Source organism: Chitinophaga cymbidii (genome assembly GCF_007992715.1).
In the GTDB taxonomy this organism is placed as follows: domain Bacteria; phylum Bacteroidota; class Bacteroidia; order Chitinophagales; family Chitinophagaceae; genus Chitinophaga; species Chitinophaga cymbidii.
This window is the reverse complement of record NZ_BKAU01000007.1, coordinates 1-57671: the sequence shown is the minus strand read 5'-3', so window position 1 is coordinate 57671 and position 57671 is coordinate 1. Positions and strand designations below refer to the sequence as shown.

The following is a 57671-nucleotide window of genomic DNA, read 5'->3' as shown; positions in this document are numbered from 1 at the left end:
CTCCTTGCTATCTGCTTCCAGGATGCGCGCGATCAGCACGTTTTGTGCATTGCATATATAGCTGATACAGGCCAGCAAGCCCGTAAATACGATTCTTTTCATAATGGTTTATAGTATGATAAAACAGTTCAATTCGCCTCTTTCGGAGGCGATGCCAATGGTTGATATGGGGAATCAGGCCTTGGGTGGGTGCCAGACGGCAGGCTGGTAGATGGAAAGAACGGAACTATCCGGTGTACTGAAAATATGCGTCGTGGGGATAGTCCAGGCGGTCAGGATTACCTTATTCGCAGTAACGACCACGCCGTGGCAAGTATTACAGGAAAAGAAGGGGGAACACGGGAGCTCGGGTTTTTCGTGCTTTTCGTGATCGTTATGGTCTGTGCATGCCTGGCCAGTAGCCAGCTCCATCTCGTTCTCACAGCATGCGTCATCGCCGCAGCAGGGCACTGCGGATAAGGTGAGGACGTATGCGGCGAAAAGGAGCCAGAACCATTTCATCGGGTAAAATTACGAAAATAACTAATAACGTAGCCGCGATGCAGTTTCTGGTCAGCCATTTTGAATGTAAAGTTTTACAATGTTTGTAGGAATAATTGAGCCCACTACGCCATTAACGACCGTAATACCTTCCGCGCTTGAGCCGGAACCAGTTGGCGACAGGTAAACATGTTCAGCGAAAACCCCGCGATCCTCACCCACTCCCGGAACATCGTGTTTGCGGAAGCACTTCGGCTGGAAGAAGCCATGAAACGGGGCGTCAGCCAAACCTGGCGCTTTAAGGTTGGTGTATCTGCCGGCTCCCTGAGCGCGGATTTCTATCAGACGCGGTTCCAGAATCACTTTTTCCCCGACTATGATATCAATCCCTTAAAAATCGTCATCCGAAATTTCGACGGCACTACCTACTCGATGGAGTGTAGGTAGATGTGGTACTGAAGTTTTTTCAGCAACTCGAAGTGAGGGCTGCAAAGAATTATCTCGATGTTTACCGGGAAGAATGCAGTTCCAAAGTGGTGCTCCCGATCAATCCGCTCAAAAGGCTGATGTTCAGCGTTTCATTCCGCACGCGGGGCAACAAATGGCAAACCGATGTAAATGCGCATGGGTTTGACAAGATGCAGCTGCCGGATACGCAGGGAAATCCTGAGCAATACCGGCGCCCGTCTAGCTCCACTCCATACAGGAAGTTGAGCATGCAGGGAACGTACCGGCTGAAAATGCTGGAGTTTTACGCAGGTTGCGAAAATAGCGGCAACTATCGCCAGCCGAATCCCATTGGTTGGAACCTTGTTAAAAAGTGTCCCCTGAAGATCTTTTCCATGGGCGCATATGAATTTACCCCCTGGAATCAAAGATGTCATTTTACAGCAACGCTGTCAATCCATTTAATTAGTGTGCTCTTTTGATGTTCGCTCAATTTTGCATCAGCATGCATTAGCGTATATGATTTTAGCGGCATTTTGTCTTCCTCCACCTGCTCTTTCATTCTTTTCAGCTTATTGCGCCGCCTTTTAGCTGAGTATGCGCCAAACTCGTTGAAATTCAATTCTTCTTTTCCATGTTTGATATGTCCGGCCATGAACCACCCAACTGGCTGAATTTTAACATACCAGGGATAACGGGTGGTATTGCTATGGCAATCGTAGCAGGAGTTTTTCAGAATAGTACGGACCTCGTTTGGCATGGAGTATAACATCGTTACATCTTCCGGAGAGATTACGTCACCTGATTGATTCCGCACAGGCTGGAAAAACTGGATTACGATAAACCCAAACAAAAGGATCAGCAGTAAGTATCGCAAATATTTCATGTGTACTCCGGTTGCGAAGCCAAATCTCCCACGAACATGCATTTTACCGATTCGTGGGAGATTGAGAATCGTATCGTGATGAACTGAATTACTTTATTACTTCCTTGATTGTACCGCAGGTAAGCATCTTGTCTCCGAAGTACGGGTTTTTAATCTCTTTTGATTCGCTGAGCCACATCGCGCCCTTGTTGTTATCGTACATGGGGCAGAAGTCATGGTAAAGTGCCTGTCCGCCGCCGAAGCCCTTGGCCAGCGCGTAAACGTCTTCGCTCATTTGCACGAAATGTTCGCGCTGGTGCTCGATATTACCACCGTTCTTGCTAATGTGATCGGCGTGCTCTTTCAAATCATCTTCATTTTCTGTGTAAAGCTTCTGCTGATCAGGCGTCATAGCCGATTTGTCGACTTGGGCAAGCGCCTCATCCATGGCTTTTGCGCCAGCAGCTGCTTCTGACGCATTGTCCGCAGCAAGCCCGTTTTTAACATGAATGTAATGGTCAAAAATTGGTTTCAGCGAAGCGGCCACTTTTCCGTCTACATCGGCGAACTGGGGCTTAATTTCTACAACGCTTTCATCTGACGGCGCTTCATGTTTCATAGCCTCACCTGCAGTAGCTGCGGAGTCGTGGTTGTGCCCATCGTCTGACTTTGTGCCGCTGTTGTTGCAGGCCGCGAAGATGACCGTTGATAACGCCAGGGCGGCAATGATGTTTTTTTTCATTTTCGTTGATTTTGTAGTTTAAGGAAACAGTATAAATGGTTGGTTTAAGTTATTTTACCTTTAATAATTTTGCATTGATTGCCACGATGATCGTGCTTAGGCTCATTAGCACGGCGCCCATGGCCGGGCTCAGCATAAAATTGGGATAGAGGACGCCCGCGGCAAGTGGAATGGCAATGACGTTGTACCCGACTGCCCAGGCGAGGTTTTGAATCATCTTCCGGTAGGTTGCCTTACCGAACGAAATCATTTGAACTACGTCTTTAGGGTCGCTGTTCACCAGGATAATGTCTGCGGTTTCCGCCGCAACATCCGTTCCAGATCCCACTGCAATGCCGACATCGGCCATCGCCAGAGCCGGGGCATCGTTCACCCCGTCGCCCGTCATCGCTACAACTTCACCTTTATCCTGAAATTCTTTGACCTTCTGCTGTTTCTCATGCGGCAACACGTTTGCCAGATATCCATCCATATTGAGCTTCCGGGCAACAGCAGCGGCCACTTTCTCATTATCTCCCGTCAGCAAAAAGGATTTTATTCCCATTGCTCGCAGGTCGGCAATGGCTTCCGCGGCAGTCTCGCGGATTGCATCGGCAAAGGTGATAATTCCGGCGGGCGCATCGCCGATAAGGACGAAATTCACCGTATCAGTGGATTGATCCACATCTTCGGGAATTGCGGGCAAGACTATATTTTGCTGTTTGAAGTAATTGGGACCTGCCGCTACGACGGATTTGCCATTGACGTTACCGGTTACCCCGATTCCCTGCATATACCGGAAGTCGGTGGAGTTCCAAAGCGCGAGGTTCTTCTCCTTCAGCTTCTTCATTACGCCGTGGGCGATGTGGTGTTCGGAATTCTGCTGGATCGCGGCGGCGTACTGCAATATCTCGTCTTCCGAGTATTGCGGGCTCAATGGGATAATCTGCTGTACTTCATGGGAACCTTTTGTAAGAGTACCCGTTTTGTCGAAAATAATAGTGGTCAGCTTTCGGGCGTTTTCAAAAGCGGTGCGGTTGCGGATGAGCAGCCCGTGTACGGCAGATAGCGTCGTAGATATTGCTACGACAAGTGGTATTGCCACCCCCAGCGCGTGCGGGCAGGATGTCACCATTACCGTTACCATTCTTTCGAGGGCGAAGGAAAGCTCATGGCCTGCCGTCAGCCAGACGATGAAGGTTAACACCCCGACGCTGATGGAAATGATCGTCAACCACTTGGCCACCTTGTTGGCGAGGTTTTGGGTATTGGATTTGGCGCCTTGGGCGGACTGCACCATGTTTATCACCTTGTTGAGGTAACTATCCTTTCCCGCGCCGGTGACCTGAACCTTCAGGGCGCCGTCTCCATTTACCGCGCCCCCGATTACTTTAGCGTCTTTCCCTTTCTTGACGGGAACGCTTTCGCCGGTCAGCATGCTTTCGTTGACGTCGGAGCTTCCTTCCAGGATAATACCGTCTGCCGGGACCTTCTCGCCCGGTTTAATGAGTATAACGTCCTTGTTTTGGAGATCCTGAAGCGAGATGTCGGTAACCTGGCCGTTCCGTTCTACGTGCACCACGGCCGGAAGCAACGCAACCAAAGATTCCAGCGCGCGGGAAGCTGCCATTTGGGATTTCATTTCCAGCCAATGCCCTAACAGCATGATATCGATCAGGGTGGCCAGTTCCCAGAAGAAATCCATCCCCTGAAGGCCGAACACTACCGCCACGCTATATAGGTACGCTGTAGTTATGGCAACTGCCACCAGCGTCATCATGCCAGGATTCTTCCACTTCAATTCCCTTATCATTCCGACTAGGAAGGGCCATCCGCCGTAGAAGAAGATAAAGCTGCTCAGTGCCAGCAGCACATACTTGTCACCGGCGAAAGTAAAGGTAAAGCCAAGCCATTCCTGGATCATATGCGACAGCAGCAGTACCGGTACCGTGACCACGAGGCAAACCCAGAACCGTTGGAGGAAGCCCTCCGTGTGGTGCCCGGCATGCTCGTCGTGCCCGGAAGTACTGTCGTGCTGTTTATGATGGGCGGTCTTATCAGCGGTCATCCCTGCGTGGTCGTGCCCTGCTTGACCGTGCCCTGCATGCGCGGAACTTTTGCCGTTCGGCGCTGGATCCGGGCGGTGGCTGCTATGCTGGTGGTCATGGTGCTCATGATGCCCGTGGTGGCTGTGCTCGTCTTGCATGCTCTATTTTTTGAAGGTTACGGGGAATTCGATACGGATTTTTTCCCAGGCTATGGCGATTTTACCGGAATTTCCGGCGCCAGGCTCGATATAATACTGAAGCCTTTCCGTTAAGTTATGGCGCTTCGGTTTCACGGCAATCCTCACGATATCTTCCTGTTCATCATATTCCGATGCCAGGTGCTGTTGCCAGCGGGAATTTATGATAACCGTCCATTCAACTTTTCCGGGGATGGTGAAAAGCGCGTATTTCCCTGCCGGAACGAGTTTTTTATCGATAATCAACGCTTTTTTGAACTCGATGGTGGTCGCATCGTGCGCACCGGTAACCCAAACCTCGCCGAACGGCACGAGCCCGCCCCAGATGATCCGTCCGCGCACACCGGGGGAATGGTATGTGATATGAATGGAATCGGAACCGATCAGCCCTGCGGCCGCCGATTTGATACTCCGCTTGCTGGTGTCTTTCACCAGGTTTGGATTATAACATACTTCTCCGGATTGGGCTTTCAGGTTTGAACCGGCGCAAAGCAGCAAAGCCATCAGGCAAATGCTGAAAAATGAATTGATCTTGGACATGCGAAAATTTTATAGACTATTTGAATGCTCCGGTTTTATTGAATTGTTTCTTTCACCTCGCCGCACGTCATCATTTTATCACCAAAATAAGGGTTCTGTATGGCCTTATTGTTGCTGATCCAGTATCCTCCCTTATCATTCAGCGCCATCGGGCAAAAGTCTACATATAGCTCACCATTATTTACCCCGGCTTTTTTCACGAGGGAAATGAATTCGTTGCTGAGTGTTGAATAGGCCGCCCTTTGTTCCTCGATATCTGAAGTCGCGGTAATTTTCGCGGCGGAAGCCTTGATAGCTTCTCCTCCGGCAACAGCCGCAGCGCCGGTTTCGATAGCATTGCCGGCAAGACGGGCTTCTTTTGCGTCACCTTTGATCAATGCCTGTGTCAGATGAACATAATGCTGATAGACAGCGTTCAGTTTGTCGTCTTTCAGTTGTACGCTTGCGGCGGCAGTTTCGCTTTGCATCGCCGCATGATCGTGTGTTGCGGCTGAAGCGGTGGAGTCTGCGGCAGTTTGCGCTTTCTTCTCTTCAGCATTTCCGCATGCGGCCAGTAAAACGATGGCCAACACGGGAGCGGCGGCGGTTTTCAAAAAGTGTTTCATGTGATTTTCAGTTTATTTTTTAGATTGTTTGCTTACATTCCAGCCATGCCGGCCATAGGATCGGCTCCTTTTTTCAGGATATATTCCGAGTAGAGCAGGTACGCGCCGGTTATCACCACAACATCGCCCGCTTTCAGGCCTTCGGAAATTTCCACCAGGTTGAAATCCTCCATACCGGTTTTTACCATCCGCGGGACGAATTTTCCCTTCTCTTTTTCGATCCAGACGTGCGCACCTTTGCCGTCGCGGATCACCGCATCAATCGGGAGGCTGAGCACATCTCCCTTGCTTTTAAGCGGTAACTGAATGTTCGCCTGCATGCCGGGCTGCCACCTGTTCCCGGGATTGGGAATGCTTCCGCGCACCTGTAGCAACTGGCTGCCGCTTTGCAGGGAGGGGTTGATGAACTGGATCGTCATATTTTGCGGTTCGTTCTCCCAACCGGCAACAACAACCTTGACGGATTGCCCTACGCGGACAAAGGATGCTTCCTCAGGATAGACGTCGGCTTCGACCCAAAGCTGATCGAACGCCTCCAGTCGCATTACCGATCCTCCTTCCGACACATATTGCCCTTCCGTTGCGGTCAGCTCCGTTACGATACCGCCGTAAGGCGCTGGATATGTCACGAACGCACTGACTTTCTCTGATTGTACCAGTTGGTTGATCTGTGCGTTGCTTTGATCGTACAGGGCCAGCTTCTGGCGGGCTGCCTTTTCGATTTGCTGAAATTGGGCGTCTTCCGGGAATTGCTTCGCCTGCGCCACGGCCAAAAGGTACTCCTGCTGGAGCGTGGCGAGTTGTTCCGAGTATATTTTATAAAGCGGTTGTCCTTTATTTACTCTTACGCCCGTTTCTTTTATATACAATACTTCAATCCGGCCTGGAACCCTACTGGAGATAATAGTGGTCTTTTCGGGATCGGTTGCGAGCCTGCCGTTTAGCTGCCGGAAATTCGCCAATGCGCCCGTTCCTACTGCCATCGTGGTAATATTCGCCAGTTTTATCTGGCTTTCACCCAGCGTAAGCGAGGCGTCCTTATTGGATTTGTCGAACGGAACGAGATCCATCCCGCAGATGGGGCATGTACCGGGTTTGTCCTGCACGATTTGCGGGTGCATCGGGCAGGTATATGTTTGTTTGTTTTCCCCGGAAGCCTCTTTTTTCCCGGCACCTGAACACGCTGCCAGAAACACTGCCGGCGCAATTGAAGCTAACGCAACTGCTTTTAAAAAACTTTTCCTTTCCATATCTTCAATTGTTGCAATTAGTTATTTGTTTTGATAAAACTTTCGCTATCAATTAAATAGTAGGCATTTGACGCTACTTTCCATGTGCTGATATCTGTGTCTATCTGTATCATGTCGTTCGTTTCAATCCCTGTCGTCACAGTCATTGGAAGGTAGGAATCCTTCTCCTTTTTGAACACCACGGACTTGTTGCCCAGCTTCAGTACCGCGCGCTTGGGAAGCCACCAGCCACCGGAGTATATAACCGGTACGTTCGCGCTGAGAAGCTGGCCTACATGGAACTGCCGATCGTTCAGGTAAACCCTGGCAATGGTAAAGTTCATCCCATTCCGGAAAACCGGTTCGATAAGGCCGACGCTACCGGATAGCATATGATTTTCATCGCTCGTGGGATAGAAAAGCAACTTTTGCCCTTGGCGGATGCGTGCCGCCAGTTGCGGAGGGAATGCAAATTCCGCTACCAGTGCCCTGTTCTGATAAATAGTGAAAAGAGACTGGCCGGCGCTCACATATTGACCTTCGCGGAGCATAACGGGCGTGGCGGTCGGTGCTGCTGGCGCTGGAGCTGCCGCAGCCGGCGCTGCACCGCTCATCCCGCTCATCCCGTCGCCGGAAGCCCCCCCGGAAGGCGCCGGCATTGCCGCTGCCGCCGATGGCGCGGTTGCCGTAGCCGATTTCTCCAGAATGTATCCATCGCTGTTGCTATATACAGGCACCCGGTAAAGTATATTACTGGTTTTCAGCACTTGTTCGATCTGAGCGCTCTGCATACCCAGCAATTGCAGCCGCTGCTTGGCTGCAGATAGCATTTCCCCGCCGTTTCTGGCTACGAGCAGCAGCTCACGCTGGGCGGCCGCGAGGTCTGGAGAGTAAACTTCCATAATCAATTGCCCTTTACGGATAGGCTGGAAGTTATACCTGATATAAAGGCGTTCGATACGACCGCCGACCCGGCTGGAAATGCTCGTTTGGTTACGGGTATCGTAGGTGATGATACCGTACACGTCCGATGCATAAATTCGTCTCCCGGATTCCGCGCTTATCGCCGGAATGGTGGCAACGACCTGGGCGTTTACCGGTTTGGTCAACGCGTTGATACTGCTGTCCAGGGCCGGTTCGCTGTGGGCGTCTTTCGGTACGAGATCCATACCGCATATAGGGCATTTACCCGGTTTATCCTGAACGATCTGCGGATGCATTGGGCAGGTGTAAGTTTGACCCGCTTTATGCTCGGCATGATCGGTTTTCACACCTTTGCTCTTGCAAGCAGCCAATCCCAATATGGCGAAGGACAAGCCTACTAATATTTTAACGATATAATTGTTTCTCATAATCCACGATCATTTCATAAAGTTTTAACTTTTCGTCGAGCACGTTGGCCTGCATCATAGTGAGCGCCTCCCAGGAGTCGATCACGTTGGATAGCGCCAGTTTGTTCTCCTGGTAATTCAGGAAGTTGGCTTCCAGGGTTTGGCGGAGCGCGGGAACGATCTTGTCTTCCATTGCTTCGATCCGCTTTTGCATGGAAAGTATCTCATAGTGCATACCGTACAGCATGCCCTGTGTTTCCTGCAGCATGGCGGCTCTTTCTTTTTCCATCGCCTGAACTTCATATTTCATTCCCTTGACCCCGGATTTATACATTTTCGAAGACCATGGAGCGATCGGGATGCTTGCCATTACCATAGCACTGTAAGCATTCGGCATCATTCCGTCCAGCGGGTACATGTGGTCGAAGCGCACCCTGAAATCCGGTTTCTTTTCCTTCTTCATGCTTTCGATGTTCAGTTGCATTGTCCGGATACTTTCATCCATTTTCAGGATGTCTTTCCTCGCGCTTGCCAGGGACGCGGTATCGTAGGAAGGTGCGATCTCGAAACGGGGGGTATAAGCGGTGTCGATCTCGAACTGCTCATTACCGGGGGAATTCATCAGGCTGTTCAGCCAGGAGCGCGCCTTAGCGATGTTTCCCTCCTGCATTCTTATCATATTGACATTTTCCTCAATTTTCGCGTTTGCTTTGTACACGCCGCTGAGCTGGGACTGGTTGTAGGGATATCTGACCTGTTCGATTTTTTTCATCGTTTCCATGATCTTCCCGTTTTCTTGCAGGATATGGATGCGCTGTTTCGCAACGATCCAGCTGAAGTAAAGGCGCTTGGCCTGCGATTTCAGCTCATTAAGGGTAACGCCCCGGGTCGCATTCTCAACGTTTGCCTGAGAAGCGATGTATTTCTTCTTCGCGTTGAGCTTCGCCGGGTTAGGGATATCCTGCTCCAGCTGCAGCATAAGGCTTCCCTTATCCCTGTCGTCCATAATCATTTGGCCTGGATACGGGGTCATGAATGTGCCCACGCCGACCATAGGGGCCATCCAGGCAGTTGCCGCTTCGGCGCTGTATTTGTAGCTTTCCGCCTTCAGCCCGTAAGACTGAAGCAGAACGTTATTCCTGTCTACGCGGAGCAAAACGCTATCCAGGGGCAAAACCGGTACTTGTTGCGCGGCGAGCCCCATTGGCGCGAAAAGCCCAACCAGGAAGATATATTTAATGATGTACTTCATGAATCTCCAATTTTCCGTACTTACGTAATTCGTATTCTTTCGTTAACAAGAAGATCAGCGGCGTTACCAGCAGGATATGCGTGGAAGAGGTCAGCACCCCGCCAATCATCGGCAGCACAATAGGTTTCATCACATCTGTTCCCACCCCGGATGCCCAAAGAACAGGCACGAGGCCGAACAGGGATACGCAGACCGTCATCAACTTCGGACGGAGGCGTTTTGCAGCACCATGGATCACGGCCAGGCGCAGGTCTTCCCGGGTAATTGTCGCGGAAGAATTACCTTTTTCCTTGACGAGCTGCTGCATCGCATCGTTGAGGTAGATCACCATCACGATCCCGGTTTCCACGGCGATACCGAACAGCGCGATAAAACCCACCGCTACGGCAACCGAAAGGTTCACACCCCAGAAATAGATCATGTACGCGCCACCGATCAAGGCGAAGGGTACGGTGATAAGGCTCAGGAACGCCTCGCGGATGGAGTGGAAGGCAAAATACAGGGAGAAAAATATGATGATCAGTACCACCGGAGCGATCCACAGCAGTGTTTGTTGCCCGCGGATCAGGTTTTCGTACTGTCCGCTCCATTCCAGGTAGTAGCCTTGCGGCAGGATGCCGCCCGTGCTGTTGATCTTTTTGATGGCTTCGTTCACTGTGCTGCCTAAATCCCTGTCGCGCACGTTAAACATAACGGCTCCGCGCAACATGGCATTTTCCGAAGTAATCATCGGCGGACCGTCGGTGAATTTCACGTCGGCCACGGATGACAGGGGTACTTCGCCGAAAGAAGAAGACATAATCGGGATGCGCTTGATATGCTCAACGCTATTCCGGTATTCCTGTGCCAGGCGGACGCTGATCGAGAAGCGCTGGCGGCCCTCGATGGTATTACCGATAGGCGCGCCGCCGAGTGCGGATTCTACCGTTTGGTTCACATCGTCAACCGTCAGGCCATAGCGGGAAAGATCCCCGCGGCGAACGTCGATATCGAGGTACTTTCCGCCGGTTACGGGCTCAACGTACAGGTCGGCAATGCCGGATGTGCCTTCGAGGGCTTTTCTTACCCGTTCAGATACGGATGCGATGGTATCCAGGTTTTGGCCGTAAACTTTTACGCCCACGTCCGTTCTGATACCGGTGGCCAGCATATTGATGCGGTTGATGATAGGCTGCGTCCAGCCGTTTACCACACCGGGAATCTGGAGTTTCGCGTCCAGCTCGTTGATAATATCCTTCTTGGTAATGCCTTCCCTCCATTCTGTCTTAGGTTTCAGCATAATAATCGTTTCGATCATGCTGATCGGCGAGTTGTCGGTGGCCGTGCTCGCACGGCCGGCTTTCCCGAGGACTTTATCTACTTCCGGAACGGATTTGATGATCTTATCCTGCACCTGTAAAATCCGTTTTGCCTCGTTGTTAGATACATCCGGCAGCGTAACCGGCATAAACAGGATGCTTTGCTCGTCCAGCGGCGGCATGAACTCGCTGCCGAGGCTTTTCAGCAAGGGAATGGTGATGACGAGCGCCACTACGTTGATGGCGATAGTGGTTTTACGCCACTTCAATACGCCGCGGATGATGGGCTCATAAATCTTCTCTAGTACCCGGTTTACAGGATTTGCATTGTCCGGGCGGAACTTGCCCTTCATGAAAAAGGAAATCAGGACGGGGGCCAGCGTGATTACTAGCAGGGCGTCCATGATCATGATGAAAGTTTTGGTGTATGCCAACGGATGGAACAGCTTACCTTCCTGGCCGGTCAGCATGAAAACCGGGAGGAACGAGGTAATGATGATGATCGTGGCAAAAAATACCCCGCGGGATACTTGTTTGCTGGACTGCTCAATAATCTTCAATCGTTCTTCTTCCGATATCCAATCCGGGGATTTTTTAAATAATTTCTTCAACCAGTTCATTGTAATTAGCTTTTTTGCTGTTTTTGCCAGAGGGCATATCTTTCAGCAAGATGTTTGTATGCGTTTTCACTCATGATGATCCCATTATCAACAATAACCCCGATGGCCAGGGCGATACCTGTGAGGGACATGATGTTCGACGAGATGTCAAAGGTGTCGAGCAGAATGAAGCTTGCGGCCAGGGTAATCGGGATTTGGATGATAATGCTGAGCGCGCTGCGCCAGTGGAAAAGGAAAATGATCACCACAATGGAAACGACGATCATTTCTTCAATGAGCGTATTTTTGATGGAATCCACGGATTCTTTTATCAATTCGCCCCTGTCGTAAATGATGTCAAACTTTACGCCCTTGGGTAGCCCTTTGGCTACTTCTTCCATTTTCGCTTTTACCTTATCAATTACTGCATCCGCATTTTCTCCGTATCTCATTACAACGATCCCGCCAACGCGTTCACCTTCGCCATCCTGATCGAAAATCCCCAAGCGGGTTTCGCCGGTCATTTGCACGGCAGCGACGTCGGCGACACGGATGGGAATGCTGTTTTGGTTCTTGACGGGAATATTTTCGATCTCCTCGACGGATTTTAGGTAGCCGGAGGTTTTTATGATATAGCCGATGTCGCTAAGCTCGAATTTCCTGCCACCGGATTCGTTGTTGTTCGTCCGGATGGCGTTGATGACTTCCGGAACGGTAAGCCTGTAGTAAAGGAGCTTGTTGGGATCCAGCGTAATTTGATATTGCTTCTGGAAACCGCCGAAGGAAGCGATTTCGCTGACGCCCTCCACGTTTTGTAAGGCAAATTTCACATACCAATCCTGTACTGCGCGTTGTTCGCCCAAGTCCATATTGGGGGCGTCCAGGGTATACCAAAGTATGTGCCCTACACCGGTGCCGTCGGGGCCGAGTTGCGGCGTAACGCCGGTAGGCAGCGTCCGGGAAACCGTACTGAGCCGTTCCAGTACGCGTTCGCGCGCCCAGTATATGTCAACATCGTCGTTAAAAATGACGTAAATGAAGCTCATGCCGAACATGGAGGAACCACGTACATATTTGATCTTGGGGAGCCCCTGCAGATTCGTTACCAGCGGGTAAGTGATCTGATCCTCGATCAGTTGGGGGCCGCGGCCCATCCATTCGGTGAATACGATCACCTGGTTCTCTGATAGGTCAGGGATGGCGTCGATGGGGTTCTTCTTCACAGCAAAGATGCCCCAGGCGAACAAGGCAGTTGCCATCACCAGTACAATAAACCGATTTTTTAATGACCATTCAATAATACTATGTACCATATCTCTTTTTCTTTTGAAGGACGCAGCAGATTGCCTGCCGCGTCCCATCTGTTTGATCTTGTTGCCTATGATTATTTATGGTGCTGATGGCCCTGGGCGGACTTGGCGGCACCTTTACGATCATACTGGCAGCATCCCGGGAGTTTGGCATACACGGAGTCCGCCGCCTGTGCTTTTTCCGTATCATGGCCAGCGGCAGCGATCTTCTGCTGCACCGCGTCGCCGCTGGTTTTTGCGGGATCCAGCGATACGGTCATCATTTTGGTTTCTACATTCCATTCAGCTTTCGAAACGCCGTCAACGGTGGCTGCTTTTTCGATTCTTTTTTTACACATATTGCAGTTGCCATAGACCTTGAACGTTTCTTTCTTGGCGGATTGGGCAAATGCGCTCGATGTGCCTACAAAGGCAACCATAACAATGAGAAGAGATAATAGTTTGTTCATTTTTATATTGGTTTATTGTTTTATTACGATGCCGTTCGGCTTTTTGCCTACCGGGATGTCTTTTATTTTAGTATGATCCGATACTTTGATAACAGAAACGCTGGCCGCTGATTGGTTCGTCACGTATGCGGTTGCGCCATCGCTAGTAATGGCTACCGCGTGCGCGCCGGCGCCAGCATTGAACTTTCCGCCGTGTACCCACAGGTGGCCGGTAGCGTCCGGTACCCAGAAGTGAACCTGGCCGTTATCCGGATCCGTTACCCATAATTCCTTCCGGGAAGCAAGATGAGCGGCGCTTCCCGGCATAAATCCGAGCGGGATGGTCTGCACAATTTTATTGGAGGCTACGTCTATGACACTAATGCTTTGACCGTCCTCGTTGTCGAGATACATTTTGCCGTCTTGCCCGACCCAGGCCCCAACCGGGTTCTCACCGACAGGGATTGTCGTCAGCACGGCTTTTGAGGCAGGGTCAATGATGGAAACAGTATTGTCGCCGCCATTTGCGACATAAGCCTTTGTACCATCCGCTGAAAAAGTGACCTCCGCTGGTTCCATACCAACCCGGATCGTGTTTTTCAGGGTATAATTTTGAGCGTCGAATACCAGTACTTTACCTTCCATTTCCATTTGGGAAGTCCAGATTTCCCGTCCGTCCGGTGAAAAAGCGGCGTTGTGATTCATAGCGGGAACTTCCAGGTCTTTCGAGATGGAGCCCTTTATGGCGTCAATGATCAAGACACGACCCTTCATTCCGCCCATGTTTCCTCCATGTCCGGCACTGAGGTCGGAACCCGGAACACCGACGGCGAGCCGATGGGCGCCGCCCGCGGCAAAGTGATAGATATGGTGTGGCCACATCGGCATATCATTTCCCCCGGCGGTCATCAGTTCGATCGTGTCGGTCAGGGTGTTGGAATTGAGGTTTATTACCGAAATCGTGTTGGATTCTCCATTTACCACATAGGCGGCCGGATAATTGATATCTTTTACGGGCATATCCATGCCGTCCATTTTATGCTTTCTGCATGCGGTAACTATCACCAACGAAAACACAATTATACCAGCTACCACAATTGCAAAGCGTTTGCTCAATTGCATAACTAAATTATTTACTCAAAAAATGTAGAAAAATATGTAGCGGGAATTACCGGTCGTCTGAATGCTACAACGGGATTAAAACGTAGAGCGCCGGATCTGGGGTAGGATCAAATGCGGAATGTGCAATAAAAGATACGGGCGGGAACTTTGCTACTTCGCGGGGGGGCGTGCCCGGTAGGATATTCCACTGCTACGGAAGTAGGGAACACCTTGGGAATATCGATGTAAGAAATAGGCGTAGCAATAGCCGCCAACTGCATGAACTGAAAAACGCTTTCCGACACTTTCTGATCTTTCTCGAACTTTACGGTTTTATGGATGTCTTTACAGCATTTTTTGGCGCACACGCTATTTTCTTCGGAGCCACATTTACTGCATTTCTGTGCTTCGTGCTCCCAGAACTTCACGTCCACCAACTTTCCCATGCAATAATGCATGTGAAATGTAGCGCCAGTTGACGTTCCCATGTAGAGCAGGGCAAGAATCAGTGTGAGGATCCTCTTCATCTGCGGCAAAAATAAGGTGTAATTCCCGATTTATTGTTATATAATTTTGTAAGAGTTTTATATTATTAGAAATTTTATAATTAGTAAATAGAAGATTATCAAAGCCAAGGAAAACCTTGGCTTTGATAAATCATGCATGCTCCGCCATTTGAACGCAAGTTTCCGCACACTTCCTGCACGCTTCCGCACATTCTCTGCAATGCTCCATGTGGGCATGTTTTTCACATTCCTCGGCACACCTGGTGCATGCGTCGGCGCATAGCTGGCACACCTGGGCACTAAGTTCACCGTCCATGCTCATGATCTGCACGGCGGCGTTGCAGATCGTGGCACATTCCAGATCAAGCTGGATACACCTGGCGAGGTCTTTTACATCCTGTTCCTGGAGACTGGAAACCGCGCAATGGTTACAGATCACCGCGCATGCGTTACATGCGTCTATGCACTCCTGAAAATGTTGATGAGGCATAATTGAAAATTTTGATGTTAAGAATAATTTAAATGAATTAATGCGCCCTCTATCGGGCCCGCTCTCTTTTTAATTCCTTTAATTTTGCTTTCATCTGATCTATTTCTGCCTGCTGGCTGGTGATGATGTTTCTGCACAACTCCTGAATTTCCGGGTCAGTAACCGCCGCTTCCTTTGCCATAAGGATGGCGGCGGCATGATGAGGTATCATCGATCGGAGAAACTGCCTGTCGGATACGGCGGCCTGCTGCCTGATCAGCAGGAAGAAAATTACCAGGGTCAGGCTTCCGGTTGCCATTAGCAGCACGTTCAATTTTTTGTTCATGTACATGGAGCGCATGATGATCAGCTCGATTATTAGCATCGGGCTCGTCATCAGGCCCGCCATGTAAAACTGGTTCACATTTGGAATTACATTCGAAAATGTATCTACCATTGCGTACATCAGGATGTACATTGAAATAAATGAAAGGATTACCATTACAAGCAAGCTTCGGTAATGCTTGTTGTGCTCGCCGTGTTGCATCCCTTTGCTGTTCTCTTTTTCCATGATCAACTTTTTTGGGTTAGATAATACTCAGTGTTGCATTTTCATCAGCCCGGGGTAAAGCCTTAGATAAACCTGGAGCGCTATGGGGTTTTTCCCGTATAACTCATGCAGAGCATTGCTATTAAAGAATACACTGAATTGCCCTCCCAACGCAAGGCGTGTTTTCTGAAAATTCAACAAGTCATATGTAGCGCCGGCGGAAATTGAATTGACGGGAAAAAGCGTAGCCTCCCCGTATTTGGCCGGATCAAGGTTAAGTTCCTCGACCGCTTTCTGGACCCATTCGTAACGGGTAAATACTTCCGTTTTCATCAAACGTAGCGCCCCTTCGAGTAGGAATGCGTTTTCACCCTCATGCCCAGCAGTTTTATTCAGTCCCCATAATGTTGTGACATTCAGCCAGTTGTCGTTTCGCATGGGCAGGCTGAAAATTGCAGAAGCTGTGGTGCGATTTACGTCTTCGTCCGGATGCAGGAGCTCCGGGCTTTTGATGAACCCTTGGGAAGCCTGGAAAGCCCAGTTCGGTGATGGATTGAACGACAGTCGCCCGCTCCAGGAGTCGAAGCGCATCTTGTCGAAGTTGTATCTGTTTTCGTCGGGTTCTCGCCCGGTAAAAAGTGACCCCTCGACCTTGAACTTATCCAGTCTGACGCCGAGCGTCGCCACGCCGAAGGTAATATGGGTGCCGTCGTTCCAGTGGTGGCTGATCGGAGCGTCCGGGTATGAAAGTGCGGATGGGCGATGCATAAAGGCTACGGAGCCAATAGCCGGCTCCCCGGGATAACCGAAATACGCGAACGCATCCACCTTTTTGGAGAAGGCATAAGAATAGCTGACGGAAAGCTCCGAAAAGAGGTCGTGGGGGTGTTGCCGATCTACGAGCGGTTGTCCCTCCCAACTTTCCCCGGACTGAAAAAGCAGCGGGTAGCCGCTACCACCTTCGGTAATGCGATCCAGTGAGATCATTACGTTATAATGGAAAAGGCCTTTTCTGCCGACCTTTCGCTGCGCCATCATCATAAACCAATTCGGGGCATCGAATTTTTCATCGCCGCGGGAACCTTTGTTTCCGACATCCTGGTCGGTGTACCGGAGAAAAAGGTTACCATGGACCATATACATCCACTTTTTGGAGTGGAACATATAACCGTACATAGGGGATGCGTCGGGCAACCACCCTGTACCTGAACCGTTTCGATTCATGGGGAGATTTAACGAAAACGCATGACTCATGGGTACACCCGAAGGCATTTTCATTTCCATGCTGTCCTTCATAACGTGCATATTATGCGTAGAAGTATCCTTCATTGCTTTTTTGGGGGCCGGCATTTCTTTTAGCGGCTTTTCAGCCTTTTGGGGTGGAGCTTTATGCTGCTCATGTTGCGCGCGCATTACCCCTGAAATGGTTATCATTACCAGCAAAATGAATAATTTCCTTTTCATACCTTGATTTTTTCCTGTGACGGAATCCCATTCCGGTAAGCAGTAGAAAAAGGCGGTAGTTTATTGAAAGCAGGAATTCACCGGATGGCTTTTATTCACCTTTTGAAGGGACTGCACATCTTCCCTTCACCACCAAAGGTGGCGTTTAAGTTATCGCTCAGATACGAAAGTTTTGATATCGCAGAAATAGCGGGAGTTCAATAGGTGGTGGATGGTGAGGAATGTCGGGGGTGGATATTTCAAGCAAAAAAGAGATCGGTGCGGTATCGTATATCGAAAGGATATTTACCAATGCGGGCGCAGCGATAAGCATCGCAAAATATGTAGAAAGGTGGCTGTCTTCGGAACGTGGGCTGGCAATCGTTACATCTTTACAACATCCGCTGTTTAGCCCGGTGTGTTTCTCCATTCCGCATTTGCCACATGGTCCATCGCCAGTAAAGATCAAGCTTACACTTTGCAATTCGCCCATGCAATAATGCTGGTATACGGTTATCCCACTCGTATAAGCGAGGTAGATTATTGCCAGTATAACAGTGCTTATGCGTTTCATGTGGATAATCTCTAACCTACTTCCCGAAAAATTATACCACTCTCAATGAGATTTGCTATATTTTAATTAATATCCACAGACTTGCACTTAATATGTTGATAATTAACGTATTATATATTTCTGCTAACGTATTGTCCGTGGGTTCAAAAAGAAAATGTGGAGGAACATTATCTACGAAATGGGGCTGGCGGGCTGTACGGGATTACTTACAGCAGCTTTTCTTTCTTACAAAGAGGAATTTCAGTACGGAAATCATGATGTTTTTTATGGTGGCCATATGTGCAAATATACAAAAATAAAACGGGCAGCTTTTTGAGCTGCCCGTGGGGTTGGTTCTTATGCCAATGTTTCTGCCTTGTAACCTGCTTTCTCTACTGCCTTTTTTATGTCTTCTTTGCCAGCTTTCTCCGTTGACACTGTTAATACTTTATCCGGGCTCTGGAGATCGACTTCCCAATTTTCCTTGCCGGCGAGTTCGTCCAGGAAGGGGGTTACCGTAGCAATGCAACCGGAGCATTTGATGTTCGTTTTAAATTGTACTGTTTCCATTGTATATTCTTTTAAGTATGTTATTGTCTGTTTGATGATGTAAAATTACGATGTCTCGCCGGGCTGTCTGTTATACAATTGCTACTATGATTTACAATATTCCGTCGATGCGCGTCAGTCAATTTCCACGGTTACGTCGCCGGTGACCGGGTAGCTTTGGCATAATAAGATCAGCCCTGATTCCACGTCGGATTTTCTGAGCGCGAAGTTGTTTGCCATACTTACCTGGCCGGAGGTGAGCCGCGCCGTGCAGATGCCGCAAGTGCCTGATTTGCACGAATAAGGAAGTGGTATCCGGTCTTCGAGCGCCGCTGACAGGATTGTTTTTCCAGCTTGCACCTCCAGGAGGTTAGACTGATCGTAAAAATGAAGTAAGACTTCCTGCATTTCGGTGGGCGGAACAATAGCGGTGCTTTTTTCATCAGGGGCAAACCATTCGGTAAACACATGTTGCTCGGGTATCTGTTGCGATGTTAGCACATCCTGGTGCAATCGCATCAGTTCCACCGGGCCGCAAATAAAGAAGTGGGCAGCATCCAACGGGCTCGGGACCGACATTTTCAGCATCTTTTTCGCGGCTAGCTTATTGATACGTCCACGAAACAGCGCCGCTCCATGTATCGATGTCAGGTTCCCGGGCTGGGAAACCGCATAATGTATAGAAACCCGTTCTTTATGCTGGTAGGCCCAATCTTCTATTTTACCCCGGAAAATAATATCATGTGGTGTGCGATTGGAATAGATGAGCGTAACACGAGTGTCGTTACTCCCGGAAATAATGGAGCGAGCAATTGAAAATAACGGCGTTATACCGCTGCCCCCGGCAAGGAGCACCACATGGCCTGCATGGAATGCTTCGGCAGGCGGTGTAAATAATCCGTAAGGACCGGATACCTGCCAGCGAGGGATGCTGTCCGCCTGATCGACGATGTAATTGCTCATGATGCCGCCGGGCACCCGTTTCACGGTGATGGCGGGATGGGTGTCTTCCCCTTGTACGGAACTTAGGGAGTACGACCGGGTAATGGCTTGTCCGTCGATCTGCAATGTCAGATTGATGAATTGCCCCGGTTTGTAGTGAAAGGGTTCACCTCCCGTATCGAAGACCACCGTAATTGCCGTTTCGGTTTCACGGACAATTGCGGTGGTACTCCATGTATATGATGTCATGCTTATTTCTATGGTTTAGAAACGTATTCTGGATATTATAAACTGGTAGCTTTCAGGCGCAGACTATTGCTGACAACGCTCACCGAACTCAAAGCCATTGCTGCCCCTGCGATCATCGGATCCAGCAAGAATCCATTTACAGGATAAAGGAGCCCGGCTGCGATGGGAATACCAATAACGTTATAGATGAAGGCCCAGAACAGGTTTTGTTTGATCGTGCTCACCGTTTTGCGGGAGAGCTTCAGCGCTTTGGGGATGCTGTTCAGGTCGGAAGTGATAAGTGTCATTTTCGCAACATCCATGGCGATGTCGGAGCCTTTGCCCATGGCTATGCTGACGTCGGCCTGGGCTAGCGCCTGGGAGTCGTTGATACCGTCGCCCACCATGGCAACCACTTTGCCTGCCTGTTGTAGTTCCTTTACGAATTCGGATTTGTAAGCCGGTAAAACTTCCGCCTTGAACGTGGTAATACCGACCTGTCTGGCTACTGCGGCGGCGGTGTGCTGATTATCGCCGGTGAGCATGTAAACTTCGATGCCACTCTTACGGAGTGCCAAGATAGCTTCGGCGGAGGTGGCCTTTATTTTGTCTGCGATTGCGATGACGGCCAGCAATGAATTGTTGGATGCAAAATAAATGACCGTTTTGGCTTCCTCCTGGAGAGATCCGGCCTGATATGCCAGTTGGGGCGGAATTGCGACGTTTTTCTCGTCCATCAGCCTTTTGTTGCCGACATAAAATTCGGTTCCTTCATAGCTGCCTTTAACGCCTTGGCCGGTAAGGCTTTCAAAGCCTTTCAGCAAGGCAGGTTGAGCACGATCTTCTTTCAGATATGCTACCACGGCTTCCGCCAGCGGGTGCTCGGATTGTTGTTCCAAAGCCAGCAGTACGCTGGTATGAACGGGGCCGTTGCTCCAAACAATATCGGTAACGACGGGCTTGCCCTCAGTAATGGTGCCGGTCTTGTCAAGGATTACGGCATTTACCTTATGAGCGAGCTCCAGGCTCTCGGCGTCCTTGATGAGGATGTTGTTTTCAGCTCCTTTCCCTACGCCTACCATGATGGCCGTCGGGGTCGCCAGGCCCAGTGCGCAGGGGCAGGCAATTACCAGGACGGTTACCGAAGTGAGGAGCGCGTGCGTAAATGCATTGTCACCACCGAGCACCATCCAGGAAATGAACGTCAGGATGGCAATGCCTATGACTACGGGGACGAAGACGCCGGCGATCTTGTCGACCAGCTTCTGTACCGGCGCCTTGCTGCCCTGGGCTTCCTGTACCATTTTTATGATCTGCGCCAGCAGCGTGTCTGTACCCACTTTTTCCGCCTTAAATTGGAAACTGCCTTTTTGGTTGATCGTTCCCGCGAAAACCGCGTCTCCGCTCTTTTTCGCTACTGGAACCGGTTCTCCCGTGATCATGCTCTCGTCGACGTAAGACTCACCACCGGCAACCTTCCCATCTACGGGGATCTTTTCCCCGGGCTTTACCAGTAGGAGGTCATTCACTTTCACGCTGGCAATTGGTACTTCCCGGGTATTGCCCTCCGGATCGACCATCAGTACTGTTTTAGGCTGCAGGCCGATGAGTTTCTTGATGGCTGACGATGTGTTGGATTTGGCTTTTTCCTCCAGGAGCTTGCCCAGGGAGATAAAAGCGATCACCACCGCGGCGGCCTCGAAGTAAACGTGGGCATGAAGTCCGCGCTGGTGCCAGAATTCGGGATATATCGTGTTGAAGGCACTGAAAAGCCAAGCGATACCCGTGCTTAGTGCTACCAGGGTATCCATGTTGGCTTTCCGGTTTTGCGCTTGTTTCCAGGCGTTGACGAAGAAATTTCGGCCGAAGAAGAAAACCACCGGGGTTGCCAGCACCATCATGATCCAGTTGCCATAGGGCATATCCATGAAGAACATGCCGATAATTACAATGGGCAACGATAGGATGGATGACCATATTGTGCGCTGTTTTACTTCCCGGTAATGGCGTTGCTGGGCTTCTTCCTTTACTTCGTCCTGATTTTCGAGATCAATTACGAGGTCGTATCCGATTGCGCGAACTGCGCTTTGAAGCTCTTCGTGGGTAACTGCGCCCTTTCCGTATTGCACCCAGGCAGATTGGTTGGCGAAATTTACGCCGGCATCCTGTACGCCAGGCACGGATTTAAGCATCGATTCCACGCTGATGGCGCAAGCCGCACATGTCATTTCCAGGACGGGGAAGGTTTCCTTTATCGTTCCGGCGCTTTTTCTATCGGGGGTAGCCACTGGTCTTGCTGTTATCGTTGTTGACATTTTTCCTGATTTTCAACAAAATTACGCCAGAAGACCGGGGTGGTTATTACACTATTTCCGGATATTTGTATATAATTCCTCAGTTGGCTGGCTTGCCTTTGCCAGAAAGCGACTGCTTATTTTGCCGAATTTTCTGGAAGTGAGAAGGGGGCAACCCTGTATTCGCTTTGAACTGCCGGGACAGATGGCCTATGCTGCTGAACCCGAGATTGTAGGCAATATTTGTGAGGGAATCGTCGGTATATACGAGGAATTCCTTGATTTTTTCAATACGAAATTCTATAATGTATTTCTCCAGGGTTATTCCTTCCACCTCAGAAAAGATGGAGCTGAGCGTGGTAAATTCCTTATTCAGCTTTTTCGCTAGCGTCTCGGAGAATTTGAACTTCTCGGGGAAATCATAGGATCCGGAGTACACCTGTTCCACGATCTTCTTGATGTCTCGCGCTAGCTTGGTTTTCTTGTCTTCCAGAAGCGAAAATCCCAGAGGGGCCAATTTTTCGCTGAGGGCAGCAATATCGGGGGCGGACAATGCGGATACCGTGGTGATTTCTCCCAAACTGATGTTAGTGACAGGGATATTCAACTCCCGCAAAACCTGGCGGATGGAGTGGATACACCTTTCGCAGACCATACCCTTTATGAAAATTTTGTATGTGCTATGCATAAAGCCAAATATTTGAACTTATGCAAAGGTGAGGCAAGGTGCAGGAAGAACTGTTATATAATTTTGGCGAACGATTATAAAATTATCAGGATTTTACTTTATCCAGCGGTTTCCGTTGATTTTCCTGGGACTGTTTGAACTGCGACGTGGTAAGGCCGGTAACTTTTTTGAATTGCTGGGAAAGGTACTGGATACTGCTGTAGCCAAGTTTTTCCGCTATTTCGCCTACCGAGAGCTCGTTGTAGGTAAGCAATTCCTTGGCTTTCTCGATGCGCTGGAGGATTACGTATTTTTCAATTGTCGTTCCTTCAACCGTAGAAAAGAGGTTTGAGAGCTGGGTGTATTCCATCCCCGTTTTTTCCTGGAGGAAGACGGAGAGTTTCTGGGATAGCTCGACTTCGTCCACACTGTGGATCAGTTGAATTACGATATTTTTTACTTTTTCGACCGTGGTACTTTTTTTATCATCCAGCAGCTCGAATCCCAGTTGCTGAAGCCGGTTCTTCAAAACCGGCAATTTTTCTTCAGCGACCGGAGCGGAAATGGTTACTTCTCCCAGTTGGATGTCTTCAAATGGGATTCCGGTTTCTTCAAGGAGCTGGCGAACGACCATGATGCAGCGGTCGCAAACCATGTTTTTAATAAATAATACCATTGTTGAAGGTTAATAAAGTGCAATATTATACTAATTGCCTTTCAAAGATAAAGATTAAAATATAATGAGTTGTTTCAAGTGGGTTACGATTTCATCGACGGTCTTTTTCGCGGAACGCCCGATACCGATGAGCGTGGCAGACGCGAACCCTGTCCAGTTTCCGTAACCCACGAGCCACAAACACGGCACCATGGAGCGGGTGCCTTCCGTTTCGGCCTTCCCATCCGGGAGCACCGGCAACATCGGCTGCAAGTGCTAGAGCGACGGCCGGAAGCCAGTGCAGATAAAGACGGCATCCACCGCCTCTGTGCGGCCATCCCTCCAACCAATTCCATTTTCGGTAAAGTAATCGAACGCCGGTACCGCATGCAGCACATCCCGCGCACGGGCATCCATCACCGAAGGCACCATCAAGATCTGGCCGAGCGATGGCGGCTTGAAATCCTTGCCTTGCTTGCGGGCCTCGTATTGTTGGGTGGCCGCTATCTTCCGTCCACTTCATCCGGCAAGAATGATGGCGGCTTCGGCGTTACCCAAAGCGTATCCGCCACGCGCGACAGCTCCGCAAGAATCTGGGCGCCAGAGTTACCTTCGCCCACAACCGCCACCCGTTGCCCGACGAAAGCCGCCAGGGAACGATATTGGGAAGAATGCATCACCACGCAGCCGAATTCCTCCCGGCCTTCGATTGCCGGAATGATCGGATTGGTAAAACTGTCGGTCGCGTTAACGACGGCCCTGGCCTGGTAGGTGCCGCGGGAAGTTTCCAGCAGGAAAATATCATCGTCCCGACGTGCCTCTGTAACTTCCACAGACCGCTCCACCGGTAAGCAGTATCGTTGTTCGTAATTCCGCAGATAGGTGATCGTTTCGTCCCTGCTGGGGTAGTACCCAGCGCCGCCGGGCGCGATCATGCCGGGAAGCGAGCTCCACTGCGCCAGCGAAAAATGGGAAAGCGAATCCCAGGCATATTGCCAGGAGCCGCCGGGTGTAGGTTCTTTATCCAGCAACAGGAAGTCCAGCCCGGACCTGCGCAGGTAATAGGCGACCGCAAGGGCGCTCTGCCCGCCGCCGAGCACAATCACGTCATATACTTTACCCATAACTTTCATTGAATCCTAAACCGATGCCCCGAAAGTCCAGTAACATTGATGATCCTCCCTGATTATGAGCAACAAGACTTATTCATTTGTATTGGCGGACACTTCACCGTCCCGTAGCTGCAGTACACGCAACAATCCCCGTGCTTCGGCTTCAGCCTGGTATTGCAGCTCGTACAGGTGTAGAAGTATTGACAGGCGTCTACCGGCATAGCTTCTTCTTTCTGAAAACCGCAATGTGGGCAAGTTATAGTCGATTTCAAAATGATATTTTCTTGCATTTCGATAATTTTTTCTTCTTTTCGGAAATCCCTTTTATCCTCTATTAAACTACTTTGAGTCGGTTTCGCAGCAGGATTTATCCCCCGTAGCACATGTGCTGTCGATAACCTCCGATCCGCGTACTTTGTAGCCCGTTTTCCCGATTGCCGCCGCAATGGCATCCATATTCGTTTTTGTTGAGTCGAAGGCCACAATGCTACTTCTGGCCTTGAAAGATGTGGTATATGACAGTACGCCCTGTACTTTAGAGATTTCATTGTTCACATGAGCTTCGCAGCTCGCGCAGGTCATTCCCTGTATCGTAAATTTTGCCTGTTGCTTATTATCCAGGGCTTTGTGCTCAGAAACCTCTCCTTTGCCTTCCGGGTAAAACATGCTGGCGTACAATGGGAAAGTCATCATCAACACGGAAAATAGTGTGATGATCGCAAGGAATTTTTTTGATTGCTGAAACGAGGTCTTTTTTACCGGTTCGCAGTGGCAATCTGCGCTCGATGGTTTCGCCGGTTTAAACTGCAGGTACCAGGCGTATAGCAATACCACTGCCGAAATGCCAATGAGATAAGGCCGTGCCGGCTCCAGCCAGGAAAAACTGGCCAGCAGACTGCTGCTTCCTGCGATCATAGCGATAATGGGCGTTATGCAGCAGAGCGATGCGGCGATGGCGGTCAGCAAGCCCGTGCCGATTGCGGCGCCGGAAGATCTGGCCTTTTTCATGTTACTTCGGTTTTAAAGGTTTCCGAATTGATATGCGTAAAAAACGGCTTTACTATCGGGAGCAATTCTTTTACCAGCGAGTAGAATACGGTCTGACCATCTTTCTGCGTCTGAACGATACCGCCATCCTTCAGTTTCTTTAAATGCTGGGATATCGCCGGGATGGTCATTCCCAAAATGTCGGAAAGGTCGCAGGGGCATAGTTCTTTTTCCTCTTCCAGCAGGTAAAGTATCTTCAGCCGGACTTCATTTCCGGCAAGCGACAATACCGCCGACAAACTAGCGAAAGCCTTCTCTGCAGCTTTCAGCTTGCTTTTGCAGGCCATGATCTGCGCCTGGTCTGCGTACAGGCGGATGCAACTATTACCTTCCATTTTTCAAATCTAAGTATAATCCTTTGTATTTAAGCAGTTGCTTAAATACAAAGGATTGCAAAAATGATGGGTATGTCTGTAAAAGCTGGTTATTTTCGTTGATTCGATTTGTTCCAGTCCTTCCATTCCTTTCGCGCTTTCTTCAGTGCCTCCACGAATGCCGGGTTCTTGCTCCAGGCACTCAGGAGGTTCCAGCTGATGACGCGAGAAGCCTCGTTATCGCTCGGGTAATGGATGCCCATCAGCTCCCGCGACCAACGGACTTCCTCCGCCATTTTCAAAAAATCGGCGCGCCGCTCCGGGATGATCTCGGCAAACAGGAAGGCTTCCGAAAACGCCCACAGCGAATGCCCGCTCGCAAATGACGGCGACGAGATCCGGGCCAACGGCTTCAACGCTGGTTCCAGGTGGTAGGGCCGCGCCCGCTTGAAGTGCCATTTCAACCGGAACTCCGTCACCCGGATATCCTGGATGCAGTTGAGCAGCAGCTCCGTTGTGACCGGAAAGTTCTTATCGTTGTACCATTCCCCAACGGAAGAAGCGATGTAAAAGAGCTGTTTCCGGTTCTCCTGGAAATCAGGATCTTCCGGGTTCAGGATATTCGGCCAGGAGCCGATGTTGGCGATGTATTGCGCCTGTGCAACTTCCTGTGGTGTCCTGTTTTGCTGCAAGCGGAGCAGGTAGTCCAGCTCGGCCCTGGTCTGGTCGGAGCTGTTGGCCGGCGGGGTCACGAGGCCCGGCAGTATGGCTTCCGGCTCACCACCAAGATACACCGTTCGCCACAACGTATTACCCTGCGCGCCTTTACCGTATTCCGCCCATGGGTAACGGATCGTGTCCATCCAGGCACGGGAACTGTTTGGTAACGGGTTCAGTTCCGACAGCGTTTTGTAATGCTGGCTCAGGGGCTCCAGCGGGTGCAGGGCGTTGCCCGCGAAGCGGAATGCCGCCATTATAACGAATGCGATGGTCAGGGGCAGGAGGAGAAACGTCTTTCTTTTGGATAGTTTGTAATGCATGTTGAATGGTTTTCCTATATGACGGGCCATTTAGAAAAAAGACGCAAACTTTCTTCAGGTACAATCTTCGCCGCAGCACGAAACGATGTTCCCATATTTGTCGAACTCAAAATCGCAGCAATTCAGAATGGCGGCGCGCAGCATCTCCTTTGCCCGCTGTACCCGCGACTTCAGCCCGGAATACGACATATCCAGCTCCGCTGCCAGTTGCTTTTGCGACATACCCTCGATTTCTGTTTTCAACAGTGCGTCGCGGTAAATCGGCGGAAGGGTCTGGATCATCTGGCCCACGAACGAATCGGACAACCGCGCCACGAGGTTTTCCGGTTCGTTGGCCGGGGCGGGCAGGTGTTCGGCCTCGGTGGCGCCTGTGAACACTTTCCCGTTCTTCCGGAAATAATCCGCCACGGCGTTGTCCGCCATCTTCATCACGTAAGGGATCACGTTTTCCGCCTTTGAAACCTGCGGCAAGCGTTGCAGTAGCTTCAGGTATACATCCTGGAGGATATCTTCGCAGCAGTCGGCATGGTTGACCCGGGAACAGATGCGCTGCTCCAGCTTGTCTTCCAGCTGCGCTAGGATGGGCAAAATGGTTTGCATATCGATGGATTAAAGAAAAGGGGCCTAAAAGCCCCTTCTCAACATGTCTGCATATTCATTCGGAAGAATACTGGTTTCTACGGCCTTGGCTGCCTTTTCCACGTCGTACCCGAAGCGGATAAACTCCACCTGGAGGGAATTGCGGTCGTGGATGGACAGGGTTTCGTCGATGTGCAGCATCACGTAGCCGCCGCGTGGATCGCCGTCTTTCGGTTTACCGACGGAGCCAATGTTGATGGCGTGGCGGCATTTGGGCGCTTCGCCGGGCTCTGTGCAGATGATCCGGTGATAAGGCTTATGCGTGTGGCCGAAACAAAGGATATCGGCGTTGGCGTCGGTGAGGATGCGCAGCATGCTCTTTTCGTCCCGGTCCTCGAACAGGTATTCGTTGATCTTCCGGGGACTGCCGTGCACCAGCATGAGGGTCAGCGTATCGTCGTTCAGCTGGAACTCGACGCGGATATGGGCGGGCAGGGTGCGCAGGTATTTGCGCTCATCGTCGCCAACAAGGGAGTTGGTGTAGGAAATGGAAATCTGGCCCATGTCCTTATCCTCCGTGGTCTTGTAGGCGCAGCCGCATTCGTTGCTCATCCGGCCGATGCCCTGGTCGTAGTTGCCGGCGATGGTCGGGATGCCGCGCTTGCGGATCGCCTGGATCACCTCGTTGGGCCAGATATTATAACCTACCAGGTCGCCGAGGCAGTAAACGGCGTCGGGTTTGCGCTTCTCCAGGTCGGCGAAGAAGGCTTCCAGCGCCGGGAGGTTCGCGTGAATGTCGGAAAACAGTGCAATTTTCATCGGGTGCGGTTTAGGCAGTTACGGTTTTGACGTGCGTATTGACGAATTGTTCAAAATAGTTGCGGATGATCTGACGTACCTCGCGGAATTGTTCCGTGATTTCTTCTTCTGTGCCGGTGGCTTTGGCCGGGTCGGGGAAATTCTCATGGAACTTCTCCGCGCGCGAGGGAAACACAGGGCAGCGTTCCTTCGCGTGGTCGCAAACGGTCACCACGTAATCGAAGTCGATGTCGGTGTATTCGGAGATATTGTTGGAGGTGTGGCCGGAGATATCGATGCCGTCTTCCGCCATGGTGGCGATGGCGCGGGGATTGACGCCGTGCGTTTCTACGCCCGCGCTATATACTTCAGCCGCGTCGCCCGCAAAGTGACGGAGATAGCCTTCTGCTATCTGGCTGCGGCAGCTATTGCCGGTGCAAAGAACCAGGATCTTCTTCATTTGGAATTGTAGGTTTTGAGTTTATGCTTGCAATGCTTTTTCTTCTGGATTGCCATACCAGCGTTTACGCAGCCAAAATGCCACATTTACCAGGGCGATCAGGGCGGGTACTTCCACCAGCGGGCCGATCACGCCGGCAAACGCCTGTCCGCTGTTGATACCGAACACACCGATCGCTACGGCTATCGCCAGCTCGAAGTTGTTTCCCGCCGCCGTAAAGGCGATGGAAGCGTTTTTCGAGTAATCGGCGCCCAGGGATTTGCCGACGAACATGCTCACGAGGAACATGATAACGAAGTAAATCGCGAGCGGGATGGCGATGCGCATCACGTCCATCGGGATCTGCACGATCAGTTCTCCCTTCAGGCTGAACATCACCACGATGGTGAACAGCAGCGCGATCAGGGTGATCGGGGAAATCACGGGTACGAACTTCTCCTGGAACCATTTTTCGCCCTTCCAGCGGATCAGCGCAAAGCGGCTGATGATGCCTGCGACGAAGGGAATACCCAGGTAGATGGCTACGCTTTCCGCAATCTGGCCGATGGTGATATTCACTTCCAGCCCTTTAATGCCGAACACGGGCGGGAGCACTGTAATGAAAAACCATGCGTAAACGCTGTACAGCAGCACCTGGAACACGCTGTTCAGGGCCACGAGCCCAGCGGCGTATTCACGGTTGCCTTCCGCCAGTTCGTTCCACACGATCACCATGGCGATGCAGCGGGCCAGGCCGATGAGGATCAGCCCGATCATGTATTCCGGGTAGCCGTGCAGGAAGAGCACCGCCAGGCCGAACATGAGCACGGGGCCGATCACCCAGTTGAGCAACAACGAGGCGCCGAGGATCTTGGTGTTTCGGAACACTTCACCCATTTTACCGTAGTTCACCTTTGCCAGCGGCGGGTACATCATGAGGATGAGGCCGATAGCCAGGGGAATGTTAGTGGTGCCGGTCGAGAAGGAGTTGATGAAGTCGGCGCTGGACGGGATGAAATACCCGATGGCAACGCCGGCCGCCATGGCGAGAAATATCCAGAGGGTCAGGTATCTGTCCAGGAACCCCAGACGTTTGCGGCCAGCGGCCGGCGTGCAATCATTTGCAGACATATTGATCTATTACTTTTTGTTGGTGATGTAAGCCATTTCGGTAGCGATGCTTTTGAGCACCTTTTCAGTCTTCTGCGTATTGTCTGCCTCCGTTACCTTCTCGAAGGGAAGGTCGAAATGCAGCGATGTGGTTTGAAAGTCTTTGCATTCCGATTCTTTCTGGCTGTCGCACACGATGATGGAGGTTACGTCGGCAGCGGGCAGCGACTTATCGGAAGCCTCTTTGGAATACAGGAAGATCGGGTCGGCCTGGTCGCTGAAGCGGACCTCGTATGCGGTACCGCCTTTGCGTTCTTTCGATTCAACCTTGTAGCCGATGGCGGATAGGTACCCGATCAGCCGGGCATCAACCACCGTGGCGGATTTGCCGGCGGAGTGCGCTTTTACGTTCTTGTGCCGGTTGGCAAAGCTGAGCGTCTGGAGAAACACCTGCGAAGCCTGGCTCCGGAAGGAGTTCTCGCTGCAATAGAATACTACGTTCCAGTCGGCGTTTTCGAGGCTGCTGGAAAAGACGCTGGACTTGATGCTTTCCAGCGACTGGATGTGCGCCTTGTCGTTCTCTTTGATGTTCAATGAGGCAAAATACTTTTGCAGCTCGGGGTACAGGCGCGGCGCCGCAGGTTCGCTGTAGAAGGAAGACAGGATCACCGCAGCGGTGATGAGCAGGGCGAATACTGAAATTGGCTTTTTCATGTTTTTCGGATTTATAGGTTGATTAGCAACATCCGGAGCCGGGCGTGCAGCAGTTCTCCGCCGGTTTTTCCGCGTAAACGGTAATGCTGAATATGCCTGCCTGTTGTGACTTGAATCCTGCCAGTTCTTCCGGAGTGAGGTATTTTTCGAGGATATCGTCAGGAATGATGATCGCTTTTTCCTTCTGGATGGTGATGTTCTGGAAACCGTTCTGCGCGATCAGCTCCAGGTACACTTCCTTCTGGCTGGCGCCGGAGACGCATCCTGCGTACATTTCGGCGGCCTCTTTCAGGGAAGCGGGGAGGTTGCCGGTCAACACCACATCTGAGATGCTGAAGTGGCCGCCGGGTTTCAGGACGCGGAAGATTTCAGAGAAGACGCCGTTTTTGTTGGGAACAAGGTTCAGCACGCAATTGCTCACGATCACGTCAGCCACGTTATCGCTCACGGGCATCTGCTCGATATCGCCCTGGCGGAACTCGACGTTGTGGAAACCGCGGACTTCCGCATTGCGGCGGGCCTTGGAGATCATGGCGTCGGTGAAGTCGATCCCGATCACCTTGCCGGTTTCGCCGGTTTCGGCACGTGCGATGAAGGCGTCGTTGCCGGCGCCGGAGCCCAGGTCGATCACCACGTTGCCGGGCTGGATCTTGGCGAATTGGGTGGGGAGGCCGCAGCCCAGGCCGAGGTCGGCGTCGGCGTTGTAGCCTTCGAGTTGGGTGTAATCTTCGCTCATGATGTTATATACTTCATCGGAGCAGCAGGAAGCGCCGCAGCAGGAGGATGCGTTGGTATCTTTATCCTGCAGGGCAATGTTGCCGTATTTCTCGCGGACGAGGTCTTTCAGTTCTTGATCTGTAGGCATTGTAATAAGTTGTTCGTATAATTGCAATATTGCGATATATAAGGGCAAAAAAATATTAGCAGCAACTGCCCTCGGTTACGCTGCTATCGAAGAATTTGTCGAAAAGGTTACGGTATTGCATCCAGGTCTTCGGGTTGATGCAGTAGCAGATGGAGGTACCTTCCACGGTGCCCTGGATCAGCCCGACGGCTTTCAGCTCTTTGAGGTGCTGGGAGATCGTTGCCTGGGCGAGGCCGAGTTCTTCCACCAGGTCGCCGCCAATGCAGGCGTTGATCTTCACGAGATGCTGTAATATGGCAATACGGGCGGGGTGCGCCAGTGCTTTAGCCATGTTGGCGATGTCGTTTTGCTGTTTGGTGAATAAATCGGTCTTTGTAGCTCCCATAATATTGCAATATTACGATTGATGTTTGAAATGGCAAAATAATTTTGAATATAACTAAAAGGGTGCCCGTCCTAGGAAAGGGGGAAAATCCCCCCTTTCCTAGGACGGGCATAGGTTTCAATACGGGAAAGGGTCGTTGGTTCGACTAATCCATTTTCAGTTTCCAGTCAATTAGCGTTACCGCCATCAATTCAGCGGTAGAAGTAACCGTTTTATCGAGTTGGAGGCGGTAACGTCTGATATTATATATCCCGTCCTCAATTGTGAGATATACCTTGATGTTATCAAGATCGCTGAAGTAATAAAGTTTTTCAAATTCGTGAGATGGGTGAGGCAAAAATCCGATCGCAAACAAGTCGTCTTCCGTCAAGCCTTCCAACGGCTTTTCCCTGATTTCCGCCAGTTTCTTGAAATCGAGCTTATCAATAAAACGTTGTGCACGCTCCCTGTACTCCTGGCGTTCAGTCTCGGCATTGAAGTGAATAAAGAGGTTTTGGAGGTCCATTTGGATGTGTTTTGGTGAGAGATATGATCGAAATTAAAGTGATTTTTGGAAATGGACGTGGAACAAAATTCCACAATTTAATCACCAGATGATTGGTGAAATTGGTGGGATTTTCATAAATTTGTGTATAATTTTATTATTGTTCTTTACTTAAAATTGCTAAAAAGCAATCGAACTCATAGGGGACCAATTCGGAGACCTATCGATACTGATAGAGGTATTTCCGCTTTCATAGCGGGTTTCGCCAGGATTTTAATGATCCCAGCGGGATCACTGGAAATTTGCAAGACCTGCGCGTAGCGTGGGTCTTGTGTTTTTAGTCGAGTGTTTGGTCGAGTTCCTTTTGAATGACCTCTTTTTCTTTCCTGTACTTTATACAGGTTAATCAGCGTTTACTAAAACGCTAAAATACGGATTTTCTTAGAAGTATTTCTCACCAGTGGATGGAAAAACCCTTTCTAGCTTTCTATCATAGTAAAACCGTATCAGTGTTTCCCTATTCAAATTGCTTTTTTAAGAATGTTACGATTTTATCAATACTTTTTTTGTCATTTTGGGTCAAGTAGTCTACTACCATTTCTATAATTTCCGTTCTGCTTTTATTTCTTGCTCTTAGCTCTTTATCTATTCGCTCGTAAAGCTTCTTTCCGTTGGAGTCATTGAGATGTTCATTTTGACCTCTATAATCATCAATAATTTGGTTAAGACTAACTTGGTGAAATACGAAGTCATTTAAATGGCGAAACAGCTTGTGATCAACCTCATCAAATAGTTTTGACTTTAAATACTTTTCAAGACTCTCAATTGGCAGATAGTTTAAAGGTATATTATTGGAAATACCATTTTTAGCAATATAATTTGCGGCTTGCGTTTTGATGTCTGCATCTAGAATAATGCTGATGCTTGATGTTTTTCCAACAAGATTGCTGGAGATAACTTCTTGTGCTAGATCAATGACATTGCTATATCCACCACACGGCAAAATATAAATCAGTTTGTTACCCCAAAGAGAATTTTGTTTTAAAAGTCTTTTGATTATCTCTCTGGCCAAATCGTCCTCGACAAGAATAATATAATCATACCCCGTGTGATCATATAGCATCCTTGTGGCGTAAGCTGGGTAACAAGGATTAATTAATTCTACTGAATGATCAGAATGCCTATCAAGGAAATATATGTTATCTGGCTTAATTGAACTGATTAGTTCAAGTGAATGGGTTGAAAAATAAACGGCATAATTAAAGCGATTAGAAATATCCTTTAGAAATGTAACTAACCTTTTTAAAGATGATGGATGTAACGCAAGCTCAATTTCATCGAGTATTAGAATGCATGGCACATTTAAGGTTTCTCTATCAGAGTTCCTAATGTTTAAGGAATTTAGAATGCTTATTAAAAGGTTTTCTCCAGTTGACATGTGGAACTGGCTAACAAGTTTTCCCTTAATCTCGTAATAGAAAATATCACCATAAAAAGTTCCGATATGGCGAATTGAACTAGGGTTTACTCGATATAACTTTTCATAGAAATTCTTGTTGTTATGTAGGATTATCCCAAGATTCTCTCTAATAAATTCTGCCGCAGGCTTAAGATACGAGCTGCTTATTTTATCAAGCTTTCTAAGGTTATTGTAACTTGTATTTCTAAATCGATTCCCAAAAATTAGACTACCTTCATAAAATCCCTTAAGCTCAATATATCCTTCCTTTTTTGAAACCCATTTACCAAATTCTTTAAGGTACACTTTTTTAGAACCATTGTACTCAAATTCGATCTTTGAGTCTGTCGGTGTTTCTCCAAAGTAATCCTTCATTGTCATATTAAAAAATACACTAGATGCACAAGTAGCAACAGTGCTTTTCCCCGATCCATTTTGTCCTGTTAATGCATATAATCCTTTTTCAACGGGTAATTCAATAGTCAAGCTGTCTATTGATTTTATTTTGTTAATTAACATTTTTAATTTCATGCCACCTTCAGTCATTTTCTGGGTAAAAAATTATGATTTGTAATCAAGTACTAAATAAATATGTAGTCTTAGTTCCTAATTTCTGTAAGGACCCTTATTAGGAATTGCTCCACAGAAAGTAGATACAAGTATCATCAATCTAAATAATGTTTTATTAGCATTTATTTGCAATAAGAGGATTGCATTTATGATAAAGGCATAGATGTAAATTTATCATAACATATTCATTTATATAGGGATCAGTTTTTATTTTGGGCTTGATTTAATTACTATACTAATCGTTAAAGTTATATGAAATTTTCTTTGTAAACTAACGAAAAAGTATTGTGTATGAAAAAGATTTTGCAGCGATTGACCTCTTTTTTCACATTTGATCTACCCATCAATTATAATTACCTCTATAACGGTTTTCGTAAAACCCATGAAAGGCAACGATATCAGCGCTCTAGTTGGCCTATAACTGCCACACGCCAGAAATTGATTGGCAGCTATTGGGAAAATGCACTTGTACATTATCTCCTGTTAATTACACTTAGTACGGCAATAGTAGCTCTTTTCTCCATAGGCTACAGCCAGCATAACAATATATACTTACCAGTCCACCTGCTGGTGAAATAAAAACACCCTGCTTGCGAAGTTCATTGCTAGCCCGGAGCTGGCCATAAGCAGGGTTCTCTGTGGCCATTGCGATAATAACTGTCTCAATTTGAGGCTCAATCCGGTTCTTTAAAAGGGGCTTCTTCCGGCTGATTTCCTGCAAGGCTGCCTCGCCTCCTTCATCAAACAGTTCTTTGTATCTGTAAAAGCTATCCCGGCTATAACCGAATATTTTGCATGCCTGGGATACGTTTCCTAATTCTTCGGCTAGTCTGAGTAAGCCTACCTTGTTTTTGATTAACTTAGCTGCTACATTCATGTCTGGCAGTTTTAAAGGGTTGATTGAATGTGTGGTTACTTAAAATTAACCCTAACTGTCAGATTAAATCGTAGCTATTTCATATTAACTCGTATACAGTTGCATATATACTATTTACATAAAGAATTAATACTACCGTAAGCTGTTATAATGGTAGTATAACAGTCAATCCTTTTCCTTAGGAACTATTTTCCCGATCTCCCAAAAACTACCGGTCAAATAAAAATCCATTCCCGTCTGTTCTTCTATATCTATCAATGAATTCCTGGTTTCCACAGTGCGCATTCCGATATAAGCCCTCAGTTTATTTGACATGGAGATCTCACTCTTTGAGAGCGTATTGAGGTATCCATAAGCAGCCTTTTTATGATCTGATCTTACGACCACATACGAATCTTCGATCACAGCATAGTCATAAGGCGACAGCTCACCCTCTTGAATGGCCTTTCTCAACAATGGTTTCATGGATAGATATAAGGTATCTTTTTGTTCATATGCTGGTGAGATAGAGTTATGGTGACTTAAAATCGTCCACATCCACATACTGTTACCAATGATCATTTCACCGGGGTATCCCCTCTCCTCTATTATCCGCCTCAGCTTTGCCATTTGCCGCTCACTTTGAGGAATGAATTTTTTATGAAGCAATCTTTCTTTGCCTTTGCGACTTATTTTAAACAGATTAGCGAAGGCCAGATACTGGTCATCTTTGAACATCTTATGTATTTCTTTCCTCAGCTGCAGGTCAAGCTTACTCCAGTATTTTGCATGTAAGGAGTCATATTGTCGTTTTACATCCTTCCATTCTCTATCCTTTCGTAAAGACGCCAGAAACTTCTCTTTTTTGATTTCTTTTAATGTCCATCCGCTTAATATGCCCATCCTGAGGAAATGGAAAGCCTTTTTTTTGTCGCCTAAATACAAGGCCAACTCCGTGGCAACTTTATAATCTCTAAGGAATATAAAATTATAGGTTTCAAAAACTTTTGAAAAAGTATCGAGTGCAGCAGCAGCTTTTTTTTGTACGATTAATTCTTCAGCTCTAATAATCGACCGATGGTATGCCTTATAGTCTTGCCGGCTCTGAGCCGATAGTATAGAAAGATTGCAGAGGAGTGCCGCAATCATCATAAACTTCTTTCTTATTCTGGCAGTTATTTTCATCGAACTAGAGTTTGCCGGTTAACCCTTCAAATATCCGTAATTACTGTGGCTTAGCCACCGAATAAATTGCAGTCGCTCTATTTATTTTTCAGCTTATCCACCTGTATGGCTATATATTTGGGCAAATAATTAGGCGTACAATTCTTAGCAACTATTTCATCCTTGTACAAGCCTGTCCGCTCTCCAAGAGCGATGCATCTCGAACGATATTTTTCTTCAAAAATTCCGATTTGCGCCGTAGTAAAATTCATTGCCCATTGGACTTCCGGCACTTCTTTCTCGATACGTGTTTCAATTTTAGAAAGCAGTTCTTCGCTGTTTGGTGGTGGTGTTTGCCCAACCCAACGTAAACGTCCATGGTAATACCAGAAAATCCGTCTTTGTAGTGAAGATTGACTGTTTTCCCAGGTTTCCATTAATGAAATAGTCTTTTTGTCTTTGGAAAGCTGGTTTGCCATTAACCAGTCAATTAGTTGAAGTCTTTCATCTTCACTATGCTGCTTAATGTCTTTATCCAGTTTGTCAATGAGTTCTTGTGAAAGTTGTTTTTTGTCCATGATCAAAATTGCCAGTTGCCGGTGTAAAAACTGACCTGTTGACCAAAGCTCCAAAGCCAGTCCGTGGTCTTTTTTAATCTCACTTGCAATTTTTCGCAGGTCTCCCAGCCTGGTTTCAGTATTGATTTGAGCCAGGATGTTTTCTGCTTGTGAAGAGAGTTTCATATCAATCTTGTGTTCGGTCATTTTAACGGGATATTCCAAATTCATGAAGTCAGTTGTCATTCAATCCCCCATTCCATATTAGGCACATCTCCCATCTCCAGCGTCAGCCGCCCGCCCTTCAGCAACTCGGCAGCCGGAAACCGGAAGGACTGCAGCGGCTTACCGTTCAGGATGGCGCTTTGTACGTACTTATTGTGTTTCGATACGTTTTTGGCTTCTATTACAAACTGTTTGCCGCGCCCATATTGCCCGCCGAGGTCAATCGTTACCATCGGGTACAGCGGGCTGGCAATCTCATATACCGGCTCGGTACTGCAGCCGCCGTCTGTCTGAAACAGTCCCAGCGCCGCCATAATAAACCAGGCGCTCATCTGGCCCTGATCTTCATCGCCCAGGTAAGCGTTTGCCAGGCCGGTACCGTAGTAGCGGTCTATGATGGACCGGCTCCATTGCTGTGTGAGCCATGGCCGTTTTACCCAGTTGAAAAGGAAGGCGAAGTGCATGGACTGCTGGTTACCCTGGATAACCGGGTAATCCCAATATTGATCACCCGGCGCATTGTAGCGGAGTTTCTCACTTTCGGTAAAGCCCCAGGAAAGCCGTTCAATGAACCGGTCCTCCCCTATTTCACGCGCCAGCGCAGGCACGTCCTGTGGTACGAAGTATGTGAGCTGCCAGGCGTTTCCTTCCACATAATGTTTGTTGGCGCCTGATTTAAAAGGATCAAAATTTTCCATCCAGCTGCCGTCAGACTTTCTTAGCCTTGCATAGCCCGTAGCCGTATCAATGGCATTGCGCCAATAGCTTCCCCGTTCTGCAAATAACTTCTCCTCTTCATGTTTGCCCAGTGCTTTCGCCATTTGCGATACCGCCCAATCGTCGTATGCATATTCCAGTGTGTTGGAGAACCGTCCTTTGTCGAAGGGCACAAACCTGTGCTCAAGGTAAGTAACAAGATCGCGGTTGCCGGCATATCCCAGGCCAACTTTGGCGGGCGGCGTAGTTTGCATCTTCTTCATCGCCTCAAATGCTTTCTGCGCATCAAAGTCCCTTATTCCCATTTGATAGGCGCCTACGATCAATGGAATTTCGTGCTCCGCTACCATCACCGGCACGTAGTTCATTCCTGCAGGGCCCTTTGCCAGCCAGCCATTGGCATCGTACATGGCCAGTTGCGATTTTACCCAGCGCGATGACCACTCGGGCGTAACCAGGTTCCAGAACTGGTTCAGGTTCCAGAAGGTGTTCCAGAATGCATCACAGCCCAGCGCCAGCGCAGTGGTATCTTTCAGTTGTTGTACCTGCTGAAAAGCATCTACCCATTTGCCATCTACATCGCTCCAGGTATTGCGGCTGGCCAGCGCGCGATACATGTTAGTGTAGAAACGCACTTTTTCCTGCCGGTCATTTGTCTCGATCTTCACACGGTCCAGCAGCCTATTCCAGGTATCCATTTGTGCCTGCCGCACCTGGTCAAAGCTCCATCCATAGGGCCGGGTAATTTCCTGCTCGAGATTCAGCGCCGCGTTCTCCAGGCTTACGAGGGAGATACCCGTACGTACCTGTACCACAGGGTTATCCCTGGTATCGAATTCCACAAACGCGCCGGCGTCTTTCAACGGGCCGGAGGAAACAATGTCTTGGTCGCTTATCTGCCCGTTCATCCAGGTGCCAAACTTCCGGATCGGCCTGTCGAATTCCATCACGAAGTGGACTTTATAATCCTGGTTCACATCGCCCGACCAGGCGTTGGCGGTGAACTGGCGGCTCACTCCTTCAATGCGCCTGTCGCCCGACTTGCGCAGGGTAACGTCTTTAAGGTCATAACGGTATTCCGCGGGGATTTGCAGATCTATCATGATCCTGGAACCGGCGGCCTTCGGATAGGTGTACCGTTGAAAACTGCAGCGTGTAGTAGCCGTTAGTTCCGCTTTGATGTTATAGTCCTTCAGCATCACCTCATACGATCCCAGGGGTGCTTTTTCTGTCGATTTATCGATTTGCGAGCGATAGCCGTCGCCCTGGCTGCGCTGTCCGCCCTCTTTTATTTTCAGCGGGCCGTTCACGGGCAGGGTGCCCAAGCCTGCCATTGTCCATTCGTGTATATGGCTAAAGGTGCCTATACTTTCATAGATGGGATCGTAGCCTGCCTGCCAGCCCGGGTCCTGGTTGTCGGGACTCAGTTTCACCATGCCGAAGGGCATCCAGGGGCCGGGTGCTATCATCCAGCGCGAATGGGCAGTGCCCATCCTGGTGTCTACATAGTCGGCAGGCGTTTGTTTTTTCTGTGGCGCGCGGTCCACTTTGCCTGTTTGCAGCAGTACATCATCGGCATAAATTTCATAACGGCTTTGTTGCGCGGTTTTTACCGCGGGCATGGGTACTTCAAATAAATAGCCCGCCGTGTCCAGGCGCTGGCTGAATACTTTCTTGCCATCCAGCTTTACCTGCAGCACCGGTTTTCCGCCGAGGTGTTCTGCGTGTACCAGCAACGGCTGTACGCCCGTTGCTTCGAGTTCGTATGGGGCGGGTGCTACCTTTCTTATAAAGACGCTACCAGGGTGGATAAGCTTCACGCCTGCGGGACCGGTGAGCTTTACCTGGTCGAACACCAGCCAGCTGCCTTCCAGGATGGTGAAGGCGATTTCGTTACCGCCTTTCTTTAGCAGGCGGGACGGGAGCGGTATTTCGATGAGGTGTTCTGTAGCGCCGGTCAGATCTCCTGTGATGGTGTTGTCCTTCGGCTTTTGGGTCAGTTTTTCCAGGAAAGCCTCACCGTTTACAGTGATCTTCAGCCAGGGTGGCGTGATGTGCTGGTAGCCTAACAGATCGATTACCAGTTTGTAATTGCCGTTGGGCGGGGTGTTTTCAAGTCCAAACACGACGTTTGCGTGGTGGGTACGGATGCCGGCAGTGGGACTGGTGCCGCCCCAGGCATCTTTGGGGCCCGCAAGTACATAGGGCCAGTCTTTTTCAGGGGTGCTGCGGCCCACCAGGTAGAAACGGTCTTCCCAGCCAAAATCATGGGGTAGAAAATCTTTGTAGCTGGTGGGGCCGAGCGCCATGTCTTTACTGGTGTTGTCGTTTTTCCCGATTTCCCAAATGGGGTGTTGGGCCTGGGCGAGGAATGAGAGCGTAGTGAGGGCGGCCGTTATGAGACCGCGGAGTGATTGGGCCAGGTGCATATATGGGTTTGAAATTTGCATGACGTGTGATGCTGGTTTTATATTTTGTTCCACTCCCAAATTCCATATTTAAGTTCGTTAGGTATTTTAAAGCCGCAATTTTTTAGCGTCAATAAAATATTGCCTCTATGATGTCCTTCGTGGGAAATAAAATAACCAAGCAAAGGAACGACACCCCGTTTGAAACCCTTTATTTCTCCATTCTTTTCAATTCCTGCCTCTAAAATTTTACCAATAAGTGCTGCTGAAACTTCGTGGCAGTCTTTAAGCATTGAAATTGTTTTGGTGTCATTTTCCGTAATTGTTGTAAGATCGGCAATCAACGATTTGTCGTATTTCTCAAGTTTCCAGAACCTCACATTATAAATGTGGGCAAGTTGATGTCCGATAGTTCCACCGCCGCGCTTTGAGGTAGTATAATTTAATGCTTCTTCTGTTAGGGAGTTGATGAGCATTAAATTAGTCCGGTGATTGATGAACCACGTGTCTATTATCTGTTTTTCAATCGTAGTCATTAAAGTTGTTTTTAAAGAAGATTTTTGATATTGTTTAAAGTTACCATCCGATTGCCAACCGAATGATAATCATTTCTCTTTTATTTTCATCCTGTGTTTCACCCCAAAGTCAATTAAAGCGTTTATGATAGGCTCGGTTTCTTTGGCGTGTTTTGTAAGGGCATAAGAAACAGTAACAGGTCTTGTGTTATTGACCGTTCTTGTAATCAGCAGGTTTTGTTCTAACTCCTGCAATTCTTTTGACAGGACTTTCGGCGTTATTCCAACAACATTTTCTTGCAGGTCTTTAAACCGCATGGTTTCAGAGGTTGAAAGCATTTGTAAAATGTAGAGTTTCCACTTGCCTTTCAACAACTCAATGGAATCTTTAAATGCCAGTATCCTTTCGGTGCAGTTGGCTTTTTCTTTATTGTTACGAACTAAACTCATTTTCAATAGTTACTTTCCAAAAGGTAAGTGATAGCAAATATAAAGTAGATATCCAATAGTTTTGCACCATGAAAAATTGCAGAACAGGAAATAATGTACGCAACAGGAAATTTATAGCAGCTATTTTCTTTGTCTGCCTTTGTTTATCAGGTTTTTCCCAAAACAGCATAAATATGAAATTAACAAACACACTTGCAGGACATTCAATGCCAGTGCTTGTAGTATCGTATAGTCCTGACGGAAAGTACGTAGCATCGGGTTCAGGGGACAAGACGGTCAAAATCTGGGAAATAGAAAGTGGCAGAAACGTTCAAACCTTCACAGGACATTCTGATTGGGTTGGAGCACTGGCATACAGCCCTGACGGAAAATACATTGCTTCGGGCTCGGGTGATAAAACGATAAAAATATGGGACGTATCAAGCGGAAATTTATTGCAGACAATAACAAGAATTACCGGTTTGATAGGCGCAGTTTCATATAGTCCTGACGGGAATTTTTTAAGTGCGGGACTGTATGATAACACTATAAAAATCTGGAATGCTTCAAACGGAACATTGGTAAAAATTTTATCAGGACATACAGAACCTGTAAGAACTATTACGTACAGTCCGGACGGAAAATACATTGCTTCGGGTTCGCGGGATAATTCAGTTAGAATATGGGACGTATCCAGCGGAACATTGGTACAAACTTTAACGGGACATTCTTATTTTGTTTTGTCCGTCACCTACAGCCCTGACGGGAAAAATATTGCCTCTTGTTCAAAAGACAGCACGCTTAAAGTATGGGAAACTTCAAGCGGTAAACTACTTCATACATTTCAACATTCAGACGAACTTAGCGCTGTAGCTTATTTCCCAAACGGGAAACACCTTGTTGCCTGTTCGTATGACGGTTCAATTACTGTTTTAGAAACATCTGCTTTCAAATCGATCTACACACAAGCAGGTCACCCGGAATGGGCAATATCAGTTTCTTGCACTCCCAATGGAAGATACATTGCATCAGCTTCGGGCGATAATACAATAAAAGTGTGGGAAATTGCTGAACTTGATTAAAACATTGCCTGTAAGAAGCAGCAAGAAACTACTTCAAAAGTCTGCCTACATCCAAGATCAAAGCAGCAACACTCAGGCTATCCGTCGCATCATAAAACCCCCTCAGCCTGCGCTCCCTGTCAACCAGGCAAACGTACTGGGTATGGATGAAATCGTCTACCGTGCCTGTTTTCCCTGCATCCTCCACTGATAGCAGGTATTCCTGCCGCGCCATCCGGTAGAGCGAATCCTTGTTGCCGGTCAGGAACTGCCAGTTACCGGATTCCGCTCCGAAGCCAGAGGCATAAGCCTGCAGCACCGGAGCGGAATCGGCTTCCGGGTCAACGGTATGCGATAGTATCATGAAATCGGGTTGATCGTGGAAGGTTTTGTACACCCGCTCAAGGTTACGGTTCATTAGCTTGCAGATGCCGGGGCAGGTTGTGAAGAAATACTCCACGACGGTCACCTTTCCGGCAACGTCCTGTTCGGTGATGGTTTGGCCGGCCTGGTTCACAAAGGCGAACGCCCCCGCACGGTGGCCGGGCTCGCCCAGGACGGGCAACTGGTTCCTGCTCCGGATGATATATCCGGCTAACAGAACGATTCCCAGCACCGTAGTGGTAACCAGTGAAATAACTGCAATTCTGGACCCTTTGGTCATCTTCATGATAATGTTCCTCCGGAGCGCAAGTTCCGGAAAAAATCAAAGAATGTAGGAAATATGCGCCATCGCGCGGTTATTGGCCTTCACAAAACCGCCGGCCAGATCCTGCGACATGGGCGCCTGGAAGTTGGCCCCTACAGCGATCCTGCTAAAGGTGACCTCCGCGCCGAAGGTGCCCAGCAGCGCATACCCGCCGGAAACGTCCACGGAAAAACCATCATCGTCATCCTCACCGGCGCGCTCGTACATCACGCCGGCGTTTGGCGCTATGGTTACAAAATCGCGGATGCGGAACTTGTAATACGCCTGCGCATTGGCGCTGAACTTGTTGCCATAGCGGTAGTCTTCTCCGTTGCGGGTGTTTACTTTGTAGCTGGCGGCCATATTGATCCCGGCGTCCTGCAGGCGGATGTCGTACATCCCGTTGAAAGTAAAATCCACGCTGCCGGAGCCAAGCTGGAAGATGTTGGCGCTCTCTGTGCCGGTGTTCTTTTCCGCCGCGTCGTACCTGCCGGTAGGCAGTTTCACGCCGCCGCCCAGCCAGAGCGAATGCACCAGCAGTTTGCGGCCCACCGTTCGGCGATTGTCGAATAGCTGGTAGAAGCCTTGTATGCCGGCGTCTCCTAATCCGTTACGGCGGGTGGTGATACCCTGGTTGAGCTTTTCGTTGAAGCTGACAGGCACATAGCCCATCACCCGGAACCTGGTGCCGATGGTCCAGCCGCCCCAAACCTCCGCGGTGCGGTAGGTTTCTTCCGTGGTCAGGTAAGTAATGGCGCCGCCTGCGCCGATGTGGGTGCGCAAAGTGTTATAGCGGTACCGGATGCCGGCGATCTTCTTGCTGAACTCGGGCAGGATACCGATGTAGTAGCTCCCCACGCCGCAACCGCAGATATCGCAGGCAAAAGTGGAGAGCGTCAACGTGGTCAGCAACACGAGAATGGATATTCTTTTCATCATGATCATTTTTCATATTTATCAGTACGTTTCAGCGAACCTTGGATCGCGGACGAATTGCTCGTCATTGAGCGTTTTCAGGAACGCCAGCAGGTTGCTGCGTTGAGCGGTAGTAAGCGGAATGCCCGGCGTAGCGCCCTGCTTCAGCAGCGGGTCGAGGTTGGGCGTATTCTTCACCAGTTCCGCATAGTGCTCCAGCACGGCGTCGAGGTTCAGAAATCGGCCATCGTGCATATACGGTGCGGTGTAGGCGGTATTCCGCAGGCTGGGCACCTTGAACTTGTACCGGTCTTCCTCCTGACGGGTAACGCCATGACGGCCGGGATCATCGTTCGGTCCCGCGCCGATGCCGTTGTCGCGATACGATTCATCGGTGAACAGCGGCTCCTTGTGGCAGCCCGCGCAACTGGTTTTGAAGAGCGCATATCCCCGGGCTTCAGCTTCGCTGAACTGTTCGTTGTTCTCTTTGCGCATCACTTTATCATATTTGGAATTGGCGCTCACCAGCATCACCATGAATTGCGACAGTGCTTTCATGATCCTGTCCGTATCGATCTCCTCGCTGCCGAAGGCCCTTTTAAACAGGCCGGGATATTGCGGATGCTCCTTCAGCTTTGTGATGATGTTATCGATGGATTCGTCCATTTCCACCGGGTTGTTGATGGGCACGATGGGTTGCAGATCGAGGTCCGTTACCCCGCCGTCCCAAAAGAAACTTTTTCCCCAGGCAAGGTTCATGATAGCGGGGGAATTGCGGCTGCCAAGGCGGTCGTCGACCCCGTGGCTTACATCGTGGCCGTGGTGGGTGAAGCCGGCCGTCTGGATGTGACAAGAACCGCAACTGATGGTATTGTTCCTGGACAGACGCGGTTCATAAAACAACTTCCGTCCCAGCTCGAACTTCGCTTCGGTGATGGCGTTTGTATTGAAATGATAGGCAGGTTCCGGGAAGTTCGACGGGCGTTTGAACGTTTCAAATATCTTGTCCGGCAGCTCGGCCGCTTTCTTCGAACAGGCCAGGACTGCGCCGAACAGCAGGAGGACCAGCCAGTATCTTTTATTCATAAAAATCAGTTTTCAGTGTGGTCGTGACGGAACATGGAGGCGTAGTTGTCAGCCATTTTAATGCTGTACTCGTGCAGCATGACCATCGGCCATTGTTCGATGCTGATCGTTTCGGTGCCGGTGAAGAACTTCGAGATATCCACCATCAGGTGGATGTTGGCCTCGCGTCCCTTGCGCGCCTTGGCAATGCCGCCTGCATTGAGATCGATCGTAATGGTTTTGATGTTGTTGAACGACGGGGAGCCATAGCCGCCGATATGATACCGGAACTTCCGGATACCTGCAGGATCAACAGGGGCCGATGGCGATGTGCCTTCCAGCTTGAAGAAGATATATCCCATCGTCCAGCCCCAATACATACCGTCTTCCATGCCGCCGGCCGGATCAAGCACGCCTTTGCGCTGGCTGAGGTCCATGGTATGGCGCAGGCTGTCCACGCCGAGCACAAAGGTCAGGGAAGTATATTCGCCTTCAGGAACTTTCACTTTAGCGAACCGCGTGGCGGGGTCGCTTTCGCGGATGAGGAAGTAACTGCTGTCCTGGGGAATGGTGTAAACAGTGCCGTCTGCTTTCTTCAGGCTGATATTGCTGATGAAGTATTGCAATATGTTGACGCTGAAGAACTCGCCCGCGGCATTTTTATAGGAACCAGTGTTGAGCTGAAGGTTCTGTCCGCCCACGATGTTGTCAAACTCTATGGAGAGCGGCACCAGTTCGTCGCTGGCGGGCGGGATGGTATCGTTGTCTTTTTTGCAGGATGCAAAGCTCAACATGGTGAGCAGTGCGAAAGTCGAAAATGTGGTTATCCGTTTCATGATTGTGTCGGTTTTCAGTTAAATGAATTGATGAATGTGCTGTCACTAAGGGTTTGAAGGAACGCGAGGATGTCGTCCTTTTCGCCGGCAGTGAGCGGGATGCCTGATATGCCCGGCGCCGGCTTCAGGCGTTCATCGAGCGTAGCTGATGACCTGGTGCCTTCGCTGTACTGGTTCAGCACCGTGCGCAGGTCGGCAAACCTCCCATCGTGCATGTACGGCGCGGTGAATGCGAGGTTCCGGAGCGTAGGGGTTTTATATTTCCCTTCGTCTTCAGGCAGGTAGGTGATCCGGCCACGGCCGAGATAGAGCCCTTCCAGCGGGCCGGCGTCGAAATGCTCATCCAGCCCGTTGTTATGATACCCGTTGTCCGTAAACAGCTCACCGGCATGGCAGCCCTGGCATTTCTGCCGGACGATCTCCATCCCGCGTAATTCGGCGGCAGACAGCACGCCCCCAGCCTCTTTGCGAACATACTTGTCGTACCGGGAACCCGCAGATATCAGCGACCGCTGAAACTGCGCCAGCGCCTTCACGACATTTGCCTGGGAAATACCTTGCGGGAACACCTCGCTGAAAAGCCGGACGTATTCGGGCACGTTCTTCAGTTCAGCCATCAGTTCGGCGAGATTCTGGTGCATCTCATCGGCAGCGGCAAGCGGCGCGAATGCCTGGGATTCGAGGTTGGTGGAGCCTCCGTCCCAAAACAGCCCGCTATTCATCCAGGCCATGTTCATCAGCGAGGGAGTGTGCCGGTGCAGTGGCGTTCCGGTAATGCCTGCATTGGAAAACACCATTCCGTCGCTGAACGCTTTCTCCGGACGGTGACAGGTTGCGCAGGAAATTTGGTTGTTGCCGGATAGCCGGGTATCGAAAAACAGCTTCCTCCCCAACGCTACACCATCTTTCGTGGTAGGATTATCCGGGAACGCCGGCATGCTTGGGAAATTCGCCGGTACGGCCGGGAACGCGGCAACGGGCGCCGGCTCGCTGCCGGGTTTGCTGCAGGAGAGCAGCAAACCCCACAGGCTGGCGAACCAGAAATGTCTTATGAAGCGACGCGCCATGCGATTATTTACCGGATTTCAGTGTGAACGCCCTGGTTTCATAATTGCTGGCCACAGCCTGCATTGCCTCAGCTTGTGCAGCGCCAATGATCGGGGTAGTGATAAGGTCCACGCCGTCGATCAGTTTGGCAACATCCGCCTGCAAGGAAATGGTGGTTTGTTTAGCGGAGCTGATTTTCACCGGCGAAGGCAGTTGCAGTGTCAATGTTTTGAAATTGGCGTTCATACCGGTTTCTACCTTGATGTTCTTTGTGGTGGCGCCTTCGGTCACTTTACCGTGCAGCGCGCTGAAGATTAGGTGGTATGCCACATCCAGGATACGTTGGTCATGCCGTTGAGCTGCGACAGTTCGCCGGCCTGCAGCGCGAGGTTGTCGTTATGCTGCTGATCAACGCCAATGGAGAAACGAACGGCTTTATATTCACCGAGCGGAATATCGGACAGCGTCACGTCTTCGCGTTTTTTCGCGGGATACTCGAAAGCACCATCCTGTACCGCGATCTTGTTCAGTTCTTCGATAAGATAGTATGAAGCCGGTACCTCGTATTCGGAGCCGTCCACACGTACCAGCACAACGTTGCTGATCCAGTAACGGAAGGCGGTGAATTGATAGGTGCGGCTATTGATCGTAAAATCTTTGTTCAGTGCGAAGTCTTCCGTGCCTACGCGGGAATCGAAGGTCAGCGTAGCTTTACCCGCATATTCGGTTTTGTCGTCATCTTTGGAACAGGCGGAAAGGAGAGCTACAGCGGTGGCGGCGGAAAGTATATACTTTTTCATGTAAGATGTTTGCGTTTATATTGAAATGGATGGGTATGGACATGCACTCTCCGGGCGCCGGATCATACCGATTTTTTGCCGCGTACCGGAACGGGCACGAAACGGTAATCGGATTCAATCCGGCACAAAACAGTCGTGCCATGTGATAGCGGACGTTGTGTTGAGAGAATGCAATGAAAAGCAGCATGTGCGCGGTCAGGCAGTCCTGCGGCACATAAGAATTATTTAGTGAGATCAGGCTATTGCCGGAGGATGGAAGATGCCGTGCGCATGGCCGGCAGCGGATCTGTTGTCCTGGAAGGACTGATGAGTGAGGAAGGATACATCCACATCGTCGAGTTCAAGCACGTCGACGGATTCGTAAATGTCGAAGGAAACGGATTTGATGCCGGTTTTGGAGCTTTGCGGATCGGGGGATTCGCCGGAGCGTTCGATCTGTTTGGAAAGGTGGCATTTACCGTGGCATTCCATGAGCGGTTTGTCGCGGTTCTCGCAAAGATTGGCAGCGATGAAAGTCTTGTTGATATTGTATTCCAGGCACATGAGAGGCAGCGCCATGGTTTTCACCATCAGCAGTGCGAGTGCATAAAATACGGCGATATATCTGAAAAGGATGTTCATTCCGGAAAGCAAAAATACACTTTACTGGTGTAATCAAAATGATTGAGATCATATTTCTGTAGTTTATGTCGCTGTAGGTTTAATTGCTGGAATTTCTGAACTCATTTGGCGAGCTGCCCACCCGTTGCACCACCGGCACGTTGGCGGCGATCTGGTGGCTGTCGAAACGGTGCAGCCCTACCCGGCAGAAGCCGCGCAGATTGCACGATCTGCGCGGCATTTTGATTTTTATCAGATGTTCAGTGGTAGCAAGAAAGTGGCACCAAAGTAACCTGACCTGATTTGACCTAATTCGCGAGATAGTTTCTCAACTCCCCGGTGTACTCCGCATAATTCCAGCGAACCATATCCGCTTTGCCATCACCGGTGATATCGGTAAAGAAAAGGTCGGTATTAACACTTTGGGAGGTACCCCTCAGCGAGTAGATCGGGCCTTTAAATTCTGTATCGGCATAGTATATCTTTGGTTTGCCTATATATGCGCTATGCCGCCAGTATATTTTATCGGCCCTGCCATCACCGTTCACATCGGCAAAATGGAATACCGTAGAGGCCACCCCGCTGGAAGCACCGGAATCACTGTATGCTGCGGAAGCCGTAAATGTGCCGTCGCCGTCCGAGAGGTATACCATCACCTTGCCTGAATTGAGCGAAGGATGCCATAACGCTTTATCTGCTTTACCGTCACCATTTATATCGGCATACCAGAATTTAGTGCCTGCCGTGGTGCTGGACCCGGTTGATCCTGATACTACAGTGGGGCTGAAGCTGCCACCTGATGTGGCCAGGTAAACACGGGTATGGCCTCCATCAAATGTCGCATTCCAGTATATTTTATCCGCCTTTCCATCGCCGTTCACATCTGCAAAATTGAACAATGTAGCGGCGTTTCCACTGGTCCCTTCAGGGTTATTGATAGCAGTTGAGCTGAAATTACCATTGGAGGTAGCCAGGAATACTTTGGTACGGCCGGAGTTCTGGGTGGGGTCCCATACAATTTCATCTTCCTTTCCATCACCATTTACGTCGGCATAATAATACCTGGTGCTGGCCAGTGTAGATGCTCCGGCAGGATGCTGGACCACCGTGCCGGAAAATGTGCCGTTGCCGTTTGACAGATACACCCGGGGATTACCGTTATCGAAGACCTTGTTCCAGTAGATCTTATCTTTTTTGCCGTCACCATTTATATCTGCAAAAGAGTAGACTGTGGCGGGATTGCCGCTTATACCAACATTATCGGTGACGGCAGGTCCGAATATTGCGGGAATATATGTAGCCATGATCGGCCAGTGGTCTGAAGCCCAGTTGCCATCAAAGCTGGTCTTGATAATGGTGGCGCCCGTAAAGGCCATGTCCCTGGTACTGGTGATCCAGTCGATTTTCTTAACTCCAACGCCAGTCCAGCGATGATAGGTATCGCCTTCTTCGTTCAGTGCATCTACAACGCCAAGGCCGTCCTTGAGAACTTCGATTTCAGTGGAGCCGGGTTCAGCATTGAAATCGCCAAACACGATCTCTGGCAGATTCTCGGTGTTATGCAGCTCAATAGCATCTACCAGAGTATTGGCGCCCTGGATCCTGATATCCTGCAATTTGTAATACCAGTGACTGTTGCTGATGAAGTATTTTTTTGCGGTGATCTGGTCTTGCAGGATCACCCAGGTAGCGGAATTGACAACTTCCTCGTTGCTGGGCAGTATTACCGTACCGCTGTCGAGCATGGTAAAGCGGTTTGCTTTAAAAAAAATGGCTTTGGGCACAACCACCTCAGTCGTCCTGTTAAAATATTCATCATAACCCAAATCCGCCATTTCCGCTCTGAACATGGGCTGGAATGCATTACCGGAAAATTCCTGCACACCCAGAATGTCCGGCGCATTGTCGGCAATGATCTGGACCATATAAGGCAGGCGCTCGAAAATGGTTTGAGAATCAGCCGGGCTGTTGTGCTTGATGTTGAAGGACATGACGTTGAAGGGATTGTTATTGGCCAGCAACAATTGAGGTCCTGTTGATAAAAATTCCGGGGCGCCGGCCTTTTCCTGATCCAGCTGGGGCTTTTTGCATGCTGCAAGGCAAAATAGCAGACCTGAGCACAGGAAGGTCTTTTTAAGCATTAAGTTTGCTTTGTTCATTTTGGTTGTAATTTAAAGGTTGTCTGTGATGAGAAAGATTATCTTCTATCATTAATCGCCTCTGATACTTCAATCGGCAAATCAGATTCCAGTACATCCACACCCTGGGCAAAAGTTTCTCTGTAGTTTTCCGCACGCTCCGCGGCATTGGGCAGCTTATCATAGGTAGGCGCCGCCGAGATCATGGCCATTACGCCTTTGGCATGCAGCATATCCAATAATATCTTGTTCTCCGGCTTGTTTTCAGGGCCTATATAAGCCATCATGTTCGAATACGGGATTCCGGCAGCCACGTATTCCGCAAAAGCTTCTTCTGTTTTCACCAGAACAGAGAACATCCAGTTTGGATTATAATCATGATAGAATTTCGCCTGCTCCGCTGTGTGAACAGTGATCATGATGATGTCGTTTTTACATTCGGTCAGGATTTTTGCTGTCATTTCTGGCGGAACATCTTTTCTATCCAGGTTCAGCACAGTTTTGCCCCTGCTCCAGAGAATAGCTTCTTTCAGCGTAGGGATCTTGTAATCTGTTACATGGCCTTCAGGGTCTCTTAATCTGAATTGCTGCAGTTCCGCATAGGTGTAGTCAGACACTTTGCCTTTTCCATTGGTCGTTCTGTCAAGTGTTGCATCGTGCATCAGCACCACCACACTATCTTTCGTCAAACGTGGATCTATTTCGTAAAAGGCAGGCGTATGCCGCAGCGTATTCTCGAAAGTTTCAATGCTGTTTTCGGGAAAACCTTTGACCATACCTCCCCTGTGGCCGCTGATAACGGGTGTGTTTTTCCCTTTATACCTGAAGAACTCCTTCAGCTCTTTTGTGCTTTTGATATTCAGCGTATGCATCTTCGGGGCAGTGGAAACACAGCTTACTCCCGAAATGCATAGCGCTAACATCGCGCTCAAACCTGTCTTTAAAAATTCCATAACGTGTGTGTTTATAAAAGTTTCAGTTTTTAATGTTGATAACGGTAACCGCAAAAGGCTTTACTGTGAAAGTATCCCCCTTAACCTGGCCGGCGGCTATCGGGTTGTCGCCGGTTGTTACATCTACGGTTTGCAGCGCGGCTCCGTCCATCGCAGGAAGCTTGATATCGATTTGCTTATTGACCTTGTTGATGAGCAACAGCTTTTTACCGCCATCAGCGGTTATAAATGCCTGGGCCGCAAGATGGGGGTTGTAGGAATTTGTGGTAACCAGCTTGTCCCCCGGCCCGAAGTTATCCTTGATCAGCTTCAATATCCAGTACCTTGCATTGGGCTTCCCGGTTTTCCAGTTGATCATCGTTACATCGGGGAACTGGGTGGGATAGCCTACCAACTGCGATTCAGCCACTACATCAATACCTATTTTGCTCAGTTCCACAAAAAGATAGGCGAACATGGCGCCCGACAGGTTCCAGTACCCATCGGGGATCACTCCTTTGTAGTCCCTGTTCTGCAGAATAGAACCGATCTCGTTGATGTGGGTAAAGGTGTTCGGCGCCAGCCGCTTGCGGATATTTTCAATGTAGCGCACACGGTCCAGAAAACCGTAGGCCTGGTCGAAAAATGAGTATTGATAGCTGTCGATACTTTGATCCAGCGAAGCAGGCCGGCCGTAAAAATGATAGGAAATACCATCCAGCGGCACACCTGGTTGATGGTTGGCCGGATCAAGGAAATACTCGAACCACTGCGGATCGTTTTCCAGGGCTACAGAGATGCCGACAAACTTCGTCTCGGGTGATATTTTTTTAAGCGCCAGAACAACTGCGTCGTAAATGCTGGTATACAGGCGTGGCGACATCCGGTGTTCCAGGTCGGGCTCGTTCAAAACTTCCCAGTAAGGGAAGTTGTAATTGTGCCCGGATTTGTGGAATGTACCCCGTTCATCGGTAAAGCCGCCTTTGGTATACCAGCTGAATACCCTTGCAAAGTAGTCTGCCACTTCCTTGCCGGTAGAATCGCGAAGTTCCCTGCCCTGATTATACCCCCAGAACGGCAGATCGGGATCAGCGGGGTATTGCACAGGGCGATCCGTTTTAAACATCCATACTGGTATGGTACTGAAATTAATGACGGGGGAATGTCCTTTGGTCGCCTCCATAAAATCTGCAAGCGGCGGGTCCGCATACTGAAAATCCCAGTAAGTTTCGGTGGCTGTTGGCGCTTTCAATTCTGCAACGGCCGCTTTGGGATACGGGTACCAGGGTACATAGCGCACATGATCGGCGCCCAGTTTTTTCAACGCCTCAAACGAGGCTTTGTGAATGGGCGAATTTGCGCGGAGCATAGGATTGTAAACCACCTGCAGCGTAGGTGTGGTTTTGGACACCGCCACCACATTATGCCAGTCGATAGCAAGGGGCCTTTCCTGCGCGGCAAGCTTTGCAAATGGCAGCAATGCTATGGCTACGATGGCCAGCCCTATTTTTGTTTTTTTATGCATATCTGAAAAGTTTCTTTATGGCAGATATCCGGGATTTTGTGTCAGTTCCGGGTTTAATCCACGCTCCGGTTGCGGGATCGGAAGCAGGAATTTATAAGCCTGGATATCGAATGCCGTTGGTGATAATAAGGGATATGTTGCTTTTGCCTTGATGGCATAGGCCTTCATGATTTCTAGGCCCTTCGGGTTTCGCTGAAGATCATTAAAGCGTTTATTTTCGAAGGCCAGCTCTACCCTTCTTTCATGAAAAATAATATCCCGCAGCACCTCTTTATCGGTTTCTGTAATGTTCCCCAGCCCGGCCCTGTTTCGCACGGCGTTTAACGGTGTCAGCGGCGATTTGCCCTGTTCATTCAATGCTTCCGCCAGCAGCAGGAGCGCTTCGGCGTACCGGTAGATCGGCCAGTTGGAGCTGGAGCTGCCTGCTGTGATGAATGGCACGTCCAGGTATTTTTTGATGTACGGCTGCCCTACTTTATTGGGAGCGGGGACATAGCCTAACACGCTTTTATTGGCAGACAATGTCATCACATAGCTGTCATCATAAGTACCTTCCGCGATAGCGATAGATGCGTCAAGACGCTCATCTCCCGGTTCATAGGCATCGATCAGGTCCTGAACGGGTTTGTTCCATCCCCCGGTGCTCACCGTGTTGCTGGATGGAGCGCCCGTGATCAGGGTGGTGTTGGTTGTTTTTGGAAGGAAGGCTTGCGGGAATGTATTAGGTTGATTGCCATTGCCGGTCACTGTCTGGTACTGCACCTCAAACAAAGACTCTTCTTTATTTTTATTGGCAGGTTTGAAAACATCGGCATAGCCGGTCAGTATCAGCTTGTATCCCATTGCCGGCAGGGTATTCAGCAGCGTTTCCGCTTCTTCGTATCTTTTTAAAGTGACATATACGTCCGCCAGCAATACCGTTGCAGAACCTTTGGTTGCTTCTCCGCTTTGCGGAAACTTGGCAGGGGGCTGCAATTCCGCGATCGCATCTTTACAGTCGGCTATGATCTGCGCATACACCTCTTCTACACTTGCCCGGGGTAAAAAGGCCTCCTCTGCATTGGTTACTTCCGTAAGATGCAGCGGAACGCCACCAAACAGGCGCACCAGCTTATAGTAATTCAGCGCCCTGATAAACTTGGCCTGTCCATCTGCTTTTGCCTTGCCGGCTTCGGTGGCGCTTTTCGCATCAGGTATGCGCCCGATCAGGATATTTGCTCTTGATATACCGGTATAGCAGTGAAAGTAAATAGAATTGATGTAGTCATTCGTGGGCTCATTGTTCCAGTCTGCCCCACTTTCCCGGAATACGTTGGCTGATCCCCTGTTATTGGGTGAAGGCTGGTAATGGGTATTGTCCGCATGCATTTCCGACGCGAAAAAGTCGTTCCAGAGAACGTCGCGGAGCGGAACATAGGCTGCTATGGCTGCCGATTGCAATTGTTCATCGGTCTGAAAAAAATTAGCCGCGGGTAAGGTGTCTTCCTCTAATAATGAAATATAGTCTTTATTGCAGGCCGTTATTGCCAATGCAAGAAACGCGATCAGTATATATATCTTTTTCATGTCTGTTACTATTTAAAAGTAGAGGTAAACCCTATTGAGAATGTTCTTGGTACCGGGTAGGCATTTTCGTCCACGCCAAGGCCAGCCGCCGCATCGCCGCCGCCTAAAGAAATTTCGGGGTTATAGCCCGAATAGCCTGTAATGATAAATGCCTGCTGAACCGATGCATAGATTCTCAGATTTTTCAGCATCAGGTTGTTTTTAAGGTTAAACCTGTAACCCAATGCAATGTTTTTTGCGGTAAGGTAGCTGCCGTTCTCTATCCATTGCGAGTTTACAGAGCGGCCGATGGCGGTGGTATTGACTAAAGTCCGCGGATATATACCTGAACCGGGGTTCTCCGGAGAACGCCAGCGGTCTGCCACTGCGGCCAGCGGCACCCTCGATCCGTCCATATTGGTCAGATATGCCCATCTGCTGGCAGCGAGAAGATCGCCGCCCACCTGTCCGGCCATCGTTATGCTCAGATCAAAATTTTTATAGCTGAAGTTGTTGGTCAAACCAAAAGTGAAGTCTGGTGTGGGATCACCGATGAAGGTCCTGTCGTTTTCGTTATCGATCACGCCGTCGCCATTGATATCCTTCATTTTCAGCGTACCTACCGCGGAATAGTTGGAACCCGATTCATATTTGGCGGAATTGGCCAGGTCCTCCTCATCTTTATACAAACCCAAGTGCACAAACCCGTAGAATTCCCCGAGGCGGTGGCCGATCTGATTTCTATAATAATCAGATAAAACCCCGGTATTTCTGCGGATATAGCCCGGGTCAACCAGATTTTTGATCAGGTTCCTTTCGAAGGAAACATTGACATTGGTTGTCCACTGCAGGTTGCCGGTCGTGTTCACGGTCGTAACCGTCAGCTCATGTCCCCAAAATTCAAACTGGCCGATGTTGAACTGAATGTTGGAAAACCCGGAGGCTCTCGGTATGGGCCTGACCTGGATCAGTCCGTCAGACATTTTGCGGTAATAGCCATATGTAAACGAGATCCTGTTGTTCAATAGCGCTACGTCAATTCCCAGGTCCAGCTGTTTATTTCTTTCCCAGGACAGTTGCGAATTGCCGAGTGTTCCGATAGTCTGCGCCTGTACCAGTGCCCCGTTAAGCATGTAATTGTATTTGTTCAGGGAAGACATGGCGGTAAAATTGCCAAAGTCATTGTTGCCGGTGACACCATAGCTGGCCCGCAGCTTCAGAAAATCAACCACTTTAAAGCGCTCCATAAATTTCTCGTCACTTACGATCCAGCCTGCCGATACCGCCGGGAACCAGCCGAACTTCCGGTCCGCGCCAAATCTTGATGACCCGTCACGCCTAACCGAGCCCTGCAACAGGTATTTCCCTTTGTAGCTATAATTTAACCGCCCGATTTCAGATAACATAGAGTATTGTGTCATACCGCCGGATGCGGCAGTGATCTCCGACGCGGCACTGATATAATGCACTTCATCTGTCGGGAAGCCTGTTGCGCTGATGGAATTGCTTTCCTCTTTGAATTTCTGCACGGCATAACCTGCCAGGGCCTCCAGGTGGTGGTCTTTAATGGTCTTCTCATAAGTCACAAAGGCCTCCCCGGTATATGAATAATTATCCACCGATGAGCTGATGGCAGTTGACCGGACAGACAGATTGGGCGATGTGTTGATGGCAACCTGGGGCAGATACTGGTTCCGTGTTTCAGCGCCCTTGTCAATACCCAGATTGGCTTTCAGGGTCAGTCCAGGCAACACCGTATAATTTGCATAGGCGTTACCCAGGATGCGGGTGGTCTTGTAGTCGTCCTGGCTTTCCTTTACCCGCGCCAACGGATTTACATACGATGTCATACCCGGCGAAGAAGCGCCGATCCTGTAACTCCCGTCCTCGTTATAAGGATTCAGGATCGGACTGGATTCCAGGATCTTTGCATAATATCCTTCTATGCCGTCTGACGGAAGCCTGTTGTTGTGGTCCATGCGGTAGCTGGACGACATGTTGAAACCAACCTTCAGTTTATTGTTAGCTAATGATAGAGCCTGGTTATACCGGAGTGAAAAAAGCTTTGAACCTGTATTGATGACCACCCCTTCCTGTTCTTCATACCCTGCTACTACCGCAGACGATGATCTTTCTTTGCCGGAGAGCAGGCTCAGGCTGTAACTTTGGATGGGCGCGGTTTGCGTCAGCAGGTCATGCCAGTCGGTACCTTCGCCGTAGCGTGTCATGTCGCCCTGGTACTCAGCCGGTATCGAGGCAGGATTTAAATTTTCATATTTTACCTTGTCTTCAAAACGTTCCTGCATAAACGTGCCCCACTCCGTACCGTTCATCACCTTCGGGATACGGTTTTGCATCAATTTCTGCCAGCCATAATTGGCACTAAAATCAATTTTACTGTCGCCGGCCTTTGCATGTTTTGTCGTGATCAGAATGACCCCGTTAGCTGCCCGTGAGCCGTATAAGGCAGTTGCCGACGCATCTTTCAGGATCGTAAACGATTCAATCTCGTCCGGGTTGATGTTGTTGATACTTCCGGTAATAGGCATACCGTCAATCACGAACAAGGGTTGATAACCGGTAGCAAGCGACGCGGCGCCACGAATGCGGAATGAAATTCCTCTACCAGGCTGGCCGCTGCTCTGCATTACATTCACGCCCGCTACCTTGCCCTGCAACTGCTGGCCGAATTGCATGACCGGCATATCTGCCAGGGTTTTCGATTCCACAGTTGCAACAGAGCCGGTAATTTCCCTGCGCGACTGCTTACCGTAACTGACCACCACTTCATCCAGCTGACCATTCGCGGTCATGCTGAAATTGACTGTTAAAGGCTGGCCCGCTACCACGGTAACACTCTTCTCTACATCCTGAAAGCCAATGTAAGATGCTTTAAGTTTGTAAGAGCCGGGCGCAACCTTAAAAGTGTAGTTGCCATCTGCATCCGTTTGAGTGCCGGTGCTTGTACCGGTAATAATAATAGTAGCCGCCGGTAAAGGCCCCGATTCATCGGTTACCTTTCCCTTGATGATGCCGGTCTTCTCCTGCGAAAAAGCAAAATTTGTGAATAAGAGCAGCGTTAAGACTAAACCACATAGCTTATAGCTACAAGATGTTTTGTAAATGTGTTTTCTCATAATGTGGATAATTGAGCAACTAATTTACTTACTAATAGCTATCAACTGTCCTGTGCTGTCATGAAATTAAAGTTAATTAAACGTTTTTATTAAGGTTTATTAACAAAAAAGTAGCGAAAAATTAATCATTAATTAACATAATTAAACATTGTGAAACGTTTCATTTGAAGGCGGAGGGGATAAAAGGCTTACCTGATAATGAGTTGAAAATTATCATATGTGGATGCTGACCGGTTCACCTTCGGAGTTGCATTACGAGGCGGTGACGAACCTCTTCCCGGAATAAAT

General features: G+C 49.4%; 58 protein-coding genes and 1 pseudogene (1 of these 59 running past the window's edge). 2 read left to right on the top strand and 57 right to left on the bottom strand.

The features are described from left to right. Positions 1-102, bottom strand: the beginning of a protein-coding gene (locus CCY01nite_RS24340) for a TonB-dependent receptor (RefSeq protein WP_146867171.1). It extends 2070 nt beyond the left edge of the window; 102 of the gene's 2172 nt are visible here — the first part of the coding sequence; it begins with the start codon at positions 100-102; the stop codon falls past the left edge of the window. A gap of 567 nt (positions 103-669) precedes the next feature. Between CCY01nite_RS24340 and CCY01nite_RS24335 the strand changes: the two genes are divergently transcribed. Continuing rightward, positions 670-927, top strand: coding sequence for a hypothetical protein (locus CCY01nite_RS24335; RefSeq protein ID WP_146867170.1), 258 nt, complete (start codon positions 670-672; stop codon positions 925-927). Between the two features lie 433 nt (positions 928-1360). Here CCY01nite_RS24335 and CCY01nite_RS24330 read toward each other — a convergent pair whose 3' ends face one another. The 42 genes and pseudogenes from CCY01nite_RS24330 to CCY01nite_RS24130 all read right to left on the bottom strand — a co-directional run bounded on the left by CCY01nite_RS24330 (position 1361) and on the right by CCY01nite_RS24130 (position 41115). After that, entirely contained in the window at positions 1361-1813 is a 453-nt protein-coding gene (locus CCY01nite_RS24330) for a heme-binding domain-containing protein (RefSeq protein WP_146867169.1), read from the bottom strand. 88 nt (positions 1814-1901) lie between these two features. Next, positions 1902-2534, bottom strand: a complete 633-nt coding sequence (locus tag CCY01nite_RS24325; protein WP_146867168.1) for a DUF3347 domain-containing protein — start codon at positions 2532-2534, stop codon at positions 1902-1904. Between the two features lie 49 nt (positions 2535-2583). Next, positions 2584-4719, bottom strand: coding sequence for a heavy metal translocating P-type ATPase (locus tag CCY01nite_RS24320; RefSeq protein ID WP_146867167.1), 2136 nt, complete (start codon positions 4717-4719; stop codon positions 2584-2586). A 3-nt stretch (positions 4720-4722) separates the two neighbouring features. Next, positions 4723-5298 (bottom strand): DUF2911 domain-containing protein, encoded by a 576-nt coding sequence (locus CCY01nite_RS24315; protein ID WP_222614494.1) that lies wholly within the window; start codon positions 5296-5298, stop codon positions 4723-4725. Positions 5299-5333: 35 nt separating this feature from the next. Further along, a complete protein-coding gene (locus CCY01nite_RS24310) occupies positions 5334-5891 on the bottom strand; it encodes a DUF3347 domain-containing protein (protein ID WP_186831244.1) in 558 nt (185 codons plus the stop codon). Between the two features lie 44 nt (positions 5892-5935). Then, on the bottom strand, positions 5936-7024 hold the full coding sequence (locus CCY01nite_RS24305; protein ID WP_222614500.1) for an efflux RND transporter periplasmic adaptor subunit: 1089 nt from the start codon (positions 7022-7024) through the stop codon (positions 5936-5938). A 146-nt stretch (positions 7025-7170) separates the two neighbouring features. Beyond that, the gene (locus CCY01nite_RS24300) at positions 7171-8484 is read right to left on the bottom strand and encodes a heavy metal-binding domain-containing protein (RefSeq protein ID WP_146867164.1); all 1314 of its coding nucleotides are present in this window, start codon (positions 8482-8484) and stop codon (positions 7171-7173) included. Beyond that, the gene (locus CCY01nite_RS24295; protein WP_146867163.1) at positions 8462-9715 is read right to left on the bottom strand and encodes a TolC family protein; all 1254 of its coding nucleotides are present in this window, start codon (positions 9713-9715) and stop codon (positions 8462-8464) included. The genes CCY01nite_RS24300 and CCY01nite_RS24295 overlap by 23 nt, the downstream gene beginning before the upstream one ends. Then, positions 9699-11633 carry an efflux RND transporter permease subunit gene (locus tag CCY01nite_RS27010; RefSeq protein WP_146867162.1) on the bottom strand — a complete coding sequence of 645 codons (1935 nt, stop codon included), beginning with the start codon at positions 11631-11633 and terminating at the stop codon, positions 9699-9701. The genes CCY01nite_RS24295 and CCY01nite_RS27010 overlap by 17 nt, the downstream gene beginning before the upstream one ends. Before the next feature lie 5 nt (positions 11634-11638). Beyond that, a complete protein-coding gene (locus CCY01nite_RS27005; protein WP_262713328.1) occupies positions 11639-12973 on the bottom strand; it encodes an efflux RND transporter permease subunit in 1335 nt (444 codons plus the stop codon). A gap of 23 nt (positions 12974-12996) precedes the next feature. Continuing rightward, positions 12997-13371, bottom strand: a complete 375-nt coding sequence (locus tag CCY01nite_RS24280) for a heavy-metal-associated domain-containing protein (protein WP_146867161.1) — start codon at positions 13369-13371, stop codon at positions 12997-12999. 12 nt (positions 13372-13383) lie between these two features. Further along, entirely contained in the window at positions 13384-14472 is a 1089-nt protein-coding gene (locus CCY01nite_RS24275; RefSeq protein WP_146867160.1) for a YncE family protein, read from the bottom strand. A 107-nt stretch (positions 14473-14579) separates the two neighbouring features. Continuing rightward, positions 14580-14978 (bottom strand): HYC_CC_PP family protein, encoded by a 399-nt coding sequence (locus tag CCY01nite_RS24270; protein WP_146867159.1) that lies wholly within the window; start codon positions 14976-14978, stop codon positions 14580-14582. Between the two features lie 130 nt (positions 14979-15108). After that, complete coding sequence (locus tag CCY01nite_RS24265) at positions 15109-15447, bottom strand: four-helix bundle copper-binding protein (protein WP_146867158.1); 339 nt, start codon at positions 15445-15447, stop codon at positions 15109-15111. Between the two features lie 49 nt (positions 15448-15496). Then, a complete protein-coding gene (locus tag CCY01nite_RS24260; RefSeq protein WP_222614493.1) occupies positions 15497-15997 on the bottom strand; it encodes a DUF305 domain-containing protein in 501 nt (166 codons plus the stop codon). A 27-nt stretch (positions 15998-16024) separates the two neighbouring features. Next, positions 16025-17440, bottom strand: a complete 1416-nt coding sequence (locus CCY01nite_RS24255) for a hypothetical protein (RefSeq protein ID WP_146867157.1) — start codon at positions 17438-17440, stop codon at positions 16025-16027. A gap of 157 nt (positions 17441-17597) precedes the next feature. Beyond that, positions 17598-17993, bottom strand: coding sequence for an HYC_CC_PP family protein (locus CCY01nite_RS27170; RefSeq protein WP_443092686.1), 396 nt, complete (start codon positions 17991-17993; stop codon positions 17598-17600). A gap of 336 nt (positions 17994-18329) precedes the next feature. Beyond that, positions 18330-18542 (bottom strand): heavy-metal-associated domain-containing protein, encoded by a 213-nt coding sequence (locus CCY01nite_RS24250; RefSeq protein WP_126247947.1) that lies wholly within the window; start codon positions 18540-18542, stop codon positions 18330-18332. Positions 18543-18656: 114 nt separating this feature from the next. Continuing rightward, positions 18657-19712 (bottom strand): ferredoxin--NADP reductase, encoded by a 1056-nt coding sequence (locus tag CCY01nite_RS24245; RefSeq protein WP_146867156.1) that lies wholly within the window; start codon positions 19710-19712, stop codon positions 18657-18659. A gap of 35 nt (positions 19713-19747) precedes the next feature. Continuing rightward, entirely contained in the window at positions 19748-22006 is a 2259-nt protein-coding gene (locus CCY01nite_RS24240) for a heavy metal translocating P-type ATPase (RefSeq protein ID WP_146867155.1), read from the bottom strand. Positions 22007-22085: 79 nt separating this feature from the next. Further along, on the bottom strand, positions 22086-22640 hold the full coding sequence (locus tag CCY01nite_RS24235; RefSeq protein WP_186831243.1) for a helix-turn-helix domain-containing protein: 555 nt from the start codon (positions 22638-22640) through the stop codon (positions 22086-22088). Positions 22641-22758: 118 nt separating this feature from the next. After that, positions 22759-23328, bottom strand: coding sequence for a helix-turn-helix domain-containing protein (locus tag CCY01nite_RS24230; RefSeq protein ID WP_146867153.1), 570 nt, complete (start codon positions 23326-23328; stop codon positions 22759-22761). A 482-nt stretch (positions 23329-23810) separates the two neighbouring features. Then, complete coding sequence (locus CCY01nite_RS26810) at positions 23811-24431, bottom strand: flavin-containing monooxygenase (protein WP_222614492.1); 621 nt, start codon at positions 24429-24431, stop codon at positions 23811-23813. Between the two features lie 62 nt (positions 24432-24493). After that, complete coding sequence (locus CCY01nite_RS24220; RefSeq protein ID WP_503826422.1) at positions 24494-24640, bottom strand: GDCCVxC domain-containing (seleno)protein; 147 nt, start codon at positions 24638-24640, stop codon at positions 24494-24496. 118 nt (positions 24641-24758) lie between these two features. Further along, on the bottom strand, positions 24759-25427 hold the full coding sequence (merTP, locus tag CCY01nite_RS24215) for a mercuric transport protein MerTP (protein ID WP_146867151.1): 669 nt from the start codon (positions 25425-25427) through the stop codon (positions 24759-24761). Beyond that, complete coding sequence (locus CCY01nite_RS24210) at positions 25424-25801, bottom strand: ArsR/SmtB family transcription factor (RefSeq protein WP_146867150.1); 378 nt, start codon at positions 25799-25801, stop codon at positions 25424-25426. Before CCY01nite_RS24210 ends, merTP begins: the two co-directional genes overlap by 4 nt. Positions 25802-25890: 89 nt before the next feature. Beyond that, a complete protein-coding gene (locus CCY01nite_RS24205) occupies positions 25891-26820 on the bottom strand; it encodes a phosphatase PAP2 family protein (RefSeq protein WP_186831241.1) in 930 nt (309 codons plus the stop codon). A gap of 54 nt (positions 26821-26874) precedes the next feature. Next, positions 26875-27420 (bottom strand): sigma-70 family RNA polymerase sigma factor, encoded by a 546-nt coding sequence (locus CCY01nite_RS24200; RefSeq protein WP_146867148.1) that lies wholly within the window; start codon positions 27418-27420, stop codon positions 26875-26877. 24 nt (positions 27421-27444) lie between these two features. Beyond that, positions 27445-28218 (bottom strand): metallophosphoesterase family protein, encoded by a 774-nt coding sequence (locus CCY01nite_RS24195; RefSeq protein WP_146867147.1) that lies wholly within the window; start codon positions 28216-28218, stop codon positions 27445-27447. Positions 28219-28228: 10 nt separating this feature from the next. Beyond that, positions 28229-28657 (bottom strand): arsenate reductase ArsC, encoded by a 429-nt coding sequence (locus CCY01nite_RS24190; RefSeq protein ID WP_146867146.1) that lies wholly within the window; start codon positions 28655-28657, stop codon positions 28229-28231. 21 nt (positions 28658-28678) lie between these two features. Further along, a complete protein-coding gene (gene arsB / locus CCY01nite_RS24185; RefSeq protein WP_146867145.1) occupies positions 28679-29767 on the bottom strand; it encodes an ACR3 family arsenite efflux transporter in 1089 nt (362 codons plus the stop codon). Positions 29768-29776: 9 nt separating this feature from the next. Further along, entirely contained in the window at positions 29777-30460 is a 684-nt protein-coding gene (locus tag CCY01nite_RS24180; RefSeq protein WP_146867144.1) for a low molecular weight phosphatase family protein, read from the bottom strand. A 22-nt stretch (positions 30461-30482) separates the two neighbouring features. Continuing rightward, positions 30483-31325, bottom strand: coding sequence for an arsenite methyltransferase (locus tag CCY01nite_RS24175; RefSeq protein WP_146867143.1), 843 nt, complete (start codon positions 31323-31325; stop codon positions 30483-30485). A 55-nt stretch (positions 31326-31380) separates the two neighbouring features. Then, positions 31381-31710, bottom strand: coding sequence for an ArsR/SmtB family transcription factor (locus tag CCY01nite_RS24170; protein WP_146867142.1), 330 nt, complete (start codon positions 31708-31710; stop codon positions 31381-31383). Between the two features lie 145 nt (positions 31711-31855). Continuing rightward, positions 31856-32215 (bottom strand): hypothetical protein, encoded by a 360-nt coding sequence (locus CCY01nite_RS24165; protein ID WP_146867141.1) that lies wholly within the window; start codon positions 32213-32215, stop codon positions 31856-31858. 496 nt (positions 32216-32711) lie between these two features. Continuing rightward, a complete protein-coding gene (locus tag CCY01nite_RS24160; protein ID WP_222614491.1) occupies positions 32712-34199 on the bottom strand; it encodes an ATP-dependent nuclease in 1488 nt (495 codons plus the stop codon). Between the two features lie 586 nt (positions 34200-34785). Beyond that, positions 34786-35100 (bottom strand): annotated as a pseudogene (locus CCY01nite_RS24155) (helix-turn-helix domain-containing protein); the annotation flags it as partial. 165 nt (positions 35101-35265) lie between these two features. Beyond that, positions 35266-36264 (bottom strand): hypothetical protein, encoded by a 999-nt coding sequence (locus CCY01nite_RS24150; RefSeq protein ID WP_146867139.1) that lies wholly within the window; start codon positions 36262-36264, stop codon positions 35266-35268. Between the two features lie 77 nt (positions 36265-36341). Continuing rightward, on the bottom strand, positions 36342-37007 hold the full coding sequence (locus CCY01nite_RS24145; RefSeq protein WP_146867138.1) for a DNA alkylation repair protein: 666 nt from the start codon (positions 37005-37007) through the stop codon (positions 36342-36344). Between the two features lie 35 nt (positions 37008-37042). Beyond that, entirely contained in the window at positions 37043-40192 is a 3150-nt protein-coding gene (locus tag CCY01nite_RS24140) for a GH92 family glycosyl hydrolase (protein ID WP_246130036.1), read from the bottom strand. Between the two features lie 17 nt (positions 40193-40209). Next, the gene (locus CCY01nite_RS24135; RefSeq protein WP_146867137.1) at positions 40210-40686 is read right to left on the bottom strand and encodes a DinB family protein; all 477 of its coding nucleotides are present in this window, start codon (positions 40684-40686) and stop codon (positions 40210-40212) included. A gap of 69 nt (positions 40687-40755) precedes the next feature. Then, entirely contained in the window at positions 40756-41115 is a 360-nt protein-coding gene (locus CCY01nite_RS24130) for a winged helix-turn-helix transcriptional regulator (RefSeq protein ID WP_146867136.1), read from the bottom strand. A gap of 173 nt (positions 41116-41288) precedes the next feature. On the opposite strand from CCY01nite_RS24130, the gene CCY01nite_RS24125 reads away from it, so the two are divergent. Beyond that, the gene (locus tag CCY01nite_RS24125; RefSeq protein ID WP_186831240.1) at positions 41289-42176 is read left to right on the top strand and encodes a WD40 repeat domain-containing protein; all 888 of its coding nucleotides are present in this window, start codon (positions 41289-41291) and stop codon (positions 42174-42176) included. Positions 42177-42204: 28 nt separating this feature from the next. Here the strand turns inward: CCY01nite_RS24125 and CCY01nite_RS24120 are convergent, their stop codons facing one another. The 14 genes from CCY01nite_RS24120 to CCY01nite_RS24065 form a co-directional block, all read right to left on the bottom strand. Further along, entirely contained in the window at positions 42205-42825 is a 621-nt protein-coding gene (locus CCY01nite_RS24120; RefSeq protein WP_146867134.1) for an SCO family protein, read from the bottom strand. Between the two features lie 36 nt (positions 42826-42861). Continuing rightward, positions 42862-43782, bottom strand: a complete 921-nt coding sequence (locus CCY01nite_RS24115; protein ID WP_246130035.1) for a transporter family protein — start codon at positions 43780-43782, stop codon at positions 42862-42864. Positions 43783-43800: 18 nt separating this feature from the next. After that, on the bottom strand, positions 43801-44844 hold the full coding sequence (locus CCY01nite_RS24110; protein ID WP_146867133.1) for a cytochrome-c peroxidase: 1044 nt from the start codon (positions 44842-44844) through the stop codon (positions 43801-43803). Positions 44845-44849: 5 nt separating this feature from the next. Further along, positions 44850-45659, bottom strand: coding sequence for an MbnP family protein (locus tag CCY01nite_RS24105; RefSeq protein ID WP_146867132.1), 810 nt, complete (start codon positions 45657-45659; stop codon positions 44850-44852). Positions 45660-45673: 14 nt separating this feature from the next. Further along, positions 45674-46726: a cytochrome-c peroxidase gene (locus CCY01nite_RS24100; protein ID WP_146867131.1), complete on the bottom strand. Its 1053-nt coding sequence runs from the start codon at positions 46724-46726 to the stop codon at positions 45674-45676. A gap of 4 nt (positions 46727-46730) precedes the next feature. Further along, entirely contained in the window at positions 46731-47036 is a 306-nt protein-coding gene (locus tag CCY01nite_RS26805; RefSeq protein WP_222614490.1) for a hypothetical protein, read from the bottom strand. Then, positions 47021-47506 (bottom strand): MbnP family protein, encoded by a 486-nt coding sequence (locus CCY01nite_RS26800; protein ID WP_222614489.1) that lies wholly within the window; start codon positions 47504-47506, stop codon positions 47021-47023. The genes CCY01nite_RS26805 and CCY01nite_RS26800 overlap by 16 nt, the downstream gene beginning before the upstream one ends. A 234-nt stretch (positions 47507-47740) precedes the next feature. Then, complete coding sequence (locus CCY01nite_RS24090) at positions 47741-48127, bottom strand: hypothetical protein (RefSeq protein WP_146867130.1); 387 nt, start codon at positions 48125-48127, stop codon at positions 47741-47743. A 79-nt stretch (positions 48128-48206) separates the two neighbouring features. Then, positions 48207-48347, bottom strand: coding sequence for a hypothetical protein (locus CCY01nite_RS26680; protein ID WP_186831239.1), 141 nt, complete (start codon positions 48345-48347; stop codon positions 48207-48209). Positions 48348-48414: 67 nt separating this feature from the next. After that, positions 48415-50097, bottom strand: coding sequence for an FG-GAP-like repeat-containing protein (locus CCY01nite_RS24085; RefSeq protein WP_246130034.1), 1683 nt, complete (start codon positions 50095-50097; stop codon positions 48415-48417). 206 nt (positions 50098-50303) lie between these two features. After that, positions 50304-51197, bottom strand: a complete 894-nt coding sequence (locus CCY01nite_RS24080; RefSeq protein WP_222614488.1) for a glycerophosphodiester phosphodiesterase family protein — start codon at positions 51195-51197, stop codon at positions 50304-50306. A 22-nt stretch (positions 51198-51219) separates the two neighbouring features. After that, on the bottom strand, positions 51220-52701 hold the full coding sequence (locus CCY01nite_RS24075; protein WP_146867128.1) for a glycosyl hydrolase family 39: 1482 nt from the start codon (positions 52699-52701) through the stop codon (positions 51220-51222). 15 nt (positions 52702-52716) lie between these two features. After that, positions 52717-54267, bottom strand: a complete 1551-nt coding sequence (locus tag CCY01nite_RS24070; protein WP_146867127.1) for a RagB/SusD family nutrient uptake outer membrane protein — start codon at positions 54265-54267, stop codon at positions 52717-52719. A gap of 8 nt (positions 54268-54275) precedes the next feature. Beyond that, positions 54276-57383, bottom strand: a complete 3108-nt coding sequence (locus tag CCY01nite_RS24065) for a SusC/RagA family TonB-linked outer membrane protein (RefSeq protein WP_146867126.1) — start codon at positions 57381-57383, stop codon at positions 54276-54278. Positions 57384-57671 lie beyond the last annotated feature (288 nt).

Excerpts from the sequence above, each read along its gene's own strand:
- CCY01nite_RS24335 (WP_146867170.1), top strand. The coding sequence starts at position 670 with ATGTTCAGCGAAAACCCCGCGATCCTCACCCACTCCCGGAACATCGTG.
- CCY01nite_RS24330 (WP_146867169.1), bottom strand. The coding sequence starts at position 1,813 with ATGAAATATTTGCGATACTTACTGCTGATCCTTTTGTTTGGGTTTATC.
- CCY01nite_RS24325 (WP_146867168.1), bottom strand. The coding sequence starts at position 2,534 with ATGAAAAAAAACATCATTGCCGCCCTGGCGTTATCAACGGTCATCTTC.
- CCY01nite_RS24320 (WP_146867167.1), bottom strand. The coding sequence starts at position 4,719 with ATGCAAGACGAGCACAGCCACCACGGGCATCATGAGCACCATGACCAC.
- CCY01nite_RS24315 (WP_222614494.1), bottom strand. The coding sequence starts at position 5,298 with ATGTCCAAGATCAATTCATTTTTCAGCATTTGCCTGATGGCTTTGCTG.
- CCY01nite_RS24305 (WP_222614500.1), bottom strand. The coding sequence starts at position 7,024 with ATGCACCCGCAAATCGTGCAGGACAAACCCGGTACATGCCCCATCTGC.
- CCY01nite_RS24300 (WP_146867164.1), bottom strand. The coding sequence starts at position 8,484 with ATGAGAAACAATTATATCGTTAAAATATTAGTAGGCTTGTCCTTCGCC.
- CCY01nite_RS24295 (WP_146867163.1), bottom strand. The coding sequence starts at position 9,715 with ATGAAGTACATCATTAAATATATCTTCCTGGTTGGGCTTTTCGCGCCA.
- CCY01nite_RS27010 (WP_146867162.1), bottom strand. The coding sequence starts at position 11,633 with ATGAACTGGTTGAAGAAATTATTTAAAAAATCCCCGGATTGGATATCG.
- CCY01nite_RS27005 (WP_262713328.1), bottom strand. The coding sequence starts at position 12,973 with ATGGGACGCGGCAGGCAATCTGCTGCGTCCTTCAAAAGAAAAAGAGAT.
- CCY01nite_RS24280 (WP_146867161.1), bottom strand. The coding sequence starts at position 13,371 with ATGAACAAACTATTATCTCTTCTCATTGTTATGGTTGCCTTTGTAGGC.
- CCY01nite_RS24275 (WP_146867160.1), bottom strand. The coding sequence starts at position 14,472 with ATGCAATTGAGCAAACGCTTTGCAATTGTGGTAGCTGGTATAATTGTG.
- CCY01nite_RS24270 (WP_146867159.1), bottom strand. The coding sequence starts at position 14,978 with ATGAAGAGGATCCTCACACTGATTCTTGCCCTGCTCTACATGGGAACG.
- CCY01nite_RS24265 (WP_146867158.1), bottom strand. The coding sequence starts at position 15,447 with ATGCCTCATCAACATTTTCAGGAGTGCATAGACGCATGTAACGCATGC.
- CCY01nite_RS24260 (WP_222614493.1), bottom strand. The coding sequence starts at position 15,997 with ATGGAAAAAGAGAACAGCAAAGGGATGCAACACGGCGAGCACAACAAG.
- CCY01nite_RS24255 (WP_146867157.1), bottom strand. The coding sequence starts at position 17,440 with ATGAAAAGGAAATTATTCATTTTGCTGGTAATGATAACCATTTCAGGG.
- CCY01nite_RS27170 (WP_443092686.1), bottom strand. The coding sequence starts at position 17,993 with ATGAAACGCATAAGCACTGTTATACTGGCAATAATCTACCTCGCTTAT.
- CCY01nite_RS24250 (WP_126247947.1), bottom strand. The coding sequence starts at position 18,542 with ATGGAAACAGTACAATTTAAAACGAACATCAAATGCTCCGGTTGCATT.
- CCY01nite_RS24245 (WP_146867156.1), bottom strand. The coding sequence starts at position 19,712 with ATGACATCATATACATGGAGTACCACCGCAATTGTCCGTGAAACCGAA.
- CCY01nite_RS24240 (WP_146867155.1), bottom strand. The coding sequence starts at position 22,006 with ATGTCAACAACGATAACAGCAAGACCAGTGGCTACCCCCGATAGAAAA.
- CCY01nite_RS24235 (WP_186831243.1), bottom strand. The coding sequence starts at position 22,640 with ATGGTCTGCGAAAGGTGTATCCACTCCATCCGCCAGGTTTTGCGGGAG.
- CCY01nite_RS24230 (WP_146867153.1), bottom strand. The coding sequence starts at position 23,328 with ATGGTATTATTTATTAAAAACATGGTTTGCGACCGCTGCATCATGGTC.
- CCY01nite_RS26810 (WP_222614492.1), bottom strand. The coding sequence starts at position 24,431 with ATGGGTAAAGTATATGACGTGATTGTGCTCGGCGGCGGGCAGAGCGCC.
- CCY01nite_RS24220 (WP_503826422.1), bottom strand. The coding sequence starts at position 24,640 with ATGCCGGTAGACGCCTGTCAATACTTCTACACCTGTACGAGCTGCAAT.
- merTP (WP_146867151.1), bottom strand. The coding sequence starts at position 25,427 with ATGAAAAAGGCCAGATCTTCCGGCGCCGCAATCGGCACGGGCTTGCTG.
- CCY01nite_RS24210 (WP_146867150.1), bottom strand. The coding sequence starts at position 25,801 with ATGGAAGGTAATAGTTGCATCCGCCTGTACGCAGACCAGGCGCAGATC.
- CCY01nite_RS24205 (WP_186831241.1), bottom strand. The coding sequence starts at position 26,820 with ATGCATTACAAACTATCCAAAAGAAAGACGTTTCTCCTCCTGCCCCTG.
- CCY01nite_RS24200 (WP_146867148.1), bottom strand. The coding sequence starts at position 27,420 with ATGCAAACCATTTTGCCCATCCTAGCGCAGCTGGAAGACAAGCTGGAG.
- CCY01nite_RS24195 (WP_146867147.1), bottom strand. The coding sequence starts at position 28,218 with ATGAAAATTGCACTGTTTTCCGACATTCACGCGAACCTCCCGGCGCTG.
- CCY01nite_RS24190 (WP_146867146.1), bottom strand. The coding sequence starts at position 28,657 with ATGAAGAAGATCCTGGTTCTTTGCACCGGCAATAGCTGCCGCAGCCAG.
- arsB (WP_146867145.1), bottom strand. The coding sequence starts at position 29,767 with ATGTCTGCAAATGATTGCACGCCGGCCGCTGGCCGCAAACGTCTGGGG.
- CCY01nite_RS24180 (WP_146867144.1), bottom strand. The coding sequence starts at position 30,460 with ATGAAAAAGCCAATTTCAGTATTCGCCCTGCTCATCACCGCTGCGGTG.
- CCY01nite_RS24175 (WP_146867143.1), bottom strand. The coding sequence starts at position 31,325 with ATGCCTACAGATCAAGAACTGAAAGACCTCGTCCGCGAGAAATACGGC.
- CCY01nite_RS24170 (WP_146867142.1), bottom strand. The coding sequence starts at position 31,710 with ATGGGAGCTACAAAGACCGATTTATTCACCAAACAGCAAAACGACATC.
- CCY01nite_RS24165 (WP_146867141.1), bottom strand. The coding sequence starts at position 32,215 with ATGGACCTCCAAAACCTCTTTATTCACTTCAATGCCGAGACTGAACGC.
- CCY01nite_RS24160 (WP_222614491.1), bottom strand. The coding sequence starts at position 34,199 with ATGACTGAAGGTGGCATGAAATTAAAAATGTTAATTAACAAAATAAAA.
- CCY01nite_RS24150 (WP_146867139.1), bottom strand. The coding sequence starts at position 36,264 with ATGAAAATAACTGCCAGAATAAGAAAGAAGTTTATGATGATTGCGGCA.
- CCY01nite_RS24145 (WP_146867138.1), bottom strand. The coding sequence starts at position 37,007 with ATGACCGAACACAAGATTGATATGAAACTCTCTTCACAAGCAGAAAAC.
- CCY01nite_RS24140 (WP_246130036.1), bottom strand. The coding sequence starts at position 40,192 with ATGCAAATTTCAAACCCATATATGCACCTGGCCCAATCACTCCGCGGT.
- CCY01nite_RS24135 (WP_146867137.1), bottom strand. The coding sequence starts at position 40,686 with ATGACTACGATTGAAAAACAGATAATAGACACGTGGTTCATCAATCAC.
- CCY01nite_RS24130 (WP_146867136.1), bottom strand. The coding sequence starts at position 41,115 with ATGAGTTTAGTTCGTAACAATAAAGAAAAAGCCAACTGCACCGAAAGG.
- CCY01nite_RS24125 (WP_186831240.1), top strand. The coding sequence starts at position 41,289 with ATGAAATTAACAAACACACTTGCAGGACATTCAATGCCAGTGCTTGTA.
- CCY01nite_RS24120 (WP_146867134.1), bottom strand. The coding sequence starts at position 42,825 with ATGAAGATGACCAAAGGGTCCAGAATTGCAGTTATTTCACTGGTTACC.
- CCY01nite_RS24115 (WP_246130035.1), bottom strand. The coding sequence starts at position 43,782 with ATGATGAAAAGAATATCCATTCTCGTGTTGCTGACCACGTTGACGCTC.
- CCY01nite_RS24110 (WP_146867133.1), bottom strand. The coding sequence starts at position 44,844 with ATGAATAAAAGATACTGGCTGGTCCTCCTGCTGTTCGGCGCAGTCCTG.
- CCY01nite_RS24105 (WP_146867132.1), bottom strand. The coding sequence starts at position 45,659 with ATGAAACGGATAACCACATTTTCGACTTTCGCACTGCTCACCATGTTG.
- CCY01nite_RS24100 (WP_146867131.1), bottom strand. The coding sequence starts at position 46,726 with ATGGCGCGTCGCTTCATAAGACATTTCTGGTTCGCCAGCCTGTGGGGT.
- CCY01nite_RS26800 (WP_222614489.1), bottom strand. The coding sequence starts at position 47,506 with ATGAAAAAGTATATACTTTCCGCCGCCACCGCTGTAGCTCTCCTTTCC.
- CCY01nite_RS24090 (WP_146867130.1), bottom strand. The coding sequence starts at position 48,127 with ATGAACATCCTTTTCAGATATATCGCCGTATTTTATGCACTCGCACTG.
- CCY01nite_RS26680 (WP_186831239.1), bottom strand. The coding sequence starts at position 48,347 with ATGCCGCGCAGATCGTGCAATCTGCGCGGCTTCTGCCGGGTAGGGCTG.
- CCY01nite_RS24085 (WP_246130034.1), bottom strand. The coding sequence starts at position 50,097 with ATGTCCTTCAACATCAAGCACAACAGCCCGGCTGATTCTCAAACCATT.
- CCY01nite_RS24080 (WP_222614488.1), bottom strand. The coding sequence starts at position 51,197 with ATGGAATTTTTAAAGACAGGTTTGAGCGCGATGTTAGCGCTATGCATT.
- CCY01nite_RS24075 (WP_146867128.1), bottom strand. The coding sequence starts at position 52,701 with ATGCATAAAAAAACAAAAATAGGGCTGGCCATCGTAGCCATAGCATTG.
- CCY01nite_RS24070 (WP_146867127.1), bottom strand. The coding sequence starts at position 54,267 with ATGAAAAAGATATATATACTGATCGCGTTTCTTGCATTGGCAATAACG.
- CCY01nite_RS24065 (WP_146867126.1), bottom strand. The coding sequence starts at position 57,383 with ATGAGAAAACACATTTACAAAACATCTTGTAGCTATAAGCTATGTGGT.